The sequence below is a fragment of the Methylobacterium sp. P5_C11 genome, assembly GCF_054049775.1.
Genome location: NZ_JBFULS010000015.1, coordinates 1 through 57073, shown reverse-complemented (window position 1 = coordinate 57073; position 57073 = coordinate 1). Strand labels below are relative to the sequence as shown.

Annotated in this window: 48 protein-coding genes and 1 tRNA gene (1 of these 49 cut by a window edge); 23 read left to right on the top strand and 26 right to left on the bottom strand. The window is 70.0% G+C overall.

The window, feature by feature from the left end; genetic code table 11:
- On the bottom strand, window positions 1–971 hold the 5' portion of the coding sequence (locus ACXJKQ_RS10700) for an AAA family ATPase (RefSeq protein ID WP_457105734.1). Its footprint begins 2506 nt before the window's first position; only the first 971 of its 3477 coding nucleotides appear in the window; it begins with the start codon at window positions 969–971; its stop codon lies off the left edge, out of view.
- Window positions 972–993: 22 nt separating this feature from the next.
- Window positions 994–2232 carry a metallophosphoesterase family protein gene (locus tag ACXJKQ_RS10695; protein ID WP_457105733.1) on the bottom strand — a complete coding sequence of 413 codons (1239 nt, stop codon included), beginning with the start codon at window positions 2230–2232 and terminating at the stop codon, window positions 994–996.
- 386 nt (window positions 2233–2618) lie between these two features.
- On the opposite strand from ACXJKQ_RS10695, the gene ACXJKQ_RS10690 reads away from it, so the two are divergent.
- A complete protein-coding gene (locus ACXJKQ_RS10690; RefSeq protein ID WP_457105732.1) occupies window positions 2619–3404 on the top strand; it encodes an endonuclease/exonuclease/phosphatase family protein in 786 nt (261 codons plus the stop codon).
- Here ACXJKQ_RS10690 and ACXJKQ_RS10685 read toward each other — a convergent pair.
- The 4 genes from ACXJKQ_RS10685 to ACXJKQ_RS10670 all read right to left on the bottom strand — a co-directional run bounded on the left by ACXJKQ_RS10685 (window position 3322) and on the right by ACXJKQ_RS10670 (window position 6684).
- The gene (locus ACXJKQ_RS10685; RefSeq protein ID WP_457105731.1) at window positions 3322–4758 is read right to left on the bottom strand and encodes a phospholipase D-like domain-containing protein; all 1437 of its coding nucleotides are present in this window, start codon (window positions 4756–4758) and stop codon (window positions 3322–3324) included. The genes ACXJKQ_RS10690 and ACXJKQ_RS10685 overlap by 83 nt on opposite strands.
- A gap of 65 nt (window positions 4759–4823) precedes the next feature.
- Window positions 4824–5135, bottom strand: coding sequence for a hypothetical protein (locus ACXJKQ_RS10680; protein WP_457105730.1), 312 nt, complete (start codon window positions 5133–5135; stop codon window positions 4824–4826).
- A 128-nt stretch (window positions 5136–5263) separates the two neighbouring features.
- Window positions 5264–6082: an enoyl-CoA hydratase gene (locus tag ACXJKQ_RS10675; protein ID WP_457105729.1), complete on the bottom strand. Its 819-nt coding sequence runs from the start codon at window positions 6080–6082 to the stop codon at window positions 5264–5266.
- Between the two features lie 131 nt (window positions 6083–6213).
- Window positions 6214–6684, bottom strand: a complete 471-nt coding sequence (locus ACXJKQ_RS10670) for an AMP-dependent synthetase (protein ID WP_457105728.1) — start codon at window positions 6682–6684, stop codon at window positions 6214–6216.
- Between the two features lie 272 nt (window positions 6685–6956).
- On the opposite strand from ACXJKQ_RS10670, the gene ACXJKQ_RS10665 reads away from it, so the two are divergent.
- Window positions 6957–7388 (top strand): hypothetical protein, encoded by a 432-nt coding sequence (locus ACXJKQ_RS10665; protein ID WP_457105727.1) that lies wholly within the window; start codon window positions 6957–6959, stop codon window positions 7386–7388.
- 15 nt (window positions 7389–7403) lie between these two features.
- On the opposite strand, the gene ACXJKQ_RS10660 is transcribed toward ACXJKQ_RS10665, so the two are convergent.
- Entirely contained in the window at window positions 7404–8093 is a 690-nt protein-coding gene (locus ACXJKQ_RS10660) for a uracil-DNA glycosylase (protein ID WP_457105726.1), read from the bottom strand.
- 250 nt (window positions 8094–8343) lie between these two features.
- Between ACXJKQ_RS10660 and hemH the strand changes: the two genes are divergently transcribed.
- Both hemH and ACXJKQ_RS10650 read left to right on the top strand, forming a co-directional pair.
- Window positions 8344–9426 carry a ferrochelatase gene (hemH, locus tag ACXJKQ_RS10655; RefSeq protein ID WP_457105725.1) on the top strand — a complete coding sequence of 361 codons (1083 nt, stop codon included), beginning with the start codon at window positions 8344–8346 and terminating at the stop codon, window positions 9424–9426.
- An 83-nt stretch (window positions 9427–9509) separates the two neighbouring features.
- Window positions 9510–9668 (top strand): hypothetical protein, encoded by a 159-nt coding sequence (locus ACXJKQ_RS10650; RefSeq protein WP_457105724.1) that lies wholly within the window; start codon window positions 9510–9512, stop codon window positions 9666–9668.
- A gap of 138 nt (window positions 9669–9806) precedes the next feature.
- On the opposite strand, the gene ACXJKQ_RS10645 is transcribed toward ACXJKQ_RS10650, so the two are convergent.
- Window positions 9807–10730 carry a foldase protein PrsA gene (locus tag ACXJKQ_RS10645; RefSeq protein ID WP_457105723.1) on the bottom strand — a complete coding sequence of 308 codons (924 nt, stop codon included), beginning with the start codon at window positions 10728–10730 and terminating at the stop codon, window positions 9807–9809.
- A gap of 261 nt (window positions 10731–10991) precedes the next feature.
- Here ACXJKQ_RS10645 and secA point away from each other — a divergent pair, with 261 nt between their 5' ends.
- From secA to ACXJKQ_RS10610, 7 genes are all read left to right on the top strand, one after another.
- Window positions 10992–13883, top strand: coding sequence for a preprotein translocase subunit SecA (gene secA / locus ACXJKQ_RS10640; protein ID WP_457105722.1), 2892 nt, complete (start codon window positions 10992–10994; stop codon window positions 13881–13883).
- A 7-nt stretch (window positions 13884–13890) separates the two neighbouring features.
- Window positions 13891–14562 carry a dethiobiotin synthase gene (gene bioD / locus ACXJKQ_RS10635; RefSeq protein ID WP_457105721.1) on the top strand — a complete coding sequence of 224 codons (672 nt, stop codon included), beginning with the start codon at window positions 13891–13893 and terminating at the stop codon, window positions 14560–14562.
- Between the two features lie 122 nt (window positions 14563–14684).
- Complete coding sequence (locus ACXJKQ_RS10630) at window positions 14685–16616, top strand: potassium transporter Kup (RefSeq protein WP_457105720.1); 1932 nt, start codon at window positions 14685–14687, stop codon at window positions 16614–16616.
- A 304-nt stretch (window positions 16617–16920) separates the two neighbouring features.
- Window positions 16921–17325, top strand: a complete 405-nt coding sequence (locus ACXJKQ_RS10625; RefSeq protein ID WP_457105719.1) for a CsbD family protein — start codon at window positions 16921–16923, stop codon at window positions 17323–17325.
- A gap of 163 nt (window positions 17326–17488) precedes the next feature.
- Entirely contained in the window at window positions 17489–18889 is a 1401-nt protein-coding gene (gene ahcY, locus ACXJKQ_RS10620) for an adenosylhomocysteinase (RefSeq protein WP_457105718.1), read from the top strand.
- Window positions 18890–19263: 374 nt separating this feature from the next.
- Window positions 19264–21858, top strand: a complete 2595-nt coding sequence (locus ACXJKQ_RS10615) for a PAS-domain containing protein (protein WP_457105717.1) — start codon at window positions 19264–19266, stop codon at window positions 21856–21858.
- Between the two features lie 37 nt (window positions 21859–21895).
- Complete coding sequence (locus ACXJKQ_RS10610) at window positions 21896–23128, top strand: MFS transporter (RefSeq protein ID WP_457105716.1); 1233 nt, start codon at window positions 21896–21898, stop codon at window positions 23126–23128.
- Between the two features lie 483 nt (window positions 23129–23611).
- Here the strand turns inward: ACXJKQ_RS10610 and tolB are convergent, their stop codons facing one another.
- The 4 genes from tolB to tolQ all read right to left on the bottom strand — a co-directional run bounded on the left by tolB (window position 23612) and on the right by tolQ (window position 27529).
- Window positions 23612–24949, bottom strand: coding sequence for a Tol-Pal system beta propeller repeat protein TolB (gene tolB / locus ACXJKQ_RS10605; RefSeq protein ID WP_457105715.1), 1338 nt, complete (start codon window positions 24947–24949; stop codon window positions 23612–23614).
- A gap of 66 nt (window positions 24950–25015) precedes the next feature.
- Entirely contained in the window at window positions 25016–26332 is a 1317-nt protein-coding gene (tolA, locus tag ACXJKQ_RS10600) for a cell envelope integrity protein TolA (protein WP_457105714.1), read from the bottom strand.
- 9 nt (window positions 26333–26341) lie between these two features.
- Entirely contained in the window at window positions 26342–26788 is a 447-nt protein-coding gene (locus ACXJKQ_RS10595) for an ExbD/TolR family protein (RefSeq protein WP_244045393.1), read from the bottom strand.
- 24 nt (window positions 26789–26812) lie between these two features.
- Window positions 26813–27529, bottom strand: a complete 717-nt coding sequence (gene tolQ, locus ACXJKQ_RS10590; RefSeq protein ID WP_457105713.1) for a protein TolQ — start codon at window positions 27527–27529, stop codon at window positions 26813–26815.
- A 307-nt stretch (window positions 27530–27836) separates the two neighbouring features.
- Here tolQ and ACXJKQ_RS10585 point away from each other — a divergent pair, with 307 nt between their 5' ends.
- On the top strand, window positions 27837–28625 hold the full coding sequence (locus ACXJKQ_RS10585) for an HpcH/HpaI aldolase family protein (RefSeq protein WP_457105712.1): 789 nt from the start codon (window positions 27837–27839) through the stop codon (window positions 28623–28625).
- Window positions 28626–28634: 9 nt separating this feature from the next.
- Here ACXJKQ_RS10585 and ybgC read toward each other — a convergent pair whose 3' ends face one another.
- The 3 genes from ybgC to ruvB form a co-directional block, all read right to left on the bottom strand.
- The gene (gene ybgC, locus ACXJKQ_RS10580; RefSeq protein WP_457105711.1) at window positions 28635–29087 is read right to left on the bottom strand and encodes a tol-pal system-associated acyl-CoA thioesterase; all 453 of its coding nucleotides are present in this window, start codon (window positions 29085–29087) and stop codon (window positions 28635–28637) included.
- A 93-nt stretch (window positions 29088–29180) separates the two neighbouring features.
- A complete protein-coding gene (locus tag ACXJKQ_RS10575) occupies window positions 29181–29906 on the bottom strand; it encodes a DUF4142 domain-containing protein (RefSeq protein ID WP_457105710.1) in 726 nt (241 codons plus the stop codon).
- A gap of 367 nt (window positions 29907–30273) precedes the next feature.
- Window positions 30274–31329, bottom strand: a complete 1056-nt coding sequence (gene ruvB, locus ACXJKQ_RS10570) for a Holliday junction branch migration DNA helicase RuvB (RefSeq protein WP_457105709.1) — start codon at window positions 31327–31329, stop codon at window positions 30274–30276.
- Window positions 31330–31560: 231 nt separating this feature from the next.
- Here ruvB and ACXJKQ_RS10565 point away from each other — a divergent pair, with 231 nt between their 5' ends.
- Window positions 31561–31791 carry a hypothetical protein gene (locus ACXJKQ_RS10565; protein ID WP_457105708.1) on the top strand — a complete coding sequence of 77 codons (231 nt, stop codon included), beginning with the start codon at window positions 31561–31563 and terminating at the stop codon, window positions 31789–31791.
- Window positions 31792–31943: 152 nt separating this feature from the next.
- Window positions 31944–32336, top strand: a complete 393-nt coding sequence (locus tag ACXJKQ_RS10560; protein WP_457105707.1) for a hypothetical protein — start codon at window positions 31944–31946, stop codon at window positions 32334–32336.
- Here ACXJKQ_RS10560 and ACXJKQ_RS10555 read toward each other — a convergent pair.
- Window positions 32308–32664, bottom strand: a complete 357-nt coding sequence (locus ACXJKQ_RS10555) for a hypothetical protein (protein WP_457105706.1) — start codon at window positions 32662–32664, stop codon at window positions 32308–32310. The genes ACXJKQ_RS10560 and ACXJKQ_RS10555 overlap by 29 nt on opposite strands.
- Window positions 32665–32737: 73 nt before the next feature.
- Here ACXJKQ_RS10555 and ACXJKQ_RS10550 point away from each other — a divergent pair, with 73 nt between their 5' ends.
- Together ACXJKQ_RS10550 and ACXJKQ_RS10545 are read left to right on the top strand one after the other, a co-directional pair.
- On the top strand, window positions 32738–33634 hold the full coding sequence (locus ACXJKQ_RS10550; protein ID WP_457105705.1) for a GGDEF domain-containing protein: 897 nt from the start codon (window positions 32738–32740) through the stop codon (window positions 33632–33634).
- A gap of 212 nt (window positions 33635–33846) precedes the next feature.
- Window positions 33847–34533, top strand: a complete 687-nt coding sequence (locus tag ACXJKQ_RS10545) for a LuxR C-terminal-related transcriptional regulator (RefSeq protein WP_457105704.1) — start codon at window positions 33847–33849, stop codon at window positions 34531–34533.
- Between the two features lie 35 nt (window positions 34534–34568).
- Here the strand turns inward: ACXJKQ_RS10545 and ACXJKQ_RS10540 are convergent, their stop codons facing one another.
- Window positions 34569–35852, bottom strand: coding sequence for a DNA topoisomerase IB (locus tag ACXJKQ_RS10540; protein ID WP_457105703.1), 1284 nt, complete (start codon window positions 35850–35852; stop codon window positions 34569–34571).
- 136 nt (window positions 35853–35988) lie between these two features.
- On the opposite strand from ACXJKQ_RS10540, the gene ACXJKQ_RS10535 reads away from it, so the two are divergent.
- The 4 genes from ACXJKQ_RS10535 to ACXJKQ_RS10520 all read left to right on the top strand — a co-directional run bounded on the left by ACXJKQ_RS10535 (window position 35989) and on the right by ACXJKQ_RS10520 (window position 39250).
- Window positions 35989–37152, top strand: a complete 1164-nt coding sequence (locus ACXJKQ_RS10535) for a glycosyltransferase (protein ID WP_457105702.1) — start codon at window positions 35989–35991, stop codon at window positions 37150–37152.
- A 2-nt stretch (window positions 37153–37154) separates the two neighbouring features.
- A complete protein-coding gene (locus ACXJKQ_RS10530; RefSeq protein WP_457105701.1) occupies window positions 37155–37811 on the top strand; it encodes a class I SAM-dependent methyltransferase in 657 nt (218 codons plus the stop codon).
- 166 nt (window positions 37812–37977) lie between these two features.
- Window positions 37978–38565 (top strand): NAD(P)H-dependent oxidoreductase, encoded by a 588-nt coding sequence (locus ACXJKQ_RS10525; protein ID WP_457105700.1) that lies wholly within the window; start codon window positions 37978–37980, stop codon window positions 38563–38565.
- Between the two features lie 67 nt (window positions 38566–38632).
- Window positions 38633–39250, top strand: a complete 618-nt coding sequence (locus ACXJKQ_RS10520; protein WP_457105699.1) for a cytochrome b — start codon at window positions 38633–38635, stop codon at window positions 39248–39250.
- 31 nt (window positions 39251–39281) lie between these two features.
- Here the strand turns inward: ACXJKQ_RS10520 and ACXJKQ_RS10515 are convergent, their stop codons facing one another.
- Together ACXJKQ_RS10515 and ACXJKQ_RS10510 are read right to left on the bottom strand one after the other, a co-directional pair.
- The gene (locus ACXJKQ_RS10515) at window positions 39282–40184 is read right to left on the bottom strand and encodes an AprI/Inh family metalloprotease inhibitor (protein WP_457105698.1); all 903 of its coding nucleotides are present in this window, start codon (window positions 40182–40184) and stop codon (window positions 39282–39284) included.
- Window positions 40181–41152, bottom strand: a complete 972-nt coding sequence (locus ACXJKQ_RS10510; protein ID WP_457105697.1) for a 2-hydroxyacid dehydrogenase — start codon at window positions 41150–41152, stop codon at window positions 40181–40183. The genes ACXJKQ_RS10515 and ACXJKQ_RS10510 overlap by 4 nt, the downstream gene beginning before the upstream one ends.
- Before the next feature lie 239 nt (window positions 41153–41391).
- Here ACXJKQ_RS10510 and leuC point away from each other — a divergent pair, with 239 nt between their 5' ends.
- Both leuC and ACXJKQ_RS10500 read left to right on the top strand, forming a co-directional pair.
- Window positions 41392–42804, top strand: coding sequence for a 3-isopropylmalate dehydratase large subunit (gene leuC / locus ACXJKQ_RS10505; protein WP_457105696.1), 1413 nt, complete (start codon window positions 41392–41394; stop codon window positions 42802–42804).
- 67 nt (window positions 42805–42871) lie between these two features.
- A tRNA-Leu gene (locus ACXJKQ_RS10500) sits at window positions 42872–42956 on the top strand.
- Between the two features lie 1761 nt (window positions 42957–44717).
- Here the strand turns inward: ACXJKQ_RS10500 and ACXJKQ_RS10495 are convergent.
- The 6 genes from ACXJKQ_RS10495 to ACXJKQ_RS10470 form a co-directional block, all read right to left on the bottom strand.
- Window positions 44718–46190, bottom strand: a complete 1473-nt coding sequence (locus tag ACXJKQ_RS10495) for an NAD-dependent succinate-semialdehyde dehydrogenase (protein ID WP_457105695.1) — start codon at window positions 46188–46190, stop codon at window positions 44718–44720.
- A complete protein-coding gene (locus ACXJKQ_RS10490; protein WP_457105694.1) occupies window positions 46183–48195 on the bottom strand; it encodes an acyl CoA:acetate/3-ketoacid CoA transferase in 2013 nt (670 codons plus the stop codon). Before ACXJKQ_RS10490 ends, ACXJKQ_RS10495 begins: the two co-directional genes overlap by 8 nt.
- Window positions 48196–48576: 381 nt before the next feature.
- Entirely contained in the window at window positions 48577–49722 is a 1146-nt protein-coding gene (phaC, locus tag ACXJKQ_RS10485; RefSeq protein ID WP_457105693.1) for a class III poly(R)-hydroxyalkanoic acid synthase subunit PhaC, read from the bottom strand.
- Window positions 49715–50539 carry a poly(R)-hydroxyalkanoic acid synthase subunit PhaE gene (locus ACXJKQ_RS10480; RefSeq protein WP_457105692.1) on the bottom strand — a complete coding sequence of 275 codons (825 nt, stop codon included), beginning with the start codon at window positions 50537–50539 and terminating at the stop codon, window positions 49715–49717. The genes phaC and ACXJKQ_RS10480 overlap by 8 nt, the downstream gene beginning before the upstream one ends.
- Before the next feature lie 151 nt (window positions 50540–50690).
- Window positions 50691–51866, bottom strand: a complete 1176-nt coding sequence (locus tag ACXJKQ_RS10475; RefSeq protein ID WP_457105691.1) for an iron-containing alcohol dehydrogenase — start codon at window positions 51864–51866, stop codon at window positions 50691–50693.
- Window positions 51867–51909: 43 nt separating this feature from the next.
- On the bottom strand, window positions 51910–53562 hold the full coding sequence (locus ACXJKQ_RS10470; protein ID WP_457105690.1) for an acetolactate synthase large subunit: 1653 nt from the start codon (window positions 53560–53562) through the stop codon (window positions 51910–51912).
- Window positions 53563–53829: 267 nt separating this feature from the next.
- Here ACXJKQ_RS10470 and ACXJKQ_RS10465 point away from each other — a divergent pair, with 267 nt between their 5' ends.
- The gene (locus tag ACXJKQ_RS10465; protein ID WP_457105689.1) at window positions 53830–55314 is read left to right on the top strand and encodes a DUF2252 domain-containing protein; all 1485 of its coding nucleotides are present in this window, start codon (window positions 53830–53832) and stop codon (window positions 55312–55314) included.
- A gap of 9 nt (window positions 55315–55323) precedes the next feature.
- On the opposite strand, the gene ACXJKQ_RS10460 is transcribed toward ACXJKQ_RS10465, so the two are convergent.
- Entirely contained in the window at window positions 55324–56262 is a 939-nt protein-coding gene (locus ACXJKQ_RS10460) for a LysR family transcriptional regulator (protein ID WP_457105688.1), read from the bottom strand.
- Window positions 56263–57073: the final 811 nt, after the last annotated feature.

Genomic DNA, 57073 nt, shown 5'->3' with positions numbered 1-57073 from the left:
CCGCTGAACGCCGCCAGGATCTCGTCCGCCCGGTGCGTCAAGCCCGGCTCGACCGACACCGACTCGGCCTCACTGCGCGCCCGGTCCCGCGCCAAAGCCGTCCGCGCCGCCTCGGCCTCGGCGGCGCGGCAGGCGTCGAGGGCGGCGCCGAGACGGGCGATCCAGGCGGGGTCCACGTCCACGAGGTCGGCCTCGGCGGCGATGCGCGCGCCCAGCGCGTCGATCTCGGCGATGATCGGACGGACGCGCTTCAGCCGCTCCAATCGGGCGCGCGCGACCGCGATCGCCTTCTGTTCGGCCCGCAGCGCCTCGAGCTGCGCGGCGGCCGCGGTGATCTCGTCGTTCAGCGCCCGCCAGTCGCCGGCGCGCAGGCCTTTCTCGCGGACCGCACGGCGGGCGTTCTCGTGGCGCTCCAGTGCCTGGTAGAAGGTGCGGTGCTTGGCTTGGCGCGGCGCGAAGATGGCGTCGGCCTCGGCGTCGAGGGTGGTCTGCAGCTCGGTGAGTCCGCGCAGGCCCGAGCCCGCCGCGAACAGGCTGGCGCCGACCTCGCCCTCGACGTCGACCATCTCGCGCCCCCCGGCCCGGAGGCTCGCCGCGTCGAGGCCGAAGGCCCGGCAGAACACCGTCCGGGACAGGCCACCGAGGAACGGGGCGAGGGCATCGTCGGCGAGCGGCGCGTCGGCGGCGTCGATGAGGGTCCGGCTGTTGCCCTTCCGGCGGCGGAAGGACAGGCGGCGGCCGTCGGCGGCGCCGATCGCCGCGCCGAGGCGGAGCTGCGGCATGTCGTGCAGGAACGCGTAGCGGGTGGACTTCTCGAAACCGAACAGCAGGTCGGTGACCGCCGCCAGGGCGGTGCTCTTGCCGGCCTCGTTGGCGCCGAGCACCACGTGCAGGCGCGCGTCCGGCCGGAATTCGACGGTGCGGTCCGTGAAGGCGCCGTAGCGCTCCAGGGCGAGGCGGATCAGGCGCATCGGGCATCCATAGGCGATCGCCTCAGCAGTGCCGGCCGCCGAGGCGGCCGAGGATCAGCGCCTCCGCCTCCGCGCAGAGCGCGTCGAGTTCGGCGTCGAGGTCGGCTTCCGCCGCCACGGTCCCCGGCATCCTGCCGCCGATCTCGGCCAGGGCCGCCTTGGCGCGCGCACGGAATTCCGGATCGCGATCGAGGTCGGCCAGCAGCGCCGCAGGGTCGATGGCGGCGCCGGACGGTTCCGCGGTCGCCGGCGGACGGCGCGTCTCGAATTTCAGGCGCTCCAGCCAGATGTCCTCGTGCAGCCGATGGGCCGCCGCCTGGATCTCGGCCGTCAGCGAATCCCGGTCGGCCGCGAGGACGTCGTGAGCCGACGTGCTGCCCACGAGGTGGACCCGGACCAGCAGGAGCCGGCGCGCCGCGACGGCGGCGAGCGGCCTCAGGGCGGTCTCGACAGCCTCGACGGCGCCGCGCGGGTCGGCCACCGCGGCGAGATCGACCGCGATCCGCTCGAACCGCGCCCGGTCGAGGGGGAGGCGGCTCAGGCCGGTGACCCGACCGTCGGCGACGTCCACCACGACGGCGCCCTTCTCCCCGCATTCACGCACACTCCGGCCCTGGAGATTGCCGGGGAAAACGATCCAGGGATCCCGGGACAGCTCCGCGTATTCGTGGATGTGGCCGAGCGCCCAGTACTCGTAGCCCCGGGCGGCGAGATCGGCCACCGAGCAGGGGGCGTAGGTCTCGTGGGCGGCGTGACCGGTGCAGGAGGTGTGCAGGACACCGAGATTGAACCAGCCCGCCACGGCCGCCGGGTAGGTCAGCGACAGGTTCTCCTCGACGGCCCGTCCCTGGAAGCTGCGGCCGTGGATCGCCACCCGCAGGGCGTCGAGGCGGAGGGTGCCGGCACGGGCGGACGGGAAGACGTGCACGGAGGCCGGCAACGTGATCGAGCGCGTGATGACGCTCTCGGCGTCGTGGTTCCCGCGCACCAGGATCGTCGGGATGCCGGCGCGGTCGAGGCGCGCCACCTGTCGGGCGAAGAACAGGCCGATCGTAGTGTCGGCCCAGTCGCCGTCATAGACATCGCCGGCCACCACCACGAAGGCGACCGAGCGCTCGATCGCCTGACTCACCAGGTCCTCGAAGGCCTGCCGCCCGGCCGAGGCGAGGCGCCGCGCGAGTTCCGCGTCGCGGGTGGCGAGGCCCGATAGCGGGCTGCCGAGGTGCAGGTCGGCCGCGTGGATGAAGCTGAACGCGGTCATCGGCCTCCGGGTCGGGATCGGTGGTGAAGTCGGAACGCGCGATCCAGAGCGGCCGTCGGCATCCCGTAGCGGGGTCTTAGGCCGCCGACGGGGCTCGCCTCAAGCGGCCATCGGCGACAGCCTGTGGGGCGCGATGCGCGGGCTGCAGGTCCCGAGGCTCCGCCTGACGGGTCGCAGGCCGCAGGTCCGATCCCGTCACCGGGACCGTCGGAGTGCCAGCGGTACAGGTCCCGGGGCCGCACACGATCAGGCGCACGAGCGGTCCTCGCGTCCGGCCGGGCGCGCGGCACCCGGCGCGCACCGAACCTGTCGAACGTCCCGGCCCCGTGCGCGTTAGAGCGTGGCGGTGGCGGGAGCGCCGCATGGTGAGGTACGAGTCCGGCCCGATGATCCCTATTGCACGCCCGGCCCGCGCCATCCCCGTCGCGTTGCCCGCCGCGCCGGTCCGCCCGGCGGATCGGCCGCATCGCCCGTTCAAGATCGTGAGCTGGAACCTGCTGCGGCGCACCGGCGCGGCGGTCGACGACGTGGCAGCCCTGGTCGCCCAGGAGAAACCTGACCTCCTGCTGATGCAGGAGGCGACCCGGGCCATCGGCTTCCTGCTGGACCGGATCGGCGGCCACTATGCCTGGGCGCCCCTGCCGGGCCGGATCCACGGACTGGCCATGTGGAGCCCGAGGCCGTGGCCGGCACCACCCCGGGTGATCACGCTGCCCTCCGGCGCCCTGGTGCACCGGGTCTGCCAGATCCTCGACCTGGGGGAGTTCGGCGTCGCCAACGTCCACCTGTCGCACGGCCAGATGCTGAACCGCCGTCAGCTCCGCCGCATCGTCGGCGAACTGCCTCCGCGGGCGGCGGTGCTCGGCGACTACAACATCGTCGGCCCCGCGCTGATCCCGGGCTTTCGCGATGTCGGGCCGCGGCAGCCGACCCACGCGATGGTCGACGTCCTGCCCCTGCGGCTCGACCGATGCCTCGCCCGCGGCCTCGTCTGCCACGACCACGCGGTGCTGCCGCGGGGGCCGTCCGATCACCGGCCAATCGTCGTCCATCTCGGACCGTCGCCCGAGGCGCACGCCCCGGGGCGGTTCAAAGGTATGGCAGCAGCAGTCGCACGCCTGCGTCGCGCAAACGGATCGGCAGGATCCGGGCGGCGAGATCGTCCCGGCTGAGGCGCGCCTCCATCTTGCCGCGCATGAACCGGTCGAGTTCGGCGGCCAGCTCCGCGTCGATGATCTCGACGTTCAGCTCGAAATTGAGCCGGAAGCTGCGCATGTCCCAGTTGGCGCTGCCCACGAAGCACCAGATGTCGTCGACCACCATCGCCTTGGAGTGGTCGAAGGGCGGGTCGTCGAGCCAGACCCGCACGCCGGCCCGCAGCAGCGGATCGAGATGCGCCCGGGTCGCCCAGTCGATGAACGGATGGTCGCTGACCCGCGGTATGATCACGTCGACGGTGATGCCCCGGGTCGCGGCCTGCGCGAGCGCCCCTGTGACGAGCTCGTCGGGCAGGAAGTAGGGCGTCACGAACCGGACCGTCCGGCGCGCGCAGGCGAGGGCCTGGAGGATGACCTGTTCGATCTTCTCGACATCCGCGTCGGGGCCAGAGGTGACCGCCCGGGCGACGCTGGGTCCGGTGTGCTCGAGGTCGACGAACCAGGGCGCGCCGTCGAGGATTTCGCCGTCGACGAAGGCCCAGTCGGCCGCGAAGGCGGCGGCGAGCTGCTCGACCACGGGTCCGGTCATCCGGAAATGGGTGTCCCGGATCGGGTGCTCGGGCTTCAGCGCGACGCGATTCGGGTGGGAGATGTTGAGGCCGCCCGCGAAGGCAATCTGCCCGTCGAGGATCAGCAGCTTCTTGTGCGAGCGCAGGTTGAGGAACGGCATCCGCCAGGGCAGCGCCGAGTGCATGAACAGGGCCACCGGCACCCCGGCGGCGGTCAGGCGGTGATAGACGGGCGCCCGGAAATAGCCGCCGCCGATCCCGTCGATGATGACGCGGACCTGCACGCCCCGGCCCTGCGCCTCCAACAGGGCGTCGCAGAAGGCGCGGCCGGTGGCATCGTCCCGGAAGATGTAGCTCGACAGCCCGATGCTGGATTGCGCCTCCCGGATCGCCGCCAGCATCACCGGGTAGGCCGCGTCGCCGTTGCGGAACATCTGCACGGTGTTGCCCGAGAAGGCCGGCAGGCCGGTGATCCGCCGGACGGCCCGGTCGAGGGGCCAGAGCGCCTCCGGCACCACCGCGTCGTCGGTGTCGGGCAGCTGCGTCGCGTCGGAAGGCTTTGTCCGCAGCCGCCGGGCGCGGCGCGAGACTCGGTTGATGCCGAAGGTGAGGTAGAGGGCGGTTCCGAAGATCGGCGACAGCCATGCGAGCCCGATCCAGCCCACCGCCACGCTGACCCGCCGCTTGCGCAGCAGGGCGTGCAGGGTGACGCCGATCGCCAGCGCGAAGCCGATCAGCGCCTCGACATCCGACCGCAGCAGGGCGGTCGACTGGACCCAGCGGGTAAGCGCGTTTTCCAAGGTTTCGGTATCCGAATTCGCGGCGGGAGGCGCCGGATTGGCCCGAAGCCCGTGCGGCGGGCGGATTAATCCGCCGGCTTGACCGGATACGCAATGGCGTCGGCGCCGGCGGGCCGCTCGCAGCGATAGGGTCCACTGCCATCGAGGGCCGCGTACAGGACCCGGCCGCCGGAGGCGATGCAACGCGCCTTGGCCTCCGCGTAGGGGCGGTGAAAGCTCCAGATCGTGATCATCGGCCCGATCGTGGCGAGGCAGATGCCGCCGAAGATCACCGCGGCGGCCCAGGTCGCGCCGTTGCGCTCCGGCCGCGGCGGCCGGGGCGGGGGCATCGTGCCGTAGAAGGCCAGCGTCAGACCGAACAGGTCGATGGTGCTCATCAGCCGTTCCGTTTCTGGGCGCCGAGCCCGGCAGGATCGGACGCGCCCGTCATCCTAGGGCAGGGTCGCGCCATCACCTACCAGCGCGGCGCCAGCCGGCCTGCGTCGTATCGCGCCACCGCGCGGGGTCACGGCTCCCAGCGCGGCGGCCGCTTGCCCAGGAAGGCGTCGATGCCCTCCTGCGCGTCGGCCATCATCATGTTCCGGGTCATGACCTCGGCGGCGTAGCCGTAGGCGTCCTCCAGGCCCATCTCGATCTGGCGCCCGAACGCCTCCTTGCCGATTGCCAGCACCCGCCGGGCCTTTCCGGCGATCCGCGTCGCGAGGGCGCCCACCGCGGCGTCGAGGTCCGCCTCGGGCACGACCCGGTTGACGAGGCCGATCCTGAGCGCCTCGGCGGCGTCGATCGGCTCACCCACGAGCAGCATCTCCAGGGCGGCCTTGCGCGACACGGCGCGCGACAGGGCGACCATCGGCGTCGAGCAGAACAGGCCGATCTGGACCCCGGGCGTGGCGAAGCGGGCCGTCTCGCTGCAGACGGCGAGGTCGCAGGTGGCGACGAGCTGGCAGCCGGCGGCGGTGGCGATCCCGTGGACCCGGGCGATCACCGGCTGCGGCAGGTGCGCGAGGCTCAGCATGAGCCGGGCGCAGGTCTGGAACACCGCCTCCGTCGCAGCCCGGGACGGATCGGCGCGCATCTCCTTGAGGTCGTGTCCGGCGCAGAAGGCGGGACCTGCTCCCTGCAGGATCACGACCCGGACCGCAGGATCCTGGCGGATTGCGTCGAGCTCGACCTGAAGGGCGCCCATCAGGGCCATGGACAGGGCGTTGCGCGACTGCGGGCGGTTCAGGGTGAGGGTCGCGATGCCGTCGGCGTCGCTGCGCAAGAGGACCGGTGCCTCCCGATCCGCGGCGACGGAGGGGGCCGTGGCTACGGCTGCGGTCATGGCGGCGTCTCCCGTGCCGGTCTCCCTGATGCGGGACCGGTCTCGCTATCGGAGATTACCACGCGGGCTTGCAGGCCGCGATGCCGCCAGGGCGGGAGGATACCGTCGGCGCCAATCTAAGCGGCTTACGCTCAGGCCCGCTCGGCGAGGGCGTGATCGAGGCTCGCGTAATCGGCACCCGGTCCGTTCCACCAGACGGCGGGATAGCGGGCGAGCCGGCCCATCACGCCGGCATAGGCGCTGGCCAGGGCCGTATCGACGATGACCAGTGCGGCCTCCGACCGGGTCAGGCTGTCGGCCAGCGTCTGGTCGCGGCCGGCGCTGTCCAGGCAAACGACACTGAGGCCGAGGCGCGTGAGGCCGAGGCGCATGGCTTCCGCCTGTCCGAGATCCTGTACCATGAGCGCCACCGTCACCCCGGCGCGCAGGCCCTCACCCCACGCCCAGCGGGCGAACCGGTGCGGACAGATGGCGGCGGCGGGTCCGCCCGGCGCAATGCGCCGGTCCGCAGTGCCGGCCCCGGTGACGCCGGACCGGAAGTGCCGGTCGCTGTCGAGAGCCGGGATGGAGTTGGAGGCCGCAGAGGAATGGACGCCGTACATGCGATGCGGACCGCCTGGATGTGGACAAACCGTAGCCCTGGCGTGACGCGAGCAGGTTAACACTCTCTCACACCGCGCCGTTCCATCGGAAAACCACTCCGTTTTCGGCGCCGTGCCGGCCGGTGACTGAGCCTATGGCCAACGGGCCGTGAACGGCGACGCGCAAAGTGTCGGCAACTTCGGTCGCATTGGCGCGGGCGCGAGACGGGCCTATGTGGCGCAGGCCGGAGCGGCCCGTCAGAGGCCGCCGACCACCGAGGAAACCTTTGCGCATGCGCCCGATTACGACCCGGATCGCCCTCCTCGCCGCCGTCACGCTCGCGGCCCTGCCAGCGCGGGCGCAGATCCGAAATGCCCCGGGGCCGCGCGCCCTGGAATTCGCCGCCTACATCTTCGCCGCCTCCAACGTCTGCGGCTACCGGATCGGCAGCGACCAGTTCGAGGCGCTGCTGGCCAAGCAGAACGTCCAGGTCGCGGATGTCCAGCCGCGGGGCCCGTTCGGGAACCGGGTGCAGACCATGTTCACGCTGATGTCGAACCAGATGCAGCAGAACCGCGACCAGGCCTGCATCGCGGTGGCCGGCGAGTACGGCCCCGAGGGGACGGTGGCCAAGAACGTGCTCCTGCCGGCAGGCCAGGACGCGAAGGCTCCGGCCAAGCCAGCCGAGCCCGCCAAGCCTTCGGTGCCTGCCAAGCCGCAATAGGGATCGTCGCCGGCTTCAGCCGAGCCGCCAGTCGATCGGACGGCGGCCGTGCTCGGCCAGCCAGCGGTTGGCCCGTCCGAACGGGTCGGAACCCGGGAAGTCCCGGGCACGGTTGAGGGGCGACGGGTGCCCGCTCTCGAACACGCCGTGCCGCGTCGAATCGATCAGGGCGGCCCGAGCCCGCGCCTGGGCGCCCCAGAGCAGGAAGATCGCGGGCTCCGGACGCGCCGACACGGCGGTGACGGCCTCGTCGGTGAGCGCGGACCAGCCGAACCGCAGATGCGCCCCGGCCTTGCCGGCCTCCACGGTGAGCGCGCTGTTGAGCAGAAGGACGCCCTGCCGCGCCCAGGGCGTCAGGTCGCCCCCCGCTTCACGACCGGATTCCGCCTCTGCCAGGATCACCCGCAGCGACGCCGGCAGGCGGCCCGACCCCACGAACGAGAAGGCGAGGCCGTTGGCGTCGCCGGGAGTCGGGTAGGGATCCTGACCGAGGATCACCGCGCGGACGTCCTGCGGCGGGGTTTCCGTCAGGGCACGGAAGATCCGATCCGGGGCCGGGAGCACGCCGGCACCCGCGGCGATTCGCGCATCGACGCGGGCCGCCACCGCCGCGGCCTGGGACCCGGCGAAAAACGGCAGCGCCAGCCAGGGGGAGCCGGAGGCGCGGAAGGCCGCGAGGGCATCAGCCACGGGCGTCTCGGGCATGGTCACTCCAGGGTCCGGTGCAGGGCCGACAGTTGCGGCCCGGGGCAGCCCGTGTTTAGGGACATGAGGGCGAGCGTGCGGCACATCGCGGTGCGGCATGTCGCATCCGGTCTTCGCCGGGCGGCTTCGCACCCTAGATGGAAGCGCACCCGCGAGGGGTTAGACTCCGGCCCGGCTCAGGCCCATGCGCCGGCGGCCGGATATGGGAAACCAGAAGAAGGATCTCGGCGCGCGGCGCCGGAACGCTGCCATGAACGAACGCGTCGAACCCGCCGCGCTGGCGAATGGCCGGCCCCTCGCACCGCCCACGCCCGCGGCCGGCACCCTGCCGCCCGACCACCCGAAAGTGGCCTGGGGCCGCGTCGGCGTACTGCTGATGAATCTGGGAACGCCCGAGGGCACGTCCTACTGGCCCATGCGCCGGTACCTCAAGGAGTTCCTGTCGGACCGGCGGGTGATCGAGGTGCCCCGTCTGATCTGGTGGCCGCTCCTCAACCTGATCATCCTGACGAAGCGCCCGGGACCGAAGGGACGCGATTACGCCAGTGTGTGGAACAACGCCCTCAACGAGGGACCGCTGAAGACGATCACCCGCGGCCAGAGCGAGCGGCTGCAGGCGGCCATGGGCGAATCCGTGGTGGTCGATTGGGCGATGCGCTACGGCAAGCCCGAGGTCGCCGGCCGGATCCAGGCCCTGCTCGATCAGGGCTGCGACCGGATCCTGCTGGTGCCGCTCTACCCGCAATACGCCGCCGCCACCTCGGCCACCGCCTGCGATCAGGCGTTCCGGGCGCTGATGGACATGCGCTGGCAGCCGACGGTGCGGGTCTCGCCCCCCTATCATGACGACCCCGTCTACATCGCCGCGATGGCCGATTCGATCCGCGAGGGTCTGGCCAAGCTCGACTTCGAGCCGGAGGTGATCCTCACCTCGTTCCACGGTGTGCCGCGGAGCTACCTGCTCAAGGGCGACCCCTACCATTGCCAGTGCCACAAGACCGGGCGGCTGATCCGAGAGGCGCTGGGCCTCTCTCCGGAGAAGATGCGCACGACCTTCCAGTCGCGGTTCGGCAACGAGGAGTGGCTGAAGCCCTACACCGACGAGACGGTGATGGCGTTGGCGAAATCCGGGGTGAAGCGCATGGCGATCGTCGCCCCCGGCTTCACGGCGGATTGCCTGGAGACGCTGGAGGAACTCGACGGCGAGAACCGCCACTATTTCGAGGAGAACGGCGGCGAGCGGTTCGCCTACATCCCCTGCCTGAACGATACCGATCTCGGCATGAAGGTCATCGAACACGTGGTCCGTCGGGAGCTTCAGGGCTGGATCTGAGGCTCCGCGCTTGCGGGCGCGCCTAGCCCCCCTATTCTTTTCCTAAGCCGGACGGTCAGATCGATTCGGCTCGGGAGGATTACATGGCGTTCTTCATCGGCATCGCGTGTCCGTGGCTGCTGATCGCGGTGCTCGATCGGATCGCCGAAGGGCGCCGTAGCGACGAACTCGCCGCGCTTGGCGTGACGCCGCAACCCGCACCGGCCCAGTCGAGCTATCTCGTCCCAGACCGGCCCTACTGACGGACGCCGCGATCGCCGCCGGCCGCGACACAGATCCATGTGAGCGGTCGGACCGACGATGTCCCGCGCGCCTGTGGGGCGACCCGAAAGGCGCGACGCGGACGACGCATGGCGGGCGGCTTCGCTTTCAGAGCCGAATCAGGGCTTCTTCGGCTCCGTCGTCGGCTGCGCGGCAGCCGGCGGAGCGTCGGTGCGGTCGATCTTGGCCTCCGAGCGGAGCTTCAGGATCATGTCCTGCTGCGCCTTGCGGATCAGGTGCTGGTCGATCTGCTCCTTCAGCTCGTCGAAGGTCGGCTGTGGCTTCGTCCGCTTCTCCTCGACTCTGATCACGTGCCAGCCGAACTGGGTCTTGACCGGATCGGAGACCTGGCCGGGCTTCATCGCGAAGGCGGCGTTGGCGAAGTCGGGCACCATGCGCTCCTTGGTGAACCAGCCGAGATCGCCGCCCTCGGCCTTGGAGCCCGGATCCTTCGAGGTCTCAGCCGCGACCTTGGCGAAGTCCTCGCCGCCCTTGATGCGCGCGGCGATCTTCTTCGCCTCCGCCTCGTTGTCCACGAGGATGTGGCGGGCATGCACCTCCTCCTCGGGCTTCATCAGCTTGACGGTCTGGTCGTAGATCGCGTGCTCCGCCTCGGGCGTGACCGCGCGCTTGGCTTCCTGCTCGAGGTAGTCGTCGAGGAGGAGCTTGTCCCGGAAATAGGCGAGCTTGCGCTTGAACTCCGGGCTGTCGCCGATCTTGGCGGCCTCAGCCGCCTGCGCGCCGACCCGCAGGTCGACCATGTAATCGACAAGAAGGGTCTTCTTCTGCGCCTCGTCCACCCCGGGCAGCGACAGGGCCGGGTCGTCCGCCGCGATGGCGAGGTCGCCCTGCGTGATCGGCTTGCCGTTGACGCTCGCAACGACCGCATCCGCGCTCGGTTCGGCGGCGGGGGCAACGGCCGGCGTGTTCGCGGCCGGCGTCGGGGCCGGGGCCTTCTGAGGCGCCTGCGCCAGCGCCAATCCCGGCATCGCGATCAGGAGGGCGAGGGCGCTGGCGCGCCGGAGAAGGGCGGTGTTCGGCATGCGGGCGAAGTCCTCGGCTCGCGTCTCGGCGCCGCGCCGGAGCGCCCGGGCGGCAGGCCGCGGCACAGGTGGCCCGCGTCGCATGAGAAGGCAAGCGCGGCCATTTCACCGATGCCGGAACCGTGACCGTACCGGCATGCGTTGAGGGCTGCCCCTTCCAGGTGCGCCGGGCGATGTTTACCTCTATAAGCCCGGCCAACTCCGTCCAGGCCGGCCCGCCACGCTCACCCGTGGGCGGGCTCGCGCGTCCGCAGGTCAACGATGCTCGGCTCTATCGCCAAGAAGATTTTCGGCTCCTCGAACGACCGTCGCGTCAAGGGCTATCGCCCGCGCGTGGCGCTGATCAACGCGCTGGAACCGGAGATCCAGGCTCTCTCGGACGAGGCCCTGCGCGCCCGTACCGACATGCTGAAGGCGGAACTCGCCGCCGGCAAGAGTCTCGATGACATCCTCGTGCCGGCCTTCGCGACGGTGCGCGAGGCGGCCAAGCGCGTCTTCGGCCAGCGCCACTTCGACGTTCAGCTCATCGGCGGCATGGTGCTGCACGAGGGCGGCATCGCCGAGATGAAGACCGGCGAGGGCAAGACCCTGGTGGCGACGCTGCCGGTCTACCTCAATGCCCTGGAGGGCAAGGGCGTCCACGTCGTCACCGTGAACGACTACCTCGCCTCCCGCGACGCCGAGTGGATGGGTCAGGTCTACCGGTTCCTGGGCCTCAGCGTCGGCACGATCGTGCACGGGCTCGACGATGCGCAGCGCAAGGAGGCCTATGCCTGCGACATCACCTACGGCACCAACAACGAGTACGGGTTCGACTACCTGCGCGACAACATGAAGTACGAGATGTCCCAGCTGGCGCAGCGGGGACACAACTTCGCGATCGTCGACGAGGTCGATTCGATCCTGATCGACGAGGCGCGCACGCCGCTGATCATCTCGGGTCCGGTGGACGACCGCTCGGAACTCTACGTGTCAGTCGACGCGCTGATGCCGCGCCTGCGCAAGGAATATTACGACCTCGACGAGAAGCAGCGCACCGTCTCGCTGACCGAGGAGGGCAACGAGTTCATCGAAGAGGCGATGCGCGAGGCCGGTCTCCTAAAGGAGGGCGACCTGTATGACGCGCACAACGTCACCCTGGTCCACCACGTCAACCAGGCGCTACGCGCCAACACCCTGTTCACCCGCGACAAGGACTACATCGTCAAGAACGACGAGGTGGTGATCATCGACGAGTTCACCGGCCGCATGATGCAGGGCCGGCGCTACTCGGAGGGCCTCCATCAGGCGCTGGAGGCCAAGGAGCGGGTCACGATCCAGCCAGAGAATCAGACGCTCGCCTCGATCACCTTCCAGAACTATTTCCGCCTCTACAAGAAGCTCGCCGGCATGACCGGTACCGCCTCGACCGAGGCCGACGAGTTCGCCGAGATCTACAAGCTCGACGTGGTCGACATCCCGACCAACAAGGAGGTCGAGCGCGTCGACGAGGACGACGAGGTCTACCGGACCGTCGGCGAGAAGTACGAGGGCATCATCGCCGAGATCGACAAGGCGCATGGACGCCACCAGCCGATCCTGGTCGGCACCGGCTCGATCGAGAAGTCCGAGCACCTCGCCGAGATGCTGAAGAAGGCCGGCTACACCCTGCTCGACTATTCCGATCCGAACGCGCTGACCGACGTCTACGCCGCCGCCCGCGAGGGCCGGGTGACCAAGCGCTTCGCGGTGCTGAACGCCCGCTTCCACGAGCAGGAGGCCTACATCGTGGCCGAGGCCGGCGTGCCGGGGGCGATCACCATCGCCACCAACATGGCCGGCCGCGGCACCGACATCAAACTCGGCGGCAACCTCGAGATGCGCATCGAGAAGGAGCTCGGGCATCTCGCGGAGGGGCCGGAGCGCACGGCCGCGATCGAGGCGATCAAGGCGGAGATCGCCGACAACCGCGCCAAGGTGCTGGCCTCGGGCGAGCCGGCCGATCCCGAGGCGGGCCGCAAGAAGGCGCTGCCCGGCGGCCTCTACATCATCGGCACCGAGCGCCACGAATCGCGGCGCATCGACAACCAGCTCCGCGGCCGCTCCGGCCGCCAGGGTGATCCAGGCCGCTCGAAGTTCTACCTGTCGCTTCAGGACGACCTGATGCGGATCTTCGGATCCGACCGGATGGACGGGATGCTGCAGAAGCTCGGCCTGGAGCAGGGTGAGGCGATCATCCACCCCTGGATCAACAAGGCCATCGAGAAGGCGCAGCAGAAGGTCGAGGCGCGCAACTTCGACATGCGCAAGAACGTGCTCAAGTACGACAACGTCATGAACGACCAGCGCAAGGTCGTCTTCGAGCAGCGTCGCGACTTCATGGGCCAGGACAGCGTCCGCGAGACCGTGGACGAGATGCGCGAGGGCGTGATCGACGACTTCGTCGCCCGCTACATCCCGGAGAACGCCTACGCCGAGCAGTGGGATGTCGCCGGCCTGCGCGAGCAGGTGACGGAGGTGCTCAGCCTCGACGTCCCCGTCGAGGAGTGGGCCAAGGAGGAGGGCATCGCCGACGAGGAGATGCGCGAGCGCCTGCTCAAGGCGGCCGAGGAAGCTTATGCAGCCCGGACCGAGAAGAACGGCCCGGAGATCATGGCCTATATCGAGAAGCAGGTCCTGCTCCAGACCCTCGACCATCTCTGGCGCGAGCATCTCGTCACCCTCGACCACCTCCGGCAGGTGATCGGCTGGCGCGGCTTCGCCCAGCGGGACCCGCTGAACGAGTACAAGTCGGAGGCCTTCGACCTGTTCAACGGGCTGGTCACGGCCCTGCGCGAGCAGGTGACGGCGCAGCTGTCCCGGGTCGAGATCATGATGCAGGAGCAGCCGGAAGAGTACCCGCCCGGCGGCCCGGCCCTGCCGCCGATGTTCGCCCAGCATCTCGACCCGGTCACCGGCGAGAACGAGATGGACTACGCTGGGCTCGGATCGGGCAGCGACGGCGGCGGCGGCCCCGCCTACGGCTTCGCCGCCCAGGGCTTGGCCGCGGATGGTGCCGTGCTGGAGCGCGACCCGAACGACGTGGCTACATGGGGTCGCGTCGGCCGCAACGAGCCGTGCCCCTGCGGATCGGGCAAGAAGTACAAGCACTGCCACGGCACGCTTCAGGCCTGAGGCCGGCATGCCCGCACGGGCCGTCTTCATCGCCGGGGCCGGCACGGAGATCGGCAAGACCTACGTCACCGCCGCCCTGACCCGGCGCCTGCGGGCGCTTGGCCGGCCGGTCCGGACCCTGAAACCCCTCGCGAGCGGCGTCCCGCCGCTCGACGATCCGGGCTTCGCCGAGAGCGACACCGCCCGCCTGCTCGACGCGCAAGGCCTTCCCCTCGAGGGGGACTCCGTGGAGGCCTGCTCGCCCTGGCGGTTCTCTGCGCCGCTCTCGCCCGATCAAGCCGCCGTGCTGGAGGGGCGCAGCCTCGCGCTGTCCGACCTCGTCGGCTGGTGTCGCGCGCAGATCGCCGCGACGGAGGGTACGCTCCTGATCGAGGGCGTGGGGGGCCTCATGAGCCCGGTCACCGAGGTGGCGACGGGCCTCGACTGGCTTCGGGCGCTCGGGCTGCCGGCGCTCCTGATCACCGGCAGCTATCTCGGGGCGATCAGCCACGCGCTTACCGCCTGCGAGACGCTGCGCCTTCACGGTATCCCGCTCCTCGCGGTGGTGGTCAGCGAGAGCGACGGTGCGCCGACACCGGCTCGCACCGTGGCCGCATCGATCGGCCGCCATGCCGGGGCGCCCGTCTTCTGCCTGAGACGCGGCGAGTCGTGTCCCGACGCGCTCGCAGATGTGATCTGAACCGTCGCCGTATCCCACCCCGATGAGGCCGAAGCGGCGCTGGACGGCGTAGCGGCAGCCGCTACTTGTCGGTCGGAGGCGATGCACCCCCCTGCAGGGTCGTGTCCGACGGGAGCCCTGCGTTGAGTCAATCCCTTGCCCCCGCGACGGATTCCGCTGTGGACGCCGCAGAGCCGGACCGCAGCCGGCTGCGGCCGGCGCTGATCCTGGGCGCGCTGGGGGTCGTCTACGGCGATATCGGCACGAGCCCGCTCTATGCGTTCAAGGAAGCCGTGAAGGCGGCGACCGCCGGCGGCGCCTCGGTGCCGGCGGCGGCCACAGGCGCGGTTTTGCTGATCCTGTGGTCGCTGATCCTGATCGTGTCGCTGAAATACGCGGTGCTGATCCTGCGCGCCGACAACCGCGGCGAGGGCGGCATCGTCGCCATGCTGGCGCTGCTCGGCGCCCGGCAGGCCCGGCCGGGGACGTGGAAGGCGCTTCTGCTGGTGGTCGGGCTCATCGGGGCGGCCCTGCTCTACGGCGACGGCGCGATCACGCCGGCGATCTCGGTGCTCTCGGCGATCGAGGGCCTGAAGATCGACGCGCCGGCGCTCGGGCCGTACGTGGTCCCGATTACCCTCGTCATCCTGGTCGGGCTGTTCCTGGTCCAGCACAAGGGCGTGGCCGCCATCGGCCGCGTCTTCGGACCCGTCATGCTCGTCTGGTTCGCGGTGCTGGCCGGGCTCGGCGTGATCGGCATCGTCGCCAATCCCGAGGTGCTCGCGGCCGCCAATCCGTTCCGGGCGCTCGATTTCATGCTGCACGCCGGCTGGCACGTAAGTTTCGCGATGCTCGGCGCGGCCTTCCTCGCGGTGACCGGCGGCGAGGCGATGTACGCCGATCTCGGCCATTTCGGCGCGACGCCGATCCGTCTGGCTTGGTTCGGGCTCGTCCTACCGGCGCTGGTGCTCAACTATTTCGGCCAGGGCGCGCTGCTCATCGCCGAACCCGACGCCCTCGAGAACCCGTTCTTCCGCCTCTGCCCCGACTGGGGCCACCTGCCACTCGTGCTGCTCGCCACGCTGGCGACCATCATCGCCTCGCAGGCGATCATCTCCGGCGTGTTCTCGCTGACCCAGCAATCGGTCCAGCTCGGGTTCCTGCCGGCGATGCGCATCGTGCAGACGGCCCGCGAGGAGCGCGGGCAGATCTACGTCCCGATGGTGAACTGGCTCCTGGCGGTCGCGACGCTCGCGGCGGTCATCATGTTCGGTTCCTCCGATGCGCTGGCCGGCGCCTACGGCATCGCGGTCTCTATGCTGATGGCGATCACGACGCTCCTGGCCGCACTCATCGCCCTGCGCTGGGGCTACAAGCCCATCTTGGTCTTCGCGGTGAACGGTGTCTTCCTCGCCATCGACGCCGTGTTCTTCGCCGCCAACAGCGTGAAGCTGATGGAGGGCGGTTGGTTTCCCCTGCTGCTCGCCGGCGTGGTCGCGCTGATGATGTTGACCTGGAAGAAGGGCAACGAACTCGTCGAGGCGGCGCGGGTCGCCCTGCAGCTTCCGGAGGACGTCTTCCTGGCCGGCCTCCAACACCGCGATCTGCTGTGGCTGCCCGGCACCGCGGCCTTCCTGTCGGCTGCCGAGCACGGCATTCCGCTCCACCTCTCGCGCTTCGTCGAGCGCAACCACGCCCTCATGGAACGGATCCTGATCATCACCGCGCTCTACGAGGAGACGCCGACGGTCCCCAGGGCGCAGCGCGCGCACGTGACGATCCTGGCACCGGACTTCTACCGGGTGATCCTGCGCTACGGCTTCATGGAGGATGCCTCGATCCCGGAGGGGCTCGCCTGCGCGGTGGAATCCCGCCACCTGCCGCCGCACGTGCTCGACGACATGACGATCTTCGTGGGGCACGAGACGATCATCCCGCGGAAAGACAAGCGCGGCATGGCGCCGTGGCGGGAGAACCTGTTCGCCTTCATGCAGCGCAACGCCGAGCGAACCGGCGCCTTCTTCGGCGTGCCGACCCGTCAGGTGGTCGAGGTCGGGACCGAGATCGAGATCTAGGCGATCCGCCCAGACCTTTTCGCCACCCGGCAAGTCACCGGCGGGAGGCGGCAGAGGAAAGGTCCCGCCGTCTCCGGACATCGCGCGACAATCCGGCCCTCGATGTCAACCGAAGAACGCCTGGCGACTGGTGAGGCACAAGCGGGCGCTGAGCCGGTCGGGCGGAACCCTGTGTCAGCTCTTCGGCATGAGGCACGGAAACTTGAGGTCCGGGCGCCGCGTCGGAGGGAACCTGAGGCATCCGTCGCCGTTCCGACCCGACGCAGGCGAAGAGCCCATGCGGTGCGCCGAACCGGAGGACAGGATGAACAGGGATCATATCGAGGGCGGCGTCCGCCATCTGCGGGGTCGCGTCAAGACCGCCGCCGGTGCAGTCCGGGGCCGCGCGGCCGACCAGCTCGACGGCGCCTACGATCAGGCCGCCGGCGCCGCCCAGTACGCCTACGGCGAGGCCCGCGAGGCGGTGCGCGACCTGCGTGACGGCGGCGAGCACCTCGTGGAGGAGGGCCGCACCCGGTTCCGTCAGGTGAGCGAACGCGGTCACGCCCTGGCGGACGAGGCCATCGAGCGCGGCCAGCACTATCGCGACCGCGCCGCGCGTCACGGCCGCAGTCTCGCCGCCCGTGCGGACGAGAACCGCACCGCGACCCTGGCCCTCGTGGCGGCCGTGGCCTTCGGCATCGGCTGGCTGGCGCGGCCGACCCGCTGAGCGTCGGCACCGAGCCATATCCGCAGAGGCGGGGCAGCCATTCGTGCAGCCGCCCCGCCGACGGAAAGGCATAAAGACATCTTTATGTCTTGATTGCTTCGTAGCATTTGAGGTGGTAGGGGCTTGCCCCGACCCCGCAACGCGAACACGGAGCCATCGACACATGGCCAAGGATTATATCGTCAGGGACATCGGGCTGGCCGATTACGGCCGCAAGGAGATCTCGATCGCCGAGACGGAGATGCCGGGCCTGATGGCGGTCCGCGAGGAGTACGGCGCGGCGCAGCCCCTGAAGGGCGCCAAGATCGCCGGCTCGCTGCACATGACGATCCAGACTGCGGTGCTGATCGAGACCCTGAAGGCGCTCGGCGCCGACATCCGCTGGGTCTCCTGCAACATCTACTCGACCCAGGATCACGCCGCCGCCGCCATCGCGGCCGCCGGCATCCCGGTCTTCGCCGTGAAGGGCGAGACCCTGGAGGAGTACTGGGACTACACCTCGCGCCTGTTCGACTGGCATGACGGCGGCATGCCGAACATGATCCTCGACGACGGCGGCGACGCCACCATGTTCGTCCACCTGGGCCTTCGCGCCGAGAACGGCGACACCGCCTTCCTCGACAAGCCGGAGAGCGAGGAGGAGGAGGTCTTCTTCGCGCTCCTAAAGAAGAAGCTCGCCGAGAAGCCGAAGGGCTGGTTCGCCGGCCTCGCCGACAGCATCAAGGGCGTCTCCGAGGAGACCACCACGGGCGTCCACCGCCTCTACGTGCTGGCCAAGGAGGGCAAGCTGCTCTTCCCGGCGATCAACGTGAACGACTCGGTCACCAAGTCGAAGTTCGACAACCTCTACGGCTGCAAGGAGTCGCTGGTCGACGGCATCCGCCGCGGCACCGACGTGATGATGGCCGGCAAGGTCGCCATGGTGGCGGGCTTCGGCGACGTGGGCAAGGGTTCGGCCGCGTCCCTGCGCAATGCCGGCTGCCGCGTGCTGGTGTCGGAGATCGACCCGATCTGCGCGCTCCAGGCCGCCATGGAAGGCTACGAGGTCGTGACCATGGAGGATGCGGCCCCCCGCGCCGACATCTTCGTCACGGCCACGGGCAACAAGGACATCATCACCATCGACCACATGCGGGCGATGAAGGACCGGGCGATCGTCTGCAACATCGGCCACTTCGACAACGAGATTCAGGTCGCCGGTCTGAAGAACCTCAAGTGGTCGAACATCAAGCCGCAGGTGGACGAGATCACCTTCGCGGATGGCCACCGCATCATCCTCCTGTCGGAGGGGCGTCTCGTGAACCTCGGCAACGCGACCGGACACCCGTCCTTCGTGATGTCGGCCTCATTCACCAACCAGACGTTGGCCCAGATCGAACTCTGGTCCAATCCGGGCAAGTACCAGAAGCAGGTCTACACCCTGCCCAAGACCCTCGACGAGAAGGTCGCGGCGCTGCACCTGGAGAAGATCGGCGTGAAGCTCTCGAAGCTCCGCCCCGATCAGGCCGCCTATATCGGCGTCTCCGAGACCGGCCCCTTCAAGTCCGAGCACTACCGCTACTGAGCCCGAACCCGCGCGACGCGATCCGGCCTTAATCGGGGTTTCGGGGTCGCGCCGCCGGGTCGGGGCCGGACGGCTCGATCGGCATCGACGAAGAGGCCCGGCGCGCTGCGCCGGGCCTCTTCGTTTGTCAAGCTCAGCCTGCGGGGTCGGACTGTGTCTTCTGTGTGTCGTTAACGATTGATTGTGCCGACTCGGCCCAAAGCCACGCTTCGTTCCCCTTCCGGGTCGATTCCGGCGCACTGTAGAGTGTGGGCGAATCTTAGATCGATGGGGCTGCGGCGGTTCGGGAGAATCACTGCGGGAACGGTGCGTCCTGTGCCGCGCGGTGACGCGCGCCGGTCGGACCGCCATCGGGGGCGGGGGCAGGATAAGCCATGGGTGTCGGTAGTGCGACACGCGTTCGGGTCGGTGTGGGCGTGCTGGCCCTGATGACGGCGAGCGCGGCCCTGGCCGAGCTGCCGGAATCCGCGACCGCGCATTCCGCCCGGGAGATCCACAGTGTGGCCGCCCTGGCGATCTTCGGCGGCCTCGTCGCCTTCGCGGTGATCCTGTCCCTCCTCCACCTCTACGAACGCGGGCGATGGACGCGCCGCGAGCGCGAACTCGCCGCGACCCTGGATGTCCTGCGCGGCGCCCACGACCGGGCCGAGATGCTGCTCAACGCCGAGCGCCAGATCATCGTGACCTGGGATCGGCGCAGCGAACCGGTGGTGGAGGGCGACATCAGCCTGGCCATCCACGGCGAGCGGCCGACCTCAGGCCATGCCCGCCGCGTGCTGGCCTTCGGCACATGGCTGGTCGCCGCGGACGCGACGGCGGTGGAAACCGCCGTGGAGACCTTGCGGGCGCGGGGCACGAGCTTCGCACTGAGCCTGAAGACCCAGACCGGCCGCAACATCGAGGCCCACGGCCAGGCCGTGGCGGGACGGGCGCTGCTGCGCCTGCGCGAGACCAGCCAGGAACGCTGCGAGATCGCCGACCTGCGCGCCACCCTGGACGAGACCCGCCGGGGCCTGTCGGCCCTGTCGGGCCTCCTCGATGCGATCCCGCAGCCGGTCTGGCGGCGCAACCGCGAGGGCGGCCTGAGCTGGGTCAACGCCGCCTACGTGTCGGCGGTGGAAGCGGCGAGCCGGGAGGCGGCCCTCGACGCAAGCCTGGAGCTGTTCGACCGTCCGGCCCGGGAGACGATCGCCCGCGAGGAGGCGGCCCGCTTCGCCGGCCTGACCCGCAGCGTCCCGCGCCTCTCGGCCATCGTGGCGGGCAACCGGCGCATGCTCGACGTGTTCGAGACGGCGCTCGATACCGGACGGGTCGGCATCGCCATCGACGTTTCCGAACTGGAGAGCGTCCGCGCCGACCTGCAGCGTCAGATGAACGCCAACGTCCGCACCCTCGACCAGTTGCCGACCGCGGTGGCGATGTTCGACGTGTCGCAGCGGCTGATCTTCCACAATGCCGCCTACCGGCAGCTCTGGGATCTCGATCAGGCCTTCCTGGACAGCCGCCCTGCGGACGGCGAGATCCTGGACCACCTGCGGGCGGAGCGGAAGCTCGAGGAGCACGCGGATTTCCGCGGCTGGAAGCAGGGCGTCCTGTCCGCCTACCGGGCAGCGGAGGCGAACCAGACCTGGTGGTACCTGCCCGATGGCCGGACACTGCGCGTGGTCGCGGATCCGAACCCGCAAGGCGGCCTGACCTACCTGTTCGACGATGTCTCCGACAGCCTGAACGCCGAATCCCGCTACAACGCCCTGCGCCGCCTGCAGGCCGAGACCCTGGACACGCTGGCCGAGCCCGTGGCGGTGTTCGGCGCGGACGGGCGCCTGACGCTCGCCAACCGTGCCTTCTGCACCGTGTGGCGGCTCGACCCGGCCATGGTCGAGGACCGGCCGCACGTCGACGCGGTCATCGCCGCCTGCCGCACCTTGGCCCCCGCCGAGGAGCCGTGGCTCGACATCCGGGACGCGGTGGTCGGCATGGAGTCGCGCACCGCCCGCGCCTGCCGCCTGGAGGTAGTGGACGGCACGGTCCTCGACTGCGCCGCCCAGCCGCTCCCCGAGGGCGCGACGCTCCTCACCCTGATCGACGTCACCGCGAGCGTGAACGTCGAGCGGGCGCTCACCGAGAAGAACGATGCCCTGGAGAAGGCCGCGCAGCTGCGCGACACCTTCGTCCACCACGTCTCCTACGAGCTGCGCTCCCCGCTGACCAACATCATCGGCTTCACGCAGCTCCTCGGCGACGAGACCGTGGGCGCACTCAACGAGCGGCAGCGCGAATACGCCGACCACATCATGCGCTCCTCGGCGGCGCTGCTCGTGATCATCAACGACATCCTCGACCTCGCCTCGATCGATGCCGGCTCGCTGGAGCTGCAGCGGGAGGAGGTCGATGTCCAGGCGACGATCGAGGCCGCCGTGCGGGGTATCGAGGACCGGCTGGCGGAATCCCACATCACGCTGGCCCTCGACGTGCCCGAGGATATCGGCAGCGTCCATGCCGACGGGAAGCGGGTCCGCCAGATCCTGTTCAACCTGCTCTCGAACGCGGTCGGCTTCTCGGATGCCGGCCAGCGCGTGGAGGTGCATGCCCGGCGGGACGCGCAGGAGCTTCTCCTCAGCGTGCGCGACTACGGTCGCGGCATGCCCGCAGAGATCGCCGATTCGGTCTTCAATCGCTTCGAGAGCCATACCCTCGGCACCCGGCACCGCGGGGTCGGCCTCGGGCTGTCGATCGTGCGCTCCTTCGTCGAACTGCACGGCGGCCGGGTTCTGCTGGAGACCGCGCCGGGCAACGGCACCCGCGTCACCTGCACCTTCCCGACCGACCTCCCGGGCCAGCCGCGGCACGAGCCGCTTCCGGAGCCCCCGACACCCGTCCTGCCGCCGGCGCCCGCGCGGAAACCCGCTCTCACCCTTCAGGTGAGCCAAAGAGAGCCCGCGACGTCCGACAGGCGCTCATCGCCCTGAGACTTGATTCTTCGATCGGTCCCGCGCAGCAGGGGGCATGTCCGCGCATGATCGTTCCGGCTGGGCCGTCTTCGGCATCGGCGACTTCCGCCTGTTCGGCTCGGCCCGCTTTCTTACCGGTCTGGCCTATCAGATGCAGGCGGTGGCGATCGGCTGGTTCGTCTACGATCTGACCCACTCCGCCCTGGCGCTGGGCCTCGTGGGCCTCGCCGGGTTCCTGCCGGCGGTGCTCTGCGCGCTGATCACCGGCCACGTGGCGGATGCCTACGACCGGCGCCTCGTCGGCGCCGCGGCCTTCGCCCTCCAGAGCCTGGCGAGCTTCGGCCTCCTCGCCTGCGCGCTGTCGGGGGTGGACTCGGTTTGGCCGATCTACGCGCTCGTCATCGTGGTGGGCACGGCCCGGGCCTTCGCCAACCCGGCGCTCCAGGCGCTGCTACCGACCCTGGTGCCTGGCCAGCAATTCAGCGCGGCCATCGCGTGGAACGCCTCCCTCTGGCAGAGCGCCTCCGTGATGGGACCGGCGCTCGGCGGCTTCCTCTACGCCCTGGGGCCGGCCGTGGTGTTCGGCGGGGCAGGGGGCAGCTTCGCCGTGGCGAGCCTTCTGACCCTGCTGATCCGCTTCCGCCCGGCGCCGATGAGCGAGCGGCCGCCGATTACCTRGGCGGCGCTCTCGGCGGGCATCGACTATATCCGCTCGCAGCCCGTGGTGCTCGGGGCGATCAGCCTCGATCTGTTCACGGTCCTGCTCGGCGGTGCGACGGCCTTGCTTCCGATCTATGCGGGAGAGGTCCTTCATGTCGGGCCCCTCGGCCTCGGGGCGCTCCGGAGCATGCCGGCGTTCGGTGCGGTCACCATGGCGGTGCTGCTGGCAAACCGGCCGCTGCGGCGCCATGCCGGACTGCGCATGCTGAGGGCCGCCGCGGTGTTCGGCGCCGCCACGGTCGCCTTCGGGCTCTCGACGTCGCTTCCGCTGTCGATGGCCTGCCTGTTCGTCACCGGCGCCGCCGACATGATCTCGGTCTACGTGCGCCAGACCTTCGTGCAGGGCGAGACGCCGGACGCCATGCGCGGGCGGGTCTCGGCGGTGAACACGGTGTTCATCGGCGCCTCGAACGAACTCGGCGAGTTCGAGTCGGGTCTGCTGGCCGCAGCGATCGGAGCGGTTCCGGCGGTGGTGGTCGGCGGCGGCGCGACGATCGGCGTGGCGCTGCTCTGGGGTCGGCTGTTCCCGGCCCTCAAGGCGCGCGACCGGCTGATGGTGAACGGATAGCGCGCCGTCACGCAATTCCGGACGTGACGAGTCTCAGATGACCGCGCGTCAAACGGCGTCCCGCGAGCCCGGCCGTAACGCCCGGCGTTCCCCTAGCCCAGAGTCGAGGCATTTTCTTCTCGGTCGCCGGGTGTCATGTGCCGCGCACCGGCGCGCGACACGGACGCGGCTCATAAGCCGTCCCCGATCGGGTTGGGAGGGGAGGCGATCGCCGAAACCACGCCGAACGAGGCGCGGGTCCCCTCTCCCGTGCGGGAGAGGGACAGGGTGAGGGCTGTGCGGCTTCCGGATCAGGCTCGCTCTGACCGCGCGTTGGCGGCGTGCTCAATCCTGTACCCTCTCGTCCCTCACCCCAACCCTCTCCCGCACGGGAGAGGGGGCAAGGCGCGGCTGTCTCGACCGGAATCGCCGTCCTTCCAAACCGTTGCGACACGATCGGGAACGGCTTTGGAGCCCGACGGTGAGCCGGGCTCCGCGACGCTGTCAGCGCCCGGCCAGCAGCGGCGACCAGGTCGGGTCCGACGCGTAGGCGGGGGTCGGGACCGGTTGCTCCACCTTTCCGGTGATGTCGACCATGAACAGCTTGCCGCCGCCCTGGCCGCCGGGATCGCGGAAGAACAGCACGTACTGGCCATTCGGCGCGAAGGTCGGCCCCTCGTTGTGGAAGCCCTCGGTGAGGACGCGCTCGCCGGACCCGTCGGGCTTCGACACGCAGATCGCGAAGCCGCCGTTGCGCTGGCGGGTATAGGCGATCAGGTCGCCGCGAGGAGAGAAGGCCGGCTGCGAGGCCGAGCCCGCTCCGAAGGTGATCCGGTGCGGGTTCGAGCCATCCGCCCCCATCACGTAGACCTGTTGCGAGCCGCCGCGGTCGGACTCGAAGGCGATCTGCGATCCGTCCGGCGAGTAGGTCGGCGAGGTGTCGATCGCCATGCCGTTGGTGATCGAGCGCTGGGCCTTCGAGGCGAGGTCCATCGTCACGATATCGGCGTTGCCGCCCTGCTGGACGCTCATCACGATCTTGCGGCCGTCCGGCGAGAAGCGCGGGCTCGCGCTCATCGAATCGACGTTGCCGAGCGCCTGGCGGGAGCCGGTCTCCAGGTTGATCATCTGCACGCGCGGCTGGTGGCCGGTGGCCTGCGCCATGAAGGCGATGTCCTGCGTGGCCGGCGAGTAGCGCGGTGCCACGACCGACATCTCCCCGGTGGTGATCGCTCGGACGTTGGCGCCGTCCTGATCCATAACCATGAGGCGCTTGCGCCGGTTCTCCTTCGGGCCGGTCTCGTCCACGAAGGCGATCCGGCTGTCGAACCACGGCCCGAGGCCGGTGATCTTGGTGTAGACGGCGTCGGAGATCAGGTGGCCGGTGCGTCGGGCGTTGGCGGCGTCGGTGCCGTATTGCTGGCCGGCCATCTGCTGGCCCGAGGTGACGTCCCAGAGCCGGAACTCGACCTTGAGACGTCCGCCCTCCCGGACGACGCGGCCGGTGACGAGACCCTGGACGCCGGTGGCGCGCCACTTCTCGAAGTTCGGCGCCGCGTCGAAGGCCGGCTGCTCGGGGAAGCGGGCGTGGTCGAGGGGTGTGAAGTAGCCCGAGCGGCGCAGGTTGTTGGTGACCACGCCGGAGACGAGGCCGCCAAGGCTCGGGTCGCCACCGAAATCCGCGATGGCGATGGGCAGGGGCTGGAAGTTGCCGCCGCCGATGCGCAGCTGCAGCTGCGCCTGGGCCGGCCCGGCGAGGAAGCCCGTCAGCATCACGAGAAGCGCGATCAGGCGCGCGGCATAGGACGCCGGCTGGCGCCCGACGGAGGAGAGGTGCAGCATGATGGGTCGGATCCGAGTGTCGATCAGACAGGGACGCGGGGACGGCGGGACAGGGGCTGGAAGACCTCAGGTCGCCGTGAACTCGAACTCCGCGTTGATGGCCTTCCAGTCATTGTAGTACGGCGCGTAGGTGGCCGGAATGTTGTACGGCGCGCAGCGGCGGACCGCCCGGAGCGCGGCTTGTGCGATCGACTGGTCCACCGCGCTCGCCCCGCCGCGCATGATCCGCGGCTCGGTGCTCAGAGAGCCGTTCGGATTCAGGCGGATGTCGAGCACCGGCAGGACCACGCCCTGCGCCGCCCCGGGGGGTGCGGAATAGCAGCGCTCGATCTGCTGCTGGAGCAGGCCGACCAGGGCGTCGCGCAGCGACGGCGACAGGCGCTGCGCGGTGCCGGTCGCTGCGCCCAGCGCCGCCACCTTCTGCACCGTGTGGCCGGTGGCGCCGGTCGATTGCGACGGCGCTTTCGAGGCCAGCATGGAGCGGATGTCGCCCGCGTTGAACTTCTCGGCGAGTTCGGCCTGCTTGCGCGCCTTGGCCTCGGCGTCGGCCTTGGCCTTCGCATCCGCCATCGCCTTGGACTTCGCCTTGGCGGCGGCCTCCGCCTTGGCCTTCGCGGCGGCCTCGGCCTTCTCGCGCTCCGCCTCGGCCTTCGCCTCGGCAATTTCTTTCTGGCGCTCGGCCTCCGCCTCGGCCTTCGCCTTGGCGTCCGCGGCCTTCTTGGCGGCTTCCTTGGCGGCTTCTTTGGCCGCCTCCGCCTTGGCGGCGGCCTCGGCCTTGGCCTTCGCGGCGGCAGCCTTCTGAGCGGCAGCCTCGGCCTCGGCCTCCTGCTTCTCGATCAGCTTCTCCAGCTGTTCGCGCTTCTCGGCTTCCGCCTTGGCGGCGGCCGCCTCGGACTTGGCCTTCGCCTCCGCCTTTGCGGCCTTGTCGGCTGCCGCCTTCTCGGCGGCGGCCTTTTCCGCGGCCTTGGCGGCCGCCTTCTCGGCGTCGCGCTTCTCCTGCGCCGCCTTGGCGGCCTGAGCGGCCTCCTGCGGATCCGGCTCGCCGCGGAGCGGCATCTCCTCCGCGGCGGCGAGCTTCATGTCGGCCGTGCGGGTGGGTGCGGTGGGTGCGTCGGTCTTGGCGTTCTCGGGCTCGCGATCCTCGAACTTCTCCGCCTGTCGATCGGCCCGCGAGGTCGCGTTCGGCATCGGCTTGTCGGCCTGCCGCTCGCCCTTGGTGATCTCGGAGAACTGGTTCTCGGTAATCACCTCGACGGGTACGCCCTCCTGAGCCTCCGGCAGGGCCGGGGCCGCGACGCTGACCAGCGCCAGCGCGAGGAGCGCCACATGGGTGCCGGCGGAGATCCAGACACCCGGTTCCCTGCGGTCGAAGCGGAACTCCACGGCGCGGCCCTACTGATGCTCGGGTTCGGTGACGAGGGCGACCTTCTTGAAGCCGCCGCCCGTCACGATCGCCATCACCTGCGCCACGCGGCCGTAATCGACCCGCTTGTCGCCGCGCACGAAGACGCGCTCCTCGGTTCCGGTCTTGGCGGTTTCCATGAGCTTCGGCACGATCGTGTCGTCGGTCAATTCGTCCTCGCCGAGGAAGATCTGGCCGGTCTGGCGGATCGACAGGGTGATCGGCTTCACGTCGGAATTGAGCGGCGAGGCCTTCGACTGCGGCAGGTCGAGGGGCACGCCGACGGTCATCATCGGCGCCGCGACCATGAAGATGATCAGCAGCACCAGCACGACGTCGATGAACGGCGTCATGTTGATCTCATTGATGGGGCCGCCGCGGCGGCTCCGGCGCCGGCGGCGCTTGCCGCCCTGCGATGCGCCTGCTGCCATACCCATGGGTCGGTCTCCTCTGGATCGGCCTCAGGCGGCGAGCGGCAGCCGCTCGTCGATCTGGCGGGAGAGGATGGCGGAGAACTCGTCGGCGAAGCCCTCGAGCCGCGACTGCGCCTTGGTGACCTCGGCCTGGAGCTTGTTGTAGGCCAGCACCGCCGGGATCGCCGCGAACAGGCCGATGGCCGTGGCGAACAGCGCCTCGGCGATGCCGGGGGCGACGACGGCCAGCGACGTGTTCTTGGAGGCGGCGATCGAGGTGAACGCGGTCATAATGCCCCAGACCGTGCCGAACAGGCCGATATAGGGGCCGGCCGAACCGATGGAGGCCAGGAACAGGAGACGCGATTCCAGCCGCTCGACCTCGCGGTGGATGGTGACGTCGAGTTGCTTCTCGATGCGCTGCGACAGGGACTGGATCTGCCGCCCCGAGCCCTCGAAGCTCCGCTTCCACTCGCGCATGGCGGCGACGAAGACGGCGGCCAGCCCGGTGGCCGGGCGGTCGTTGAACGAGCGGAACAGCTCCTCCAGGGAACGGCCGGACCAGAACGCGTCCTCGAACGCGTCCATCTCGGCCTTGGTGCGCCGGAACAGCAGGGTCTTGTCGACGATGATCGACCAGCACCAGATGGAGGCGCTGAGCAGCCCGATCATCACGATCTTCACGACGAAGTGGGCCTGCAGGAACAGACCGAGCAGCGTCATGTCGGCGACAGGCGCAACCTGCATCGCGTCGGCTGGGTTCATCTGTCGAGATCTCCTGCTCCGGATCGCGATGCGCCGGGCGAAGCCCGCGTTCGCCGGATCCGTGAGCGATATCAACGCTGTCGCCTGCGAATCTGTCGAAAGTAAGGGCCGCCTTCGCCCTGGGCTCCACGCCACCGCGCCGACGCCGTTAAGGGCGCGACAGGGTTAAGGATCGGTTTCGATCCGGGCGATCCTGAGGCGTCCCTCCGTCCGAATCGGGGCGGCGGACTGGACCGGCCGAAAGAGCCTCCGTTATGGTTCCGGCCTGCGCCGCGGAGTCGCGAGCGCCGAGATGTGCAGGACGTGCATGACCCTTCCCGTTCCCAGCCTGCCCGATCTGCTGCCCACCGGCCCGGCACGGTTCCTGGGCTGGTCCATGATCGCGGATCCGATGGTGGTCGGCGCCCTGGCCCGCGCCGGCTTCGACGCCGTGCTGCTGGACCAGCAGCACGGCGGCCACGATTACCGCTCCTGCTGCGCATCGATCACCGAGGTGGCGCTCGCCGGGAAGTCGACCCTGGTGCGCGTGCCCGTCGGCGATTTCGCCATGGTCTCGCGGATGCTCGACGCGGGTGCCGCCGGCGTGGTGGCGCCGATGATCAACACCGTGGCGGACGCACGGGCCTTCGCCGCCGCAGCGAAGTTCCCGCCCGTCGGGGAACGGAGCTGGGGTCCGGACCGGGCCATGTGGCTGTCGGGCCTCCGGAACGGATCCGACTACCTCGCGGGTGCCAACGACCGCGCCCTCACGATCGCCATGTGCGAGACCGAGGCGGGGATCGCCGATCTCGAGGCGATCCTCGCCGTGCCGGGCATCGACGGAATCCTGGTCGGCCCGGCGGACCTGTCGATTGCCCTGTCGAAGGGAACGGTCATCGATCCGTTTGGATCGGCGGTCACGGCGGCGCTCAGCGAGATCGCGCGCCAGACCAGGGCTGCCGGCAAGATTCCGTGCGCCTTCGCTCCGTCGCCGGCCCGGGCGCGGGAGATGGTCGGGATGGGCTATCAGCTGGTCTCGATTGAATACGATGCGATGACCATCGTGAACGCCTTCGCCCGCGTCCTGCGCGAAGCCGACCCGTCCCGGGCGGATTGAGGTGACGGCCTAGGCGGCGTCACCCGGAGCAAGACGCTGCCGGAGTGTCTCCGGCAGGCGGACGGCCCGACCGTCGCGCACGCAGGCGACAGTGACCTCCGCGGCGACCAGCAGCGCGTCGGCCCTTCGAACCGCCTGGGCGAGATGCATCGAGGCCCCCCGCAGCGCGCGGGTGCGGGTCTCGATCGTCAGAAGGTCGTCCATCTGGGCCGGCCGGAGGAAATCGAGGCTCATGCGCCGGACCACGAAGACCAGCCCCCTGGCCTCGCGGTGCAGATCCGACTGGTCGCCGGCCAACTCGCGCAGCAGTTCCGTGCGCCCCCGCTCGAGGAAGCGCAGGTAGCTCGCATGGTAGACGTAGCCCGAGAAATCGGTGTCCTCGTAGTAGACCCGCACAGGGAGACGATGCGGCGTCCCGCCGCTCTCCCGGGTCTGTTCGGCCTCGGCCTCGATCGCGCGCATGCGCCCCTTTAGCGACGCAGGTCGTGATGGCGCAACAGGATGAGGGCCGCCCTTGCAGGCGGCCCTCGGCCAGATCAGACGCTTCGGTGCAGCTCAGCCGCCGATGCGGGCGGCGAGGCTCGCCGAATGGGCGTGCTCATCGGCGATGTAAGGCAGGGCTTCGTTCGCGAACTGACGGCCCCGGGCGTTGTCGCCGGACTTGGCGTAGGCATCGTACAGCGCCAGGGTCCGGGCGTCCGAACGCGCCTGCTGGTCGATGTACGTCCGGTCGAACGAACGGCCGTTCGGGGCGGACTGAAGCTGGGCGAGGCGCGCCTGACCGCGCTCGCCAAGGGCCACGCGGCGGCCCGGCTCGGTCGGGTTGTTGTCCACGAGGCCGACCGCGCCGAGGGCGCCGCCGACGATGCCGGTGCCGATGCTGGCCGCCACCGTGACCGGGGCGAGGACCAGGCCGACCGGGTTGCTCAGGTCGGTGCGGATGCCCTGATTGTCGGACACCACCGAGCCGTTACGCGACAGCGAGGTGTTCGGCGGGAGCAGCGCATCGGTGGTCGCCTTCCGCTCGACGAGGACGCGGTTCGCATAGTTGCGGACCCGCGGGTTCCGCGACCGCTGAAGGGCGATGCGGCTCGCCTCGATGCTGGCGGCATCCGAACGCAGCGCCTCGGCCCGGAAGGCGGGCGTCTCGGTCGCTGCGGCGCCGACGCCATCCTGGTTGGCGAAGGGGAGAACGCGGATCGGCAGGGCGTCCTGCGCGAAGGCCGGCGCGGTGAGCGCGGCGAGGGACAGGCCGAGCACGGCGAGCGTAATTGTCTTCATGGCTGAAGTTTATCCCTGACGTTATTTTTAAAGCAAAAAGATCTGTCGCAATCCGAGAGACAGGGCCTCGGCCCCGACAGTCTTGCCGCCGCCTTCCAAATTCAGGCGCGGTTGCCTCCACAACAGGCGCCTCAGAGCGCTGTTCCATCACAGAGAGTCGATTTTTTTCCGCAGATCATCGAATTCCGCCGGGGCCAAGCTTGGCAATACTGTGCGCGCCCATCCGGGAAAGCGATTGCGCAGCATAGACTTGTTCATGCAGCAGCGCACAAGGACCGGGATCGCGGCAGCGCGCGACGCGGAAAACTCCCATGAGGCGAGCGAAACGCTGGCCCGAACACCGTGCATGGGTCGCAGATCGGCGGCCTTACGGCTCCTCGTTTCCGAAGAACCCGAACTGCCCGGGGGTCTCCCGTCGCGGCTCGGGCAAGCCCATGTGGCGATAGGCGTGGCGGGTGAGGACGCGGCCACGCGGTGTGCGCTGCACGAAGCCCCGCTGGATCAGGTAGGGCTCGATGATGTCCTCGATCGCGTCGCGCGGCTCCGATAGGGCCGCCCCGATCGTCTCGATCCCGACGGGTCCGCCCCCGAACGAGCGCGCGATCAGACTCAGGTACTTGCGGTCCATCACGTCGAGGCCCGCCCCGTCCACGTCGAGCAGTTGCAGCGCCCGGTCGGCAATCGACCGCGTCACCGTCTCGGCCTCCGCCACGACGGCGAAGTCCCGCACGCGCCGCAGCAGCCGCCCCGCGATCCGCGGCGTCCCCCGCGCCCGCCGGGCGATCTCGTTGGCGCCCTCGGCCGACATTTCGATGCCAAGGACCCGCGCGCCGCGCGCCACGATCTGCTCCAGCTCGTCGATCTCGTAGAATTCCAGACGGATCGGGATCCCGAAGCGGTCGCGCAAGGGCGTGGTCAGAAGTCCCGCCCGGGTGGTCGCGCCCACCAGCGTGAACTTCGGCAGCTCGATCTTGACGGACCGCGCCGCCGGGCCTTCGCCGATGATCAGGTCGAGCTGGTAATCCTCCATGGCCGGGTAGAGGATTTCCTCCACCGCCGGGTTGAGCCGGTGGATCTCGTCGATGAACAGCACATCGCGCTCTTCCAGGTTGGTGAGCTGCGCGGCGAGGTCTCCGGCCTTGGCGATGACCGGGCCTGACGTCGACCGGAAGTTCACGCCCAATTCGCGCGCCACGATCTGGGCGAGCGTCGTCTTGCCCAGGCCCGGCGGGCCGACGAACAGCACGTGGTCCAGCGCCTGACCGGTCTTGCGCGCCGCCTCGATGAAGATCTGCATGTTCGCCCGCGCAGCCCGCTGGCCGATGAACTCGGACAGGCTCAGTGGACGGATCGTCTGATCCACGTCCTCGGCACGCTTCTCCGGCGTCAGCATCGCGTTGGTCGGGGGCTTCGGCTTGCTCATGGACCCTGGCTTCGTGGACCGAACCTCGCGGCACCGCGCGGAGGCCTCGCAGGACGTCGGGGCGCGGGCGCGTCCGGTTTTGTTCTTCCTTACCCGCGAACGCCCGGAAGTCTAAGCGCGGCGGCCCATGACGGGGCGGCCGCACCGTGCAACGCCGATGAAACCGAAACGGCAGCCTGTGCATTCCTGGAGCGATCCCGAAATCACGGCCGTAGAGTGCATCGCCCCACCATGATGATCCGTACGATTGCCGCCGGCGCGGCCGGCGTAGCCTTTCTCCTCGCCTCGGTCGCGGCGCAGGCCGCCAACGGCGCCACCGAAACCAAGGTCGCGGAGGTTACGCCCCAGGTTCACGCCGCGACCGTGGAGCGGGACGACGACCCCACATGCAGCCGCGCCCGCCGCCGCCTGTGGATCGAGGGGGAGGGCTGGGTGGTCCGACGGATCACCACCTGCCGGTGACCGCGGCGACCTCCGGAGGCTGGATCCCGCGGATCTGGCGCGGATCGTTACGCACTCTCCGCGTCCGGAGGCAGGGAACGGTGAATGATCCGTTCGGTTGCTCAGCATGCGGCGCGAACCTTTTGCGCCGCCCCTTCCTCGGAGCCGGCCCCATGGCGAACCGGATGATTCCCGCGATGCTCGCCCTCGCTGTGGCAGCGCCGGCTTCGGCGCAGACCTACCGCGGCGGCGAACCCTATGCTCCGGTTTCCTACGTCCAAGGCTACGGCGAAGGGCAGGGTTTCGCAGGCCCCTTCGTGAACGGGACCTACATCGGCGCCCCGCTGACCCGCGTGCCGCGCCCGACCCAGATCGTGCCGGCGCCCTGGAGCTACGGCACCTACGGCGTCCCGACAGTGACGGGCATCGCGGCCGCTCCGTCCGCGCCGCCGACCATCACCGTCATCAACGCCACGGAACCGCGAGGCCGCCGCGGGGCAGGTCGTGTCGAGGCAGACCGCACCGCGGGGGCGCGTGTCATCGCGGTTCAGGTTCCGCGGCGCTGAGGTCGGCGAACCATGCGGCGTAGGGCGTGTTGCGGACGAGACGCCGATTGAGATCGGGCGCTCCGTCCGTCCACCAGACAGCGCCGCGCTCGCCGAGCGCGGTCTTGGCCGCATCGACCGCGGCCCTGGCGGCGGCCAGCGCCGCCGATGCCCCCGCTTCGCCCGCCCGTTCGGCCTGCTTGGCCGCCTTCACCGCCCGCCGCGCAGCCATCAGACATGCGACCAACGCGTCGCGCCGATCCTGCGTCAGCGTCGGATCAGCGCGACGCCACAGACGTCCCCGGACAACGATATAGCGCTGGTCCGGAGTGGTAATGGCCACGCTCATCCCGGGGTCACGTCCGTTGGAATTGGATTAAGTCTTCCAGCGTACACCGCGTATATCGGTTCCGGGTCACGCCATGCAGATCGTCATCGTCGACTCGAGCCGCGTCGTTCTGAAGATCATCGCATCCCTGATCGAGCCCCGGGGCCACGCGGTGCACGCCTTCACCGACTCCGAGGAGGCCCTCGCATTCCTGGCAGCGACCCCGAAGGTCCGGGTGCTGATCACGAGCCTGGAGGTCCGGCCGCTCTGCGGGCTCGAACTCTGCTGGTCCGCACGGCTCCTCGCCGAGTCGCGCGGGCCGCTGCACGTCATCACCATGTCGTCGGCCCGCAATGTCCGCAGTCTCGCCGAGGCGCTCGACAGCGGTGCCGACGACTTCATCGAGAAGCCGCCGAGCGCCGAGGAGCTGAACGCGCGGCTGCGCGTGGCCGAACGCCTGACCACCCTCCAGGAGGAGCTGATCCGCCTTGCCGAGACCGATCCGCTGACCGGCTCCTACAATCGGCGCGCCTTCTTCAATCGCGCGCGCACCGCCGTGGAGCAGGACGGGAGCCGTGGCGGTGTCTCGGCGATCCTGCTCGACATCGATCATTTCAAGCGCATCAACGACGAGCACGGTCACGATGTCGGCGACGTGGCGATCAAGGCCGTGGCCGAGGTGATCGGCGAGGTGGGGATCGCCGGACGGCTCGGGGGCGAGGAATTCGCTATCATCTTGGCGGGTTGCACCCTTTCCGAGGCGGTGGCGCGGGCCGAGCAACTCAGGACGGGCATCCAGGCCCTGCGGATCTGCGGCGCACACCGTCCGATCCGGCTGAGCTGCAGTTTCGGCGTCAGCACGTGGAGCGACGGCGACACCGTCGAGGCCCTGGTGAAGCGGGCGGATATCGCCCTCTACGCGGCCAAGGGCGGCGGCCGGAACCGGGTGGTTCCCCATCAGGGCGAGAGCGGACGCGCTGTCGCGGGCTGAGACAGGGTCGCCGACCCAAATCGGGACAGGCCGCGGAGTAACGTCCCGCGGCCGTCCCAGATCGGCGCACCGGTTCGCCGAATATCCGTCTCAGGGCATCGATTCGGCCAATATAAAGCTTAATATTCGTCAACCGTTACTGGAACGGATCTTGGAACTTCGCCTTCGATCCCGGTCGCTTGTATCAAGCCGGGAGAGCGAGGTGCGAGGTCATGAGTACGGCCGTTGGCGTCCTGATCCTGGATGAGCCGGAGGATCTGAGCGCGACCGTTCGCGCTACCCTGGAGCACATGCCGGAGTTCCACACGATCGGCGAGGCCGATCTGGATAACGCCGAAGCCGGCAGCGTCGTCGCCCTGGTCTTTCTCGACGAGATCCGGCTGGCCGATGGGATTGCCCGGATCGTCGGGCTGAAGGAGCGGCAGCCCAATCTCCGCACGCTGGTGGCCTTCGGTGCCCTCACGGCCGACGACCTCCGCGCCCTCCTGGCCGCGGGCGCCGACGCCTTCGTGGCGCGCTCGAAGTCGCCGCGGGACCTCGGCGCGGCGCTGCTGGCCCTGGCGGAGGGCTCCGATTGTCTCGTCCCGCCCGATCCGCCGGTGGCGCTGCCCGCGGAGGCGGGGGACAGCCTGGGGCTCACGCCTCGGGAGGCGGAGGTGCTGCGTTTCCTCAGCTCCGGGTTCAGCAACAAGGAGGTCGCGCGACGCTTGGCGCTCAGCGTCCGCACGGTGGAGACCCACCGTCTCAACCTGCGGCGCAAGACCCAGACCGGCCGCCTGAAGGACCTGGTCTCCCTCGCCCGCCAGCTCGGGCTCGCCCCCGTCGTCGAGGGCGGCGAACAGGTCCGGCGTGGGACCGACAGCCGGTCGCCCGGCAACGACAACCAGTCCCGCCATTGATCGGGAATCCGGGCGGCCCCGCGGGGCCGCCCCCGTCAGGCGGCCGCTTCCCGCTTACGGACGCGCGACTCGCGCGCGACCTTCGCGGACGGCTTGGTCTTGGCAGACGACTTGGGCTTGGCAGACGGCTCGGACTTGACTGACCCCGTCGCCCTCTGCGCGGCGGCCTTGCCCCGCGCCGCCTTCGCGCCCCGCCCGAGCGCGCCCGCTCGCTTGGCCGGCGCCCCGACCTTCACCGAGGTCTCGGCAGCGGACAGCCGCGCCTGCAGCAGCCCGAGCACCGCCGCCTCCTCGGGCCGGAGGCTGGAGAGATCCTCGCTGAGTTCCGACTCGACGGCGCCCTTCACCTGGAGGAGCAGGCCGCCCTCCAGGTAGCAGTCGAGGATCTGGGGATGGATGTAGCACTTGCGGCAGATCGTCGGCGTGTTGCCGAGGCGACCGGCGACGCTCTCGATGGCCGCGCGCACGTTGCGCTTGGCGCCCGCCTCGCTGTCGAAGCTCTCGAACTCGCGCAGCGCCAGCGCGGCCAGAACCGTGCCGGCCCACGTCCGGAAATCCTTGGCGGTGAAGTCTTCCCCGGTGATCTCCCGCAGATATGCGTTGACGTCCGAGGAGGTGACATCGCGCTGCGTGCCGTCCGGGTCGAGGTACTGGAACAGCTCCTGCCCGGGCAGGTCCTGGCAGGCCTTCACGATCCGGGCGACGCGCCGGTCCTTCAGCGACACGTCCCAGATCTTGCCGCTCTTGCCCTTGAACCGGAACGACAGGGCCGAACCCGCGATCCGCACATGGGGATCGCGCAGGGTCGTCAGGCCGTAGCTCTTGTTGGTCCGCGCATAATCGTCGTTGCCGACGCGGATCAGCGTGGTCTCGAGGAGGTGGACCACGGTGGCCAAGACCTTCTCACGGGGCAGGCCGGGCCGCTTCATGTCGGCATCGACCCGTCGGCGGATGCCCGGCAGCGCGTCCGCGAAGGCCATGATCCGCGAGAACTTGTTGGCCTCCCGCGCCTCCCGGAAATCCGGATGGTAGCGGTACTGCTTGCGGCCCTTGGCATCCCGGCCGGTGGCCTGGATGTGGCCGTTGCCGCGGGGGCAGATCCAGACATCCGTGTAGGCCGGCGGGATCGCCAGGGCGCGGATGCGGGCGAGCTTCGCCTTGTCGCGGACCGGCACGCCCTTCGCGTCGAGGTAGCGGAAGCCGGCGCCGCTGCGTCGCCGCGTCAGGCCCGGCCGGCCGTCGTCCACGTAGACGAGACCGGCCTCCGCCGCCGCCGAGCGGAGGTCTCCACCGCATTCCGCCGTCTCGACACCCGCCATGCGCCGCCCCTCCCATCTCCGCCGCCCGGCTGACCACCCGGCGGGAAGGTCTCCGTCAACCGGCATCACCGGATGGCCGTTCCGGGGCGGCACATCCGTCGCAGGACGATCCGCGCCGACGTGCTAGAGGGACCGCATGCAGTCCGAAGCCGCCCCCGGGAACTGGCCCGTTCCGATGCGCCGTCTGGTCTTCGTGGTGACCGAGGACTGGTTCTTCGCCTCGCATTTCCTGCCGATGGCCCGGGCCGCCGTCGCCATGGGCCTCTCGGTGGCGGTGGTGACGCGGGTCCGGGCGCATCGCGCCGTCATCGAGGCGACCGGCGCGCAGGTCGTGCCCCTGGAAGCCGAGCGGGCAAGCCTCAACCCGATGGCGGCGGGCTACGCGGCCGGCCAGCTCGCCGGGATCCTGAAGGCCCTCAAGGCCGACATCGTCCACTGCATCGCCCTGCGCGGGATCCTCGTCGGCGGCACCGCCGCCGCCATGGCGGGCATCCCGTCCCGGGTCTTCGCCCTGACCGGCCTCGGCCTGGTCGGCGCCCGGACCGACCGGGTCGGACGGGCGGCGCGCCTCGGCCTGCGGGCGCTGATCCGCGGCCCGCTGGCCTCGGCCCGCACCCGCTTCCTGTTCGAGAACCCGGACGATGCCCGGGCTCTGGGCCTCGATCCGCTGGACCACACGGTGACCGTGGTCGGCGGCGCCGGGGTCGATCCCGCGATCTTCGTCCCGCGCCCGCTCCCGCCCATGCCGCCGCTGCGCGTGGCCGTGGTCGCCCGCATGCTCTGGTCGAAGGGGATCGACGTCGCGGTCGAGGCGGCCCGCCTCGCCCGGGCGGGCGGCGCGCCGGTCGAACTCGCGCTGTACGGCGCACCGGACCCCTCCAACCGGCGGGCGATCGATGAGGCGACCCTGCGCGCCTGGAGTCGCGACGGCGTCGCCTGGCACGGCCCGACGAGCGACGTGGCAGCGGTCTGGTCCGACAACCACGTCGCCTGCCTGCCCTCACGGGGCGGCGAGGGTTTGCCGCGGACGCTGCTGGAGGCCGCATCCTGCGGCCGCGCCCTGGTGGCGTCGGATGTGCCGGGCTGCCGAAGCCTCGTGCGCGACGGCGTCGAGGGTCTGCTGGTCCCGCCGGACGACGCGCCGGCCCTGGCTGCCGCCCTCGTGCGCCTGAGTGGGGATGCCGGGCTCGTCGCCGCCCTCGGCGCGGCTGCGCGGTCCCGCATCGAAGCCGGCGGCTTCACCGAGGACGCGGTCACCGACAGCGTCCGCGCGGTGTGGCGCGCGTTGCTGGAGGGTTGAGCGTGCGTGCTCCGGACGATCCCGCCGGCTTCATCCGGGCCAACACCCGTCTGCTGCCCGTACCGCATGCGCCCGAGATCCGCCTGCACGTCGCCGACGAGGCGACGGCCCTGTGGCAGCGGACCGAGGAGGAATTGCAGGAACTCGGATTGCCGCCGCCCTTCTGGGCCTTCGCCTGGGCCGGCGGCCAAGCCCTCGCCCGGTACGTGCTCGATCACCCGGCCATCGTGGACGGGGTCCGGGTGCTGGACTTCGCCTCGGGCTCGGGCCTCGTGGCGATCGCCGCGGCCCTCGCCGGGGCTCGGCACGTCGTCGCCAGCGATCTCGACCTCTTCGCCATGGCGGCAATCCGCCTCAATGCGGACGCCAACGGCGTCAGCGGCCGCATCAGCCCGGTCTCGGACAACCTCCTCGGTAGCGATCCCCAGGTCGACCTCGTCCTGGCCGCCGACATCTTCTACCAACGGGACCTCGCCGAGGCCGTGACCGTTTGGCTCACCGGGCTGCAGGCGCGGGGCGTCGCGGTGCTGATCGGCGATCCAGGCCGGACCTACCTGCCGCGCGACCGGCTCGACTGCCTCGCGACCTACGAAGTGCCGGTCTCGCGATCCCTCGAGGATGCGGAGATCAAGCGCAGCCATGTCTGGCGGCTGCGGTGACGGGGTTCCGCGCCCGAGGGTCCGTGTCGGCCGCCTCCGGCGCAAATCCGGCAACGGTTTATCAGGCGCGGGAATGCGATACCGTCAATTCGGCGGGTGGCGCTTGCCGTGCATGCGCCAGAGTGTTCGAACGCCTGGATCGGGGCGTGCTGCGGCGGAAGGTTTCGTGGTGAGTGTCGAGTCGAGTCCGAAGCCGCGCCTTGCCCGCATCGTCGCTTTCTCGGGGAGCGCCAAGCGGCCCTCGCGCACCCGCATCCTGGTCGAGGCGCTGGGCGCCGAACTCGCGCGGCTGCGCGGGATCGACCTCGCCGTCTACGACCTGATCGATGCCGGCCCGGGCCTCGGTGCGACCCAGCGCAGCGCGTTGACGGCACCGGCCCTGCGCCTGGTCGAGGCGATCGAGGGGGCGGACGCCCTGATCGTCGGCACGCCGGTGTACCAGGGCGGCTATGCCGGGCTGTTCAAGCACGTCTTCGATTTCGTCGATCCGGCGCGGATGGTCGGCATGCCGGTGGCACTGACCGCCACGGGCGGCGGCCTGCGTCACGCCCTCGTGGTCGAGCACGGGCTCCGGCCGCTGTTCGGCTTCTTCTCGGCCCATGTCGCCCCGACCTCGGTCTATGCCGGCTCCGACGACCTCGTGGATGGCCGCATCGTCGACGAGACCGTGGGAGCCCGGATCCGCGCCGCGGCGGCGGAACTCGCCGCACTGCTCGATGTCGCGCGGGTCACCGGGAGTGGCGCGTCCGCCTGACCGGAGACTCCCCGGACCTGTCGCGGCCCCTAGATCCGGCACGGGCCACGCTCACCCGCGAGGGATCATGTCAGGTTCTCCGATCACGGCCGGCAAGGTGGCGGCGACGCCGCTGCCCGCCACCTACGTCACGGCGTCCGGCTTGCCGCGCTACCATCCGGTGTCGCAGGCGCTGCACTGGCTGAGTGCCGCCCTCGTCCTGGCGGTGCTGCCGCTGGCCTGGGTGGCGATCAGCCTGCCGCCGACGCCGGCCAAGGGCAGCCTGTTCGTGCTCCACAAGTCGGTGGGCCTCACGATCCTGGCGATCGTGGTCCTGCGGATCGTGTGGCGGATGGTCCGGCCGGCCCCGCCGGATCCGCAGGCGCCCCGGCTCCTGACGCTGATCGGCCGGGTCAACCACTACCTGCTCTACGCGATCTTCCTCGTCATGCCGATCAGCGGCTACCTGTTGAGCGCCTTCTCCGGGCGCGACACCCCGTATTTCTGGCTGTTCACGATTCCGGGTCTGGCGAAGGACGAGTCGGCCCAGAAGGTAGCCGAGTCGATCCACGTCTTCGGACAGTGGCTCGTCTACGCCCTGGTCCTGCTGCATGTCGCCGGGACGGTGTGGCACCTACTGATCCGCCGGGACGGCCTCCTCGAGCGGATGCTGCCGGTGCAGGACGGCCGCGGCGCACGGCGCTGAAGTCGCGGAACGCCGGTGGTGCGGACCGCCCTCAGTCGACGTGGCGGAGGACGAAGGTGGTGCCGACCTCGGGATCGCGCCGCCAGAAGCCCTCGGCGTTCGGCACGAGGCTGATGCTGTGGCCGCGCTTGGCGGTCAGCGTCATGCGGCCGTTGGCGTAGTGCCAGCGGACCGGATCGAACACCTCGAGCCCGCTATCGTGGCAGCCAGGAACGATGTGGACACCGCCGCCCGCGCCGTCGAGGTTGATCCGGCAGGTGTCGCGTTCCTGGAAGCGGTCGAGGGCATAGACGCCCGGCGCGGGACCGGCGGACGCCGTCGTGGCCCGCTGCAGCCCGGCCGGAACCGGCGCCACGGTCTGGAGCGGGGTGGGACCCGGCCCGGCCGGGACGTCGGTCGGCTCGACGTCCGCGGGCGGCGCCGCACCGGCCGGGCGCATCGCCACGATGTCGAGGGGGACGAGGCTGTAGCCCTCGCCGCCCTCGGCGCGGGCGACGAGGCTGCGCTGGTCCGGCCGACGGGCGAAGTCCAGGATCGGGCGGACGTTGCGGTCGACGAGGCGCACGGCCCCGTCGACGAACAGCCAGCCGGCGACCCCATTCAGGACCGGCAGGGCGCGCCGGCATCCGGCCGGAAAGCGCAGCCGCCGCCCCGTGTCGCCGTTGTCCAGCACCAGGGTCATCACGCAGCGGCGGTTGGTGCCGTCACGGGACAGGTCCCAGGTCCCGGGCACCTCTCCGAGCTTCTCGGGCAGGCTGGGCCGAGCGGACGCAACCGGAGGGGCCGCGAGCGTCTCCGCCGCGGGCGCGTCCGGCGCGGGCGCGTCCGGTGCGACCGTGGGGGCGGGGACGTCCTGGGCAGCGGCCGTGCGGACGACCGGGGGAAAGGCGATCAGGGCCGATGCGGACAGCAGGGCGGCCAGGGCCAGTCTCACGCGGTCGGTCTCCAGGGTGTCTCGCCGACGGGCGTCAGCGGACCCCGGCCCTCGAACCACGAGACGACGTTGTCGACGACGAGCTGGGCCATCGCGGCACGGGTGTGCTCGGATGCGGACCCGACATGCGGCAGCAGCACCGTGTTGTCGAGGGCGGCGAGATCGGCGGGGACATGCGGCTCGTTCTCGAACACGTCGAGACCGGCCCCCAGGATCGTGCCCGCCTTCAGCGCGGCGGTCAGCGCCGCCTCGTCGACGAGCGTGCCCCGGGCGACGTTGATCAGGATGCCCTCGGGACCGAGCGCCTCGAGCACGGCGGCATCCACGAGGTTGCGGGTGTCGGCTCCGCCGGGCGCCACCACGATCAGGATATGGACCGCCCGGGCGAGACCGGTCAGGGTGTCGTGATAGGTGTAGGGCACGTCCGCCTTGCGGCTGCGGCCGTGATAGTCGATCGCGACGCCGAAGCTCTCGAGCCGATGGGCGATCGCCCGCCCGATCCGGCCGAGACCGAGGATGCCGACCCGCCGCCCGCGCAGGGACGCCGTCAGCGGGAAGGGGGCCTTGGGCCAATGGCCCGCGCGGAGGTAGCGGTCGGCCTGGGGGATCCGCCGCAGGGTCGCCAGAACGAGGCCGATCGCCAGGTCGGCGACCTCGTCGGTGAGGACGTCCGGCGTGTTGGTGACGACGATGCCGCGCTCGTGCGCCGCGACGGCATCGACGGCGTCGTAGCCCACGCCGAAATTCGCGATGAGTTCGAGGTTCGGCAGCCGGTCCATGAGGGCTCCGTCCACGCTGACCTGACCGCCGACGCAGAGCGCACGGATCCGCGGACCGATCTCGGCCAGCAGCGCCTCCGGATCCGCGGCTCCCGCGAGCCTGTGCACCGTATGCCGTCCCTCGAAGGCCCCTTCGATGAGGGGATGCATCTTCCGAAGCAACAGGATCTCGACCGGAGCCTCAGCCATCGTTCACTCCCACGTTCGACCGTTCGCGTGCGGCCGCCTTCCCCGCCCCGGCATAGAGCCTGCGCGGGGTGCGGCGCCAGCGGACCCCACCGGCGGGGGTGACATCCGCGCGCCGTCGCCGGGCAGCCTTTCGACCGGCGCGGCGCTGGCCTCTTCCGAAAACCGCGCGCGATGCCTACTAAGAGCGACGCATCATCGCGAGAGTTCTGCCCCGACTCCATTCCCGAAGACGAAGACCGATGACCAGCCCGCGCACCCTCTACGACAAGATCTGGGACGACCACGTCGTCGATGTCCAGCCGGACGGCTCCAGCCTCCTCTACATCGACCGGCACCTCGTTCACGAAGTGACGAGCCCGCAGGCGTTCGAGGGGCTGCGCGTGGCCGGCCGCAAGGTGCGGCACCCGGAGAAGACCCTCGCCGTGGTGGACCACAACGTCCAGACCACGGATCGCACCCAGGGCATCGACGACCCCGACAGCCGCACGCAGCTCGAGGCCCTGGCCGAGAACGTGCGCGATTTCGGAATCGAGTTCTACGACGCCCTCGACCGGCGCCAGGGCATCGTCCACATCATCGGGCCGGAGCAGGGCTTCACGCTGCCCGGCCAGACCATCGTGTGCGGCGACTCCCACACCTCGACGCACGGCGCCTTCGGGGCGCTCGCGCACGGCATCGGCACCTCGGAGGTCGAGCACGTCCTCGCCACCCAGACGCTGGTGCAGCGCAAGGCCAAGAACATGCGCGTGACGGTCGACGGCACGTTGCCGCCGGGTGTGACTGCGAAGGACATCATCCTGGCGATCATCGGCGAGATCGGCACCGCCGGCGGCACCGGCCACGTGCTGGAATATGCCGGCTCGGCGATCCGCGCGCTCTCGATGGAGGGCCGGATGACGATCTGCAACATGTCGATCGAGGGCGGAGCCCGGGCCGGCATGGTCGCGCCCGACGAGACGACCTTCGCGTACGTGAAGGACCGCCCGAAGGCGCCGAAGGGTGCGGCCTACGATGCGGCGCGGCGGTATTGGGAGAGCCTCGTCACCGACGCGGACGCGCATTTCGACCGGGAGGTGCACCTCGACGCGAACAACCTGCCGCCGCTGGTGAGCTGGGGCACCAGCCCGGAGGACGTCATCTCGATCCAGGGGCGTGTGCCGGATCCGGCGGAGATCGCCGACGAGAACAAGCGGCAGTCGAAGGAGAAGGCGCTCGCCTACATGGGCCTGACGCCGGGCACCCGGATCACCGACATCACCCTGGACCGCATCTTCATCGGATCCTGCACCAACGGCCGCATCGAGGATCTGCGCGAGGTTGCGCGGGTCGTCGGCGACCGCAAGGTGCATTCGGGCGTCTCGGCGATGATCGTACCGGGCTCGGGCCTCGTGAAGGCTCAGGCGGAAGCCGAGGGCCTGGACAAGATCCTGAAGGCGGCGGGGTTCGATTGGCGGGAGCCCGGCTGCTCCATGTGCCTCGGCATGAACCCGGACAAACTGCGCCCCGGCGAACGCTGCGCGTCGACGTCGAACCGCAATTTCGAGGGGCGGCAGGGTCCGCGCGGCCGCACCCATCTCGTATCCCCGGCCATGGCGGCGGCGGCGGCGGTCGCCGGTCGCTTCGTCGACATCCGGGAGTGGCCGCAAGTCTGAAAACCCGATTGACGGCGGCGGCTCCGTTGCCTAAACGAAGCCGTCGCCGGCCATTGGCCGACGGCGAGCCCAGGTGGCGGAATTGGTAGACGCGCTGGTTTCAGGTACCAGTCTCGCGAGAGGTGAAGGTTCGAGTCCTTTCCTGGGCACCAAATGCCTGACAGCAGCCCGCCAACGCATTGGCGGGCTTTGTTGTGTCTAGGGTGCGGAATTCCTGGGCCGAGGGCGCGGGAGTTCTTCGTGCATCACGGGCCATCCGAGCCCGGTTGACCGTCCGCGTGCCGGTTGCGCTGTCCCCACTGCCCTCGGCCCAGCCGAACACGGTGTTGCACTGCGCCTCTTTCGGCCCGTCCTCGGCCGCACGGCGCGCCCCGGCCCTCCACGGCCCGTGGGCCGAACCCGGCCAGCGGGCCTCGAACCGCGCCCGCCCTGCCTCGGCCCCGGCGCGGAAGCTCGCCGCATTGTTCCGGCCGGACAGGCGCGACGCGCCATGGGTGGGGTCGGACGGCACCAGGCGGCGCGCCAGTCCAGCCGCCGATACGCGATGACGCCGCGGGCTGAAGCCGCCGATCCCCGATCCGCCGGATCGGGACGATAACGCCACAGGGCTGGACCTTTGAGATCTGCGGCCTGTTCTCCTCTTAGATCTGTTCCAGGACTTGCGAAGCACACCCTTGGCGGAGAGACATTCCACCCAGAATGGGCAGCACAACTCGGCACATCGACCGATCTATTTCGCATCGATCGGAAGCGTCGGATTGATGCTCGCGGCCCTCGCGGTCGTGATGGCCAATTCGCCGTCGACAGGCAGGGCGCTCGCGACGGGCGCACCGGTGATCGCGAGGGCAACGATCCCGGCACCCTTCCCCGGACCGATCGGCTGATAGGGACGCTTTGTCGATCAGACCAGTGTGCAGATGGTCATTCACCGCGAAGCGCACGGCCTTCGGCGAGGTTCAGCGGCCGCAGCGGGTCGAAGGGTTGGAGCGCGGCCAGGATCGCCGGGGTACTCGGCCCTGCATCGGCGACACTGTCATCGCGCAGCGACGAACGACATATAGCGCCGTCCGATTGATGTGAGCACCGATGGATTAAGGATGCGCCCGCATCGAAAGCCCGAGAATTAAATTCAGATCCATGAAAATAAACACTGCTTAATTACTTACCGCACATCATGAATACCCGTGGCTCGTGTCGCCCATATTCGAAAAAATTACCGGATCAGCTCTCAAATGTCTGAATTCGAGCCGACATGCAGCTCCTGTGGCGAGTTCATGCAGGAAGGGCGCCTCAACGTCAAACAACAGACGTTCCCGATCGAATGGGTCGAGATCATTCCTGGATTGAACGGCCCGCAAGGGAAAAACGTTTTTGGATGGGGACCCGACGCTCAGGCGTCGAAAATCGAGCGCGAAAAGCTCGAGAATAGCCGGAGACCCGTTTCGGCTTGGCGCTGTGTTCGATGCGGCAGGCTCGAACTTCGTGCTATATAGAGCGCAAAGACTAGAGAAGTCCTGTCAAAATCGCGCGGCCGAACGATCTCGTCGATTCCTTCAGGACGTGGCCTGCACTTTCGACCCGTCCGGCATCAGCTTCGCTTGGCTCACACCCTAGTCGGACCCGATTGCGGGCCGCCGGCATACGCAAATCCCAACTGGCGTGGCCCGCCGTGCGCGGGCGCGTCGCACCGGTTTGGTGGCAAGCGTCAGGCCGCCGGCGCGACCTCCTGAACCGGCGCCTGAAGGTGGTGCGATCCGCCAGGGATCGCGGCTGGACCGTTCCGGACCGGGCGACCTCAGGCGGATTCAAGTGCGGCGTCGAACGCAGGCCCCCGGTGACGGGATATAGGCTCAGCCCGTCTCAGGTATGGGCTGAATGTGCAAATTCTGGTTTCCCGCACATCCGCCGAGCCCCTACGCGCCCAGCCCTCCGACGCACAGGTACTTCGTGTTCAGGTAATCCTCGATGCCCTGGTACGAGCCCTCGCGGCCGAGGCCGGATTCCTTCACGCCGCCGAAGGGCGCCACCTCGGTGGTGATGATCCCCTCGTTGATCCCGACCATGCCGTATTCCAGCGCCTCCGCGACCCGGAAGGTGCGGCCGAGGTCGCGGGTGTAGAAGTAGCAGGCCAGCCCGTACTCGGTGTCGTTGGCCATGCGGATCGCCTCCGCCTCGTCGCGGAAGCGGAACAGCGGCGCCAGCGGCCCGAAGGTCTCCTCCCGGGCCACCGCCATGGCGGGGGTGGCGCCGGTGATCACCGTCGGCTCGAAGAACTGGCCGCCCAGCGCGTGGCGGTGGCCGCCCGCGATCACCCGGCCGCCCTTCTCGACGGCGTCGCGGATATGCGCCTCGGTCTTCTCCACCGCGGCCATGTCGATCAGCGGCCCCTGCGCGACGCCGTCCTCGACGCCGTTGCCGACCTTCAGGCGGTTGGCCGCCTCGGCCATCCTCTCCGCGAAGGCGTCGTAGATCCCGTCCTGCACGAGGAAGCGGTTGGTGCAGATGCAGGTCTGGCCGGAATTGCGGTACTTGGCGAGCATCGCGCCGGCGACCGCCCTGTCGAGGTCGGCGTCGTCGAACACGATGAAGGGCGCGTTGCCGCCCAGCTCCATCGAGACCTTCTTCACCGTGCCTGCTGCCTGCTCCAGCAGCACCTTGCCGACCTCGGTCGAGCCCGTGAAGGTGATCTTCTTGACGAGCGGGTTGCCGGTCATCTCGGCGCCGATCGCCCGGGCCGAGCCGGTGAGGATCGAGACCGTGCCGGCCGGGAAGCCGGCGCGCTCGCACAGCACGCCCCAGGCGAGGCCCGAGAGCGGGGTCTGCGAGGCGGGCTTGATCACGATCGGGCAGCCGGCGGCGAGCGCCGGGGCGATCTTGCGGGCGATCATCGAGGACGGGAAGTTCCACGGCGTGATCGCCGCCAYGACGCCGACCGGCTCCTTGGTGACGAGGATCTTGCGGTCGCCCCAGGGGGAGGGGATCACGTCGCCGTAGACGCGGCGCGCTTCTTCCGCGAACCACAGCACGTAGGCCGCCGACATGGCGACCTCGCCGCGGGACTCGGTCAGCGACTTGCCCTGCTCGGCGGTGAGGATCTGAGCCAGATCCTCCTGGTGCTCGGTCACCAGGGCGGCGAGCTTGCGCAGAAGCACGGCGCGCTCGTTGGCGGTCCTGGCGCGCCAGGCCGGATAGGCCGCGTGAGCGGCCTTGATCGCCTGGCGGGTCTCGTCGGCGCCGGCATTCGGCACCCGGGCGATCAGCGCGCCGGTCGCCGGGTTGGTGACGTCGATGCTGCCGGAACCGGCCTTCGACCATGCGCCGCCGATCAGGCAGGCATCGACCAGCAGGGCGCGGTCCTTCAGGGAGGGGGTCTCGAACTCAGGCATCCAACGGTTCCTTCGGCGGCCGCGGCATGTCGGACTGGGACAGGCCGGGCCGCGGCTTGAGAGGCACGCTCTGGGCCGTATTCCTCGCCTGCGCCTCGGCTTTTGTCTCGAAGACATGGGGAGCCAGGTCGCGGCTCGCCAACGAGGCGCCGAGTTTCAATCGCAAGAACGCGCTCGTGGTATACCGGGACGCGGTCTCGTAATAGCGGTTTTCGAGATAGGCGATCGCCGAGAAGTAGGCGTCGCTCACCGTCGGATCGATCTCGAACCCGTCGTAATTGGCGATCAGGTGGACCTTGCGGCCGATCTCCTGGCAGGCGCGCTCGTATTCGCGGCGCACCAGCTCGACGTCGTCGATGGTCCGGACCTGGAAACCCTCGAGGTTCGAGAACAGGATGTTGCGCTCCGGGTCATAGCTGATCCGCTCCGACAGCGAGAGGCCCAGCAGCCAGGGCTCCAGCGCCATGACGGACTCGCGGAACAGGCGCGGATCCATCGGCTTTGGGTCCTGCACGATCGGCGTGAAGCCCATCTGGCCCAGGATGTCGCGCGCGATGTCGATGCCGGGCGCGACCTCGACCAGCTCCATGCCGGCCCGCGTCCGCCGGAACACGCAGCGCTCGGTCACGTAGAGCACCGGCTGGCCGCGCTCGGCCGCGTAGGCCCCCGAGAAGGTCACCTGTTCCACCGCGGCGATGAACTTTTGGGAGCGGCCCTCGGCGAGGATGCGGATGCCGCCATCCTGCACCGCCACCTTGAGGCCGTCGGCCGTGAAGGTGCCGGCGAAGACGAGGCTCTTGGCGTTCTGCGAGATGTTGATGAACCCGCCCGCGCCCGCGAGCCTCTTGCCGAACCGGCTGACGTTGACGTTGCCCTCGGCGTCGCACTGGGCGAGGCCCAGGCAGGCGAGATCGAGGCCGCCGCCGTCGTAGAAGTCGAACTGCTGGTTCTGGTGCAGCACGGCGGCCGGGTTGAGTGCCGCACCGAAATCGAGCCCGCCCTGCGGCAGGCCGCCGATCACGCCGGGCTCGGCGGTCAGCGTCAGGTACTTCAGCACCCGCTCCTCGGCGGCGACCGCCGCGACGCCCTCGGGCATGCCGATGCCGAGATTGACCACGCCGCCGGGCGGCAGCTCGAAGGCGCAGCGCCGGGCGATGACCTTGCGGGTATCGAGCGCCATCGGGGCGATCCGGTCGAGCGGCACCCGCTGGCGGCCCGTGAAGGCGTGGTTGTAGGGCGTGCCGTAGGTCTGGCGGTGATTCTCGGGCTGGCTCAGGACCACGCAATCGACCAGCACGCCGGGCACCTGCACCTCGCGCGGGTTGAGGGACCCGGCCTCGGCCAGTCGCTCGACCTGCGCGATGACGAAGCCGCCCGAGTTCTTCGCCGCCATGGCGGCGGCGAGGTTGTCGAGGGTGAGCGCTTCGCGCTCCATGGTGATGTTGCCGGCGGGGTCGGCCGTGGTGCCGCGGATCAGCGCGACGTTCACCGGGAAGGCCTTGTAGTGGAGCCAGGATTCGCCGCCGAGTTCGACCACGCTGACGAGGTCCTCCTGCGTCACGGCGTTGAGCTTGCCACCCTCCAGGCGCGGATCGACGAAGGTGCGCAGGCCGACCTTGGTGATGTGGCCGGGGGTGTGGGCGGCGATCTCCCGGTAGAGGTGCGAGACCACGCCGAGCGGCAGGTTGTAGGCCTCGATCAGGCCCTCGACCGCCATCGCGCCGAGCTTGGGCACGAGCGCCCAGTGGCCGCCGACGACGCGGCGGACGAGGCCCGGAAGGGCCAATTGGTTGAGGCCGCGCTCCTTGCCGTCGCCGGGGGCGGCGGCGAACATCAGCCCGAGCCCGTGCGGGCCGGCGCCGGATGAGAAGCGCCGGGCCAGCGCCAGGATCAGCTCGTCGGGGGTGCCGATGCCCACGAACCCGGAGACGGCCACCATGTCGCCGTCCTGCAGGATGGCGACCGCCTCGTCGGCGCTGACGATCTTGTTCTTCAGGCTGCCCATGGGGTGGTCCTCGGCGCCCGGGATACGGCTGGAACGGCTCGGCGCGTCGCACACAAACCTGTGCGGGCTGCGCTATTGACGGAGCGGAGTGGGACAACGGCGCCGGCGCTTGAGCGCGACGAGCCCCCTCTCCCGTGCGGGAGAGGGTTGGGGTGAGGGACTAAGCGCGTCAGGATGGAGCACGCCCTCGAAGCGCCGTCGGGTTGCACCTTCTCCGGACAGACCTGATCCCTCACCCTGTCCCTCTCCCGCACGGGAGAGGGGACCCGCGCTTCATCCTGCCGCCGCGGCGTGGCGCACGATGTGTGTCTCCGGCAGCCGGCCCCGCGACGGGGGTAGGGGAGGGGCGTCGCGTTGTGCGAGAGCCTTCGCGCGACCATCCTACCCCCGCTGGCCGAGCCAGTCGGCGATGCCCGACCCCAGCAACTTCTGCGCCTTGCCGCCGACGAAAACCCCGACATGGCCGCCGGGCAGCCCCATCTCGGTGTAATCGGTGGTGCCGATCTTATCTTTCAGCGCCTGCGAGGTGGCGGGCGGGATGATGTGGTCGTCCTGGGCGAACACGTTCAGCACCGGGCAGGTGATGGCCTTCAGATCCACCCTCCGGCCGCCGAGCTCGAAGGCGCTCTGGACCAGCTTGTTGTCCTGGTAGAGGTCTTTCAGCCACTGCTTGGCCGCCTCGCCGGGATGGTCCGGCCGGTCGGCGATCCACTTCTCCATCCGCAAAAAATTCAAAAACTTCTTCTTGTCGTCGAGGGCGTCCAGCAGGTCGAGGTTGTACTTCGTCATGGTGCGCATCGGCGTCATCATGGAGAAGACCGAGCCCATGAAGGCGCCGGGCAGGGAGCCCTGCGCATCGATCATCCGGTCCACGTCCTCGGGCGTGAGCGAGCGGGTCCAGACGTTGATGAAGCCGTGGCCGGCGCGGGCATCCTGGGCATCGGCGTGGAAGTCGATCGGCGTGATGGTCAGGACCATCGCGTTGACGGTCTCGGGGTAGAGCGCCGCGTAGCAGGTGGTGAAGACGCCGCCCTCGCAGATGCCGAGCAGGCTGATTTTCTCCCGCCCTGCCGCCTCCTGGATGAAGGCGACGCACTCGGCGAGGTAGCCGTCCACGTAGTCGTCGATGGTGACGTAGCGGTCGGCCCGGCCCGGATTGCCCCAGTCGACCACGTAGAGGTCGAGGCCGAGATTCAGGAGGTTGCGGACGAGCGAGCGGTCCTCCTGCAGGTCGGCCATCGTGTAGCGGCCGATCAGCCCGTAGACGATCAGCACCGGCGGCAGGCCCTTGCTCTCGGCGAGCGGCCGGTAGCGGTAGAGCCGGACCTTGTCCTGGCTCCAGACCAAGTCCTTCGGCGTGGTGGCGATCGCGACATCCGCGTCGCGGACCTCCGAGAACAGCTTGGCGCCGGCGCTGATGCGCTGGCCGAGGGTGCCGATCTCGGCCAGCATCTCGGCCGGGGTGAGGGCGAGCGGCGCGGCCGGCGCCTGCAGGCTCTCCGGTTTGGGGCACTCCTGATCAGCCATGGGCTTCCTCCGCGGGGCGCGCGCCGTCCGCCTTGGCTCGGGCCGCGCGGCGCTCGCGGCGAAGCGCCCGCACCTCGCGGCGCAGCTCGGTCAGGCTCTTGTGGACATCGTCGAGCTCGGCCCGGGTCGGCTGGCCGTAGAATTCGGACAGGTAGGCTGCCACGTCCTGCTGGGCGAGGCGAAGGTCGGTGGAGGCCCGCAGCACCGCCCGCTGCGAGGTCAGGAATGTCTCCGAGCGCTGGACCTCCAGCAGGACCGCGTTGGCGGTCTCGATCCAGCGGGTCATCATGTCCCGGGCGGAGGCGAAGCTCTCGCCGCGCTCGGCGCGGGCATTGGCCTCCTGGGCGAAGGTCCCGGCCGCCCGCGTCCAGGCCTCCAGCATCACGGCCTGATGCTCGCTCTGTGCCCGCCGCAGGCTCGCCCAGGCGGTGAACAGGGCCGCGTAGCGCCGCTCGGTCTGCCACAGGTCGGCGAGTTGCGGACCCTCGGCCATGCGGGTGAGGGCGGCGTCGAACTCGCCCGAACCGCCGAGCCAGGCCTGGGGATCGAAGATCCGGGCCAGCACCGCCCCGGCGGTCGGGTTCGGCGCGCCGGGGCCGCCCTGGAGGGATTTCGCGAGGGTCTGCGAAAGGGCGGTGGCGGAAGTCCAGGCCTCGGTGAGCTTGGCCTGCGCCGTGGCGAGGCCGGCGAGATCGGTGGTCGGAAAGGTCGGCCAGCCGAAGCCGGGGGCGGCCTGTCCGGCGCCGGGGGTGAGGAAGCCCGCGCCGGCCCGGGTCCAGAACTCGCCCATCGCCCGGAACGCGTCGAACTGGTCCATGCTGGCGTTTCTCCTCATGGCCCCGAGGCTGAAAACGCCGCCTCCGTCTTTGCGAGCGGAGCGACGCAATCCAGTCGCGCCACGTCTGACAACCTCGCGCGACCCTGGGTCACTTCGCTGCGCTCGTGATGACGGAGCCGGCGACCCGTCTTCACGCCGCCGGGCGCGCGTCCCCGAGGGCCTGGGCGTAGATCGCGAAGGCGTCGTCGTAGGTGACCTCGCGCGGGTTGTTCACGAGGAGCCGCGTCTGCTTCATCGCGTCGGACGCCATGCGCTCCAGGTCCTGCCGGGCGACGCCGACCTCGGCGAGGGACGCCGGCACCTTGCAGTCCCGGCAGATCGCGTCGAGGCTCTCCACGAACCGGGCGGCGGCCTGGGCCGGGGGCAGATCTGCGGCCGCGGGATCGAGGATCGGCGCCAGCTCGGCGTAGAGCCCCTCCGCGTGGGAGAGGTTGAAGCGCATCACCCCCATCAGCACCAGGGCGTTCGAGAGCCCGTGCGGAACGTGGAAGATCGCGCCCACCGGATAGGCCAGGGCGTGAACCGCCGCGACCGGCGCGTTGGCGAAGGCCATGCCGGCCAGCATCGAGCCGAGCAGCATGCCGGAGCGCGCCTCGAGGTTCTTGCCGTCCGTGCAGGCTGTGCGGATGTTGGCCGAGAGCAGCGCCAGGGCCTGCTTGGCGAGCTGGTCGGAGATCGGGTTCTTCTTGTTCTTGCTGGTGAAGGCCTCGATCGCGTGGACCATGGCGTCGATGCCGGTGGCCGCCGTGACGTGCGACGGCAGGCCGAGGGTCAGTTCCGGGTCGAGCACCGCCCAGTCGGGCAGCAATTTCGGCGCGACGACGCCCTTCTTCTCGGTGGTGGGCGTGGTGACGATCGAGATCGGCGTCACCTCCGAGCCAGTGCCGGCGGTGGTCGGCACGAGGATCAGCGGCAGCCGGTCGCCCTTGGCGAGGCCGACGCCGTAGATCGAATCCAGCGGCTCGTCCGACTTGGCGAGGTAGGCCACGAGCTTGGCGGTATCGAGTGCCGAGCCGCCGCCGATCGACAGGACGAGGTCGGTCCCGAGGTCCCGGGCGCGCTGGGCCGCTGCCTCGATCACCGTGGAGGGCGGGTCGGCGACCACGTCCTCGTAGACGTCGAGGGTGATTCCCGCGGCGGCCAGAGCCGCCTCGGCGGCCTGGGTCAGCCCGGCGCTGCGCACGCCCTTGTCGGTGACCAGCAGGACGCGCTTGGCCCCGAAGCTGCCGACGATGTCCGGCAGCTTCCGGGAGGCGCCCGCCTCGAACAGCACGTTCGGCGTGGTCTGGAAGGTGAACGGGTTCATCGCGCTGCCCTGTCTTGCATGCCGACCATCTGCGAAACCGAACTCACTCGGCGGGCTCGAAATCCTTCACCTTGGCGCGCAGCTCATCGACCAGCACGCGGGTGTTCTCGGAATAGTCGATCGGCACCGCGACGAGGTGGACGCCGCCCGCCGCGAAGGCCTTATCGAGGGTCGGCACGAGGTCGTTGACCGACTCGACCCGGTGGCCGGTGGCCCCGTACGACTTGGCGTAGAGCACGAAGTCCGGGTTGTTGAAGGTCATGCCGTAATCGGCGAACTTGTCGACCGCCTGCTTCCAGCGGATCATCCCGTAGGCCGAGTCGTCGAGCACCAGCACCACGAGATTGAGCTTCAACCGCACCGCGGTCTCCATCTCCTGGCTGTTCATCATGAAGCCGCCGTCGCCGCACACCGCCATGACGCGGCGGTTCGGGTAGAGCATCGCCGCCATCATGGCCGAGGGCAGGCCGGCGCCCATGGTGGCCAGCGCGTTGTCGAGGAGCAGCGTGTTGGCGACGTAGGTGCGGTAGTTCCGGGCGAACCAGATCTTGTACATCCCGTTGTCGAGGCAGACGATCCCGTCCTCGGGGATGACCCGGCGCACGTCGCGCACGAGGCGCTGCGGCGTCACCGGGAAGCGGTCCTCGCCGGCCCGGTCGGCGATGTGGCTGAGGATGTGCTCGCGCAGGTGCAGCAGCGCGCCCGCGTTCGGCAGCTTGCCGTCGAGCTTGTCGGCCAGCAGCTTCAGGGTCGGGCCGAGGTCGCCGACCACCTCGGCATCGGGGTAGTAGACCTGCTCGACGTTCGCCGGCATGTAGCTGATGTGCAGGACCTTCTGGTCGGCCTGGCCCATGAAGAAGGGCGGCTTCTCGATCGTGTCGTGGCCGATGGCGATGATCAGGTCGGCCTTGTCGATCGCCTCGTGGACGTAGTCGCGCTCCGAGAGCGCCGCGGTGCCCATGTAGAGGTCGGTCCCGCCCGCCACCGTGCCCTTGCCCATCTGGGTGGTGAAGAACGGGATGCCGGTGCGCTGCACGAAGCCGCCGAGTTCGCCCGTGGCGCGGGGGCGGCTGGCGGCGGCGCCGAGCATGACCAGCGGGCGCTTGGCCCCCAGGATCATGGCGGCGGCACGGTCGATCGCGGCCGGGTGGGCGACCGGGATGTCGATCGGATGCGAGGGCACCAGATGCGCCTCGGCCTCCTCGGCGGCGATGTCCTCGGGCAGCTCCAGAAGCACCGGCCCGGGCCGCTCCTCGGTGGCGACCCGGAAGGCGTCGCGCACGATGGTGGGAATCGAGGAGGCGGAGACGATCTGCCGGGCCATCTTGGTGATCGGCTTCATCGACGAGATCACGTCGACGATCTGGAACTTCGCCTGCCGCGAGGACAGGATGCCCTTCTGGCCGGTGATGATGATCATCGGCATCGCGCCGAGATGGGCGTAGGCGGCGCCGGTGGAGAAGTTCAGCGCGCCCGGACCCAAAGTCGAGAGGCAGACGCCGGGACGGCCGGTGAGGCGGCCGTGGGTGGCGGCCATGAAGCTCGCCGCCTGCTCGTGGCGGGTCAGGACCAGCTCGATCTTGGAATGGCGCAGCGACTCGACGACGTCGAGATTCTCCTCGCCGGGGATGCCGAAGATACGGTCCACACCCTCGTTCTCGAGGGCGGCGACGAGGAGATCTGAACCCTTGGGCATGCGAAGTCTCGCTGATGCTCGGCGCGCCTGAGGTGCCTGGGCCGTCCCCGGCCTGCGCGTCGTGAGGCCTGAAACGGCACGGTCCGGGACGGACGGGCGGCCTTAGAATACCCGATTCGTTAGAAGGCTCGCCCGTAGGGTGGTCAAGGGTGCTTCGGGCTCGATAGGTCACAGAGCCGGGCGGATGCTATCGTCCGGCCGTCTGTCCCGGTCCGAGGACGAGGCTTCGACGGCCGGGGTCGGCCGGACGTCAGTGGTGGGACATCGATGGATCGCGTCGAAAGCGATAAGGCTGCCCCCGAGGACGGGGACACAGAGGCCCCGGGCGTCGAGGCGGTGCTTGCGCCGATCGCGGATTTTCCCCGGATCGACCTCCGCGCGGGCGTCGAAGCCTGGGACAAGCGCCGCAGGGCCGGCAAGCGGCTGCGCGCCGACGTCCCCCACGCGGGCCAGGCCGCGCTTGCGGCCGATCCGGACCGGCCCGACCCGGTCGCCCTGATCGAGGCCGCGCATCGGGGACGGCAGCCCGAGCTGATCCCGCTGCGGGTCGCCCGGATGGCGACCTCGCCCTTCGCTTTCCTGCGCGGGGCCGCGCACGTCATGGCGTGGGATCTGTCGCGCGGGCCGCGCAGCGGCATCGACGTGGTGATGAACGGCGATGCGCATATCGACAATTTCGGACTGTTCGGCACGCCCCAGCGTGACATCGTGCTCGATCTCAACGATTTCGACGAGGTCACGATCGGCCCGTGGGAATGGGATCTGAAGCGGCTGGCCGCCGGCCTCGCCATCGCCATCGAGGACGCGGGCGCGTCGGCGCGCGAGCGGCGCGAGGCCGTCATGGAGGCGGTCTTCGGCTACCAGCACACCATGCGCCGCCTCGCGCCGCAGGGCTCCCTGGACGTCTGGTATCAGACCACGCGGGCCGACGTTCCCCGCATCGCCGGGCTGCGCATGGACGCGGAGGCCCGGGCCGTCGTTCGGCAGGCGGTCGACAAGGCGCGGCGGCGGAACAACCGCAGCCTCCTCGCCCAGGTCGCCGAGCGGCGCACCGACGGCAGCTGGCGCCTGCAGACCGATCCGCCGATCCTCACGCCCGTGGACGATGCGACTCGCGAGGGCGTCGTCACCGGACTGGAGCGCTACGCCGAGACCCTGCCGCGCGAGCGCCGCTTCATGCTCGACCGCTACCACGTGGTCGACGTGGCCCACCGGGTCGTCGGGGTCGGCAGCGTCGGGACCCGCGCCTACCTTGCGCTGCTCTTCGGCAATTCCGACGCGGACGCGCTCTTCCTGCAGGTGAAGGAAGCGGTGAAGCCGGCGCACGCGCCGTATCTGCCGGACGCGCCCGCCCCCTTTGCCGATCACGAGGGCGAGCGCGTGATCTACGGCCAGCGCCTCCTCCAGGCGGTGGGCGATCCCCTGCTCGGGTGGACCAGCATCGAGGGCCGCCCGTTCTACGTGCGGCAGATGAAGAACCTGAAGGGGGCCATCCCCCTGGCGCGGATGTCGGGCGCGCCGCTCCTGAACTTCTCGTACGCCTACGGGGCGCTGCTGGCCCGCGCCCATGCCCGGACCGGCGATGCGGCGGCGATCGCCGGCTATTGCGGCAGCGGCAAGCACCACGACCTGAGCGGGGCGATCGCCGACTGGGCGGCGGCCTATGCGGAGCGGAACGCCGCCGATTTCGGCCTGTTTCGCGCGGCGATCGCGAGCGGCCGCCTCGCGGCCGCCGACGATCCGTGCCTGTGAGGCCGGCCGTCAGAGGACGCCGAATTCCGGCGCCCCGTTGGCCAGGCGCACCAGAAGATCCCGCAGCCAGCGATGGGCCGGGTCGTGGTCGTAGGAGGCGTGCCACAGCATCGAGACGGCCACGTCGTCGAGGGCCACCGGCACCGGGCTGACGCTGAGCGCCAAGGCGCTGGCGAAGGCGGTCGCCAGCCGCGCATGCATCGTGGCGATCACCGGCGCCGCCCGCACCATGAACGGGACGACCAGGAAGCGCGGGGTCGTCACCGCCAGGGTGCGGGACCGGCCGATGAGCGCCAGCGCGTCGTCGACGACCCCGTGGGCGGTCTCGCGCAGGGACGTCAGGACGTGCGGGAACCGCAGGTAGTCATCGAGGCCGATCGGCGGCTGCAAGCCGATCAACGCGGCGTTGAACAGCACCACGTAGCTGTCCCGGTAGAGCAGCCGCTGCTTGTGATGGAGCTGGCCCTCGGAGAACAGACCGATGGCGAGGTCCACCCGGTCGGCGTCGAGTTCGTCGAGGATGCGCGTCCGGTCGACCGAGCGCAGCAGCAGCCGGATGCCGGGCGCCTCCCGGCGGAGCTGCGCGATTAGGCGGGGTCCGAGCAGGACCTCGACGCTGTCGGGCAGGCTCAACGTGAACGTCCGCTCGACGGTGGCCGGGTCGAAGCGCTCCTCCCGGTGCACCAGCGCCTGCACCTGCCGAAGGGTGGCGCGCAGCGGCTCGGCGATCTTGAGGGCGCGCGGCGTCGGCCGCATCCCGTCCGGAGCCCGGGTCAGGAGTTCGTCGTCGAACAGGCGCCGCAGGCGGGCGAGGCTCGAACTCATGGCCGACTGGCCGATCCCGATCCGGGCCGCAGCCCGGGTGACACTGCGCTCATCGAGCAGGGCGTCGAGGGCGACCAGCAGGTTTAGGTCGATCCGGCTGAGATCGATATGGTCGATGGCCACGGGCGTCGCGATCGATGAGGGCTCGGACGCCCGACATAGCAGACCCGGCCGCTTCCCCGTCATCCCGGGTTCGCACAGTAGAGCCCGGGATCCGGACGCGCCACCAGGCCGGGACCCGGCTCGGACGGCGGCTCTCCGGCCGATCCCGATGGTGCGGCAACGACCGGGACCGCGGGCGTTTCCGGTCGGGTCAGGCGCGCCATGCCCCCTCTCCCGAGCGGCCTGGCGAATTCCAACATCTGCCGCGGCAACGCGGCTTGAGGATGAGGCGCGGGTCCCCTCTCCCGTGCAGGAGAGGGACAGGGTGAGGGATGGGCGTCATCCGCAGAAAGCGCGACGGACTCGCCCGTCGACCGCGTGCTCGATCTGACGCGTCTTGCCCCTCACCCCAACCCTCTCCCGCAGGAGAGAGGGGCGCGTCGCGCTCCGCCGCCGGCGCCGGCGCCCGTGTCCGACTCGGATGCGTGACCATCGCGGCCCGCCCGGGGGAGTGGAACGGCGTCTCGCACCCCGTCGTCGCGGCGTCCCACCGTCCCTCGATCTTGACAATGTTCCTATTTTGTGCCCATAAGCCSYSACCTGTCCACGGCGCTTCGGGAGCGATCCCGGGGCGTCCTTCGGGGGTCCGTGCGGTGGCTGACCGGGCGGATCCGGGGACGGGGCGGCGCCCGCGTCGGTGGCTCTCAGCCGCCATCGCCCCGGGCGGCGYGACCGGTGCGGGGCGTGTCTCGGAGGCGGGCGTGAGACCGGGCGGCAGTCAGCCCGGCGGGGTGGAGGAAATGCCCCCCGCGCCGACCCCTCTCTGGGCCGA

Coding starts and splice junctions, on each gene's coding strand:
- ACXJKQ_RS10650 (WP_457105724.1), top strand. CDS start 9,510: ATGGCGTTCTTCATCGGCATCGCGTGTCCGTGGCTGCTGATCGCGGTG.
- ACXJKQ_RS10690 (WP_457105732.1), top strand. CDS start 2,619: ATGATCCCTATTGCACGCCCGGCCCGCGCCATCCCCGTCGCGTTGCCC.
- ACXJKQ_RS10490 (WP_457105694.1), bottom strand. CDS start 48,195: ATGGGCAGCCTGAAGAACAAGATCGTCAGCGCCGACGAGGCGGTCGCC.
- ACXJKQ_RS10670 (WP_457105728.1), bottom strand. CDS start 6,684: ATGTACGGCGTCCATTCCTCTGCGGCCTCCAACTCCATCCCGGCTCTC.
- ruvB (WP_457105709.1), bottom strand. CDS start 31,329: ATGAGCAAGCCGAAGCCCCCGACCAACGCGATGCTGACGCCGGAGAAG.
- ACXJKQ_RS10465 (WP_457105689.1), top strand. CDS start 53,830: ATGGATCGCGTCGAAAGCGATAAGGCTGCCCCCGAGGACGGGGACACA.
- ACXJKQ_RS10565 (WP_457105708.1), top strand. CDS start 31,561: ATGATGATCCGTACGATTGCCGCCGGCGCGGCCGGCGTAGCCTTTCTC.
- bioD (WP_457105721.1), top strand. CDS start 13,891: ATGCCCGCACGGGCCGTCTTCATCGCCGGGGCCGGCACGGAGATCGGC.
- ACXJKQ_RS10665 (WP_457105727.1), top strand. CDS start 6,957: ATGCGCCCGATTACGACCCGGATCGCCCTCCTCGCCGCCGTCACGCTC.
- ACXJKQ_RS10520 (WP_457105699.1), top strand. CDS start 38,633: ATGTCAGGTTCTCCGATCACGGCCGGCAAGGTGGCGGCGACGCCGCTG.
- ACXJKQ_RS10660 (WP_457105726.1), bottom strand. CDS start 8,093: ATGCCCGAGACGCCCGTGGCTGATGCCCTCGCGGCCTTCCGCGCCTCC.
- ACXJKQ_RS10550 (WP_457105705.1), top strand. CDS start 32,738: ATGCAGATCGTCATCGTCGACTCGAGCCGCGTCGTTCTGAAGATCATC.
- ACXJKQ_RS10535 (WP_457105702.1), top strand. CDS start 35,989: ATGCAGTCCGAAGCCGCCCCCGGGAACTGGCCCGTTCCGATGCGCCGT.
- ACXJKQ_RS10695 (WP_457105733.1), bottom strand. CDS start 2,232: ATGACCGCGTTCAGCTTCATCCACGCGGCCGACCTGCACCTCGGCAGC.
- hemH (WP_457105725.1), top strand. CDS start 8,344: ATGAACGAACGCGTCGAACCCGCCGCGCTGGCGAATGGCCGGCCCCTC.
- tolB (WP_457105715.1), bottom strand. CDS start 24,949: ATGCTGCACCTCTCCTCCGTCGGGCGCCAGCCGGCGTCCTATGCCGCG.
- ACXJKQ_RS10470 (WP_457105690.1), bottom strand. CDS start 53,562: ATGCCCAAGGGTTCAGATCTCCTCGTCGCCGCCCTCGAGAACGAGGGT.
- ybgC (WP_457105711.1), bottom strand. CDS start 29,087: ATGCGCGCGATCGAGGCCGAGGCCGAACAGACCCGGGAGAGCGGCGGG.
- ACXJKQ_RS10540 (WP_457105703.1), bottom strand. CDS start 35,852: ATGGCGGGTGTCGAGACGGCGGAATGCGGTGGAGACCTCCGCTCGGCG.
- ACXJKQ_RS10645 (WP_457105723.1), bottom strand. CDS start 10,730: ATGCCGAACACCGCCCTTCTCCGGCGCGCCAGCGCCCTCGCCCTCCTG.
- ACXJKQ_RS10585 (WP_457105712.1), top strand. CDS start 27,837: ATGACCCTTCCCGTTCCCAGCCTGCCCGATCTGCTGCCCACCGGCCCG.
- ACXJKQ_RS10480 (WP_457105692.1), bottom strand. CDS start 50,539: ATGGACCAGTTCGACGCGTTCCGGGCGATGGGCGAGTTCTGGACCCGG.
- phaC (WP_457105693.1), bottom strand. CDS start 49,722: ATGGCTGATCAGGAGTGCCCCAAACCGGAGAGCCTGCAGGCGCCGGCC.
- ACXJKQ_RS10595 (WP_244045393.1), bottom strand. CDS start 26,788: ATGGGTATGGCAGCAGGCGCATCGCAGGGCGGCAAGCGCCGCCGGCGC.
- leuC (WP_457105696.1), top strand. CDS start 41,392: ATGACCAGCCCGCGCACCCTCTACGACAAGATCTGGGACGACCACGTC.
- ACXJKQ_RS10675 (WP_457105729.1), bottom strand. CDS start 6,082: ATGACCGCAGCCGTAGCCACGGCCCCCTCCGTCGCCGCGGATCGGGAG.
- ACXJKQ_RS10680 (WP_457105730.1), bottom strand. CDS start 5,135: ATGAGCACCATCGACCTGTTCGGTCTGACGCTGGCCTTCTACGGCACG.
- ACXJKQ_RS10545 (WP_457105704.1), top strand. CDS start 33,847: ATGAGTACGGCCGTTGGCGTCCTGATCCTGGATGAGCCGGAGGATCTG.
- ahcY (WP_457105718.1), top strand. CDS start 17,489: ATGGCCAAGGATTATATCGTCAGGGACATCGGGCTGGCCGATTACGGC.
- ACXJKQ_RS10555 (WP_457105706.1), bottom strand. CDS start 32,664: ATGAGCGTGGCCATTACCACTCCGGACCAGCGCTATATCGTTGTCCGG.
- ACXJKQ_RS10575 (WP_457105710.1), bottom strand. CDS start 29,906: ATGAAGACAATTACGCTCGCCGTGCTCGGCCTGTCCCTCGCCGCGCTC.
- tolQ (WP_457105713.1), bottom strand. CDS start 27,529: ATGAACCCAGCCGACGCGATGCAGGTTGCGCCTGTCGCCGACATGACG.
- ACXJKQ_RS10615 (WP_457105717.1), top strand. CDS start 19,264: ATGGGTGTCGGTAGTGCGACACGCGTTCGGGTCGGTGTGGGCGTGCTG.
- ACXJKQ_RS10510 (WP_457105697.1), bottom strand. CDS start 41,152: ATGGCTGAGGCTCCGGTCGAGATCCTGTTGCTTCGGAAGATGCATCCC.
- ACXJKQ_RS10560 (WP_457105707.1), top strand. CDS start 31,944: ATGGCGAACCGGATGATTCCCGCGATGCTCGCCCTCGCTGTGGCAGCG.
- secA (WP_457105722.1), top strand. CDS start 10,992: ATGCTCGGCTCTATCGCCAAGAAGATTTTCGGCTCCTCGAACGACCGT.
- ACXJKQ_RS10475 (WP_457105691.1), bottom strand. CDS start 51,866: ATGAACCCGTTCACCTTCCAGACCACGCCGAACGTGCTGTTCGAGGCG.
- ACXJKQ_RS10625 (WP_457105719.1), top strand. CDS start 16,921: ATGAACAGGGATCATATCGAGGGCGGCGTCCGCCATCTGCGGGGTCGC.